Below are 57671 nucleotides of genomic sequence, written 5' to 3'. Positions count from 1 at the left end.
GGCTGGACACTCTTTCTAGTCATCCAGACCGGAACCATCGCTGCCGTGGGTGTGGCCTTCGGCAAGTTTGCTGGTTTCTTTTTCGACTCTGTTTCTGCCGACCACTGGATTGGGTATCACGCACATGTGCCGGCACTCCATGTTGGCCCGATGGTCCTGGGCGATATGAATGTCGGCTTGAACACGCAGAACCTGGTGGGGATCATCGTTATTATATTGCTGACCATCGTGAATATATTTGGCATCAAGACCGGGGCGTGGATCCAGAACCTCTTTACTATTTCCAAAGTTGCGGCGCTTTTAGGGCTCGTCCTTGTAGGCATCTTTGTCGGACGTAACCCACAGGCCATTGCAGCCAATTTTGGCAACTTTTGGCACAACGCCGGTTTGGGGGCCTCCCACGAAATCCAGGCGGGGGTGCTGGTGGGAACCCTCACAGTCCTCTGCGTGGCCCAAGTGGGCTCGCTGTTTTCTGCCGACGCATGGAACAACGTCACCTTTACTGCTGGCGAGGTGAAGAATCCCAGCCGCAACCTGCCACTCTCGCTCGCTTTGGGAACCGGCACGGTGATCTCGCTGTATGTAGCCGTCAACTTTATCTACTTGAGTGTGCTGCCGCTGCATGGAGATCCGCATGGAGCTACCGTGGTGGCGAGAGGCATTCAATATGCCACCTCTGAGCGTGTGGGAACTGCGGTCATGTCGCAGATGTTTCCCAGCGTTGGAGGCGCACTGATGGCCATTGCCATTCTTATATCTACTTTCGGATGCTGTAACGGATTAATCCTGGCAGGAGCCCGCGTCTATTACGCTATGGCCAAAGACAAGCTCTTCTTCGAGCCGGTAGCCAAAATTCATCCTAAATATAAGACGCCGGTCAACGCCTTGATCGTGCAGGCTATCTGGACCTGCCTGCTGTGCCTCTCTGGCACCTATGGCCAGTTGCTGGACTACATTATTTTTGCGGTGCTGGTCTTCTATATCCTGACCATTGTTGGGCTGTTTGTCCTGCGCCGTACCCAGCCCCATGCTGAGCGGCCCTATCGGGCCTTCGGATATCCGGTGCTGCCCGCGGTTTATATCGCCCTTGCGCTTTTCATAGATATAGTATTGTTACGCTACAAGCCCCAATATACATGGCCGGGACTGATCATCGTTCTACTGGGCATTCCGGTGTATTTCCTATGGTCTCATCGGGGTGCGGATCGGCGACAGGCTTGAACACAAACTGAAATAGCTTTTTTCGGCAATCTGTCAATGAATCTGTTCCTTGCCATGTATAATCGGCGGGCTCTGGTTGAGGCGGGCGTGGACAGAATCGAATCTCGATCAAGAACTCAGGGAGGATATATATAAGTGGCTGGCTCACTATTTCGAACCAAATCAATTGATAGCCTCACAGCCGAGAGCGGTGAAGCGCCTCTCAAGCGGACGCTGGGTCCCATGTCACTCGTCGCGCTCGGGATCGGGGCCATCATCGGCGCTGGCCTCTTCGTGCGGACTGCCGCAGCGATTGCGGACCGCGCGGGCCCATCGGTGACGCTGGCATTCATGCTTGCCGGCGTCGGCTGCGCGTTCGCCGGACTCTGCTACGCGGAGTTTGCTTCGATGATCCCAATCGCCGGCAGCGCGTACACCTATTCCTACACAACCATGGGCGAGCTGGTCGCGTGGATCATAGGCTGGGACTTGGTGCTCGAGTACGCGGTCGGCGCGGCCACCGTGGCCATCGCCTGGAGCGAGTACTTTAATAGGATCCTCGAGTTCATGGGCCTCCACGTTCCGTATGTTTGGAGCCATTCACCGTTTGAGGTGGGCATGGGCGCCAACGCCGGCGTTCACGGGATTATCAATATTCCCGCCATCGGTATTCTCCTGGTGCTGACCGCGTTGCTCATCCGCGGCACGCGTGAGTCGGCGTTCGTCAACACCCTCATCGTTATCACGAAAGTCGCCATCGTCGTGATGGTGATCGTGATTGGCTGGGGATTCATGAACCCGGCGAACCACACGCCGTACATCCCCGCCGCCACCACGTTTACCACAGCCCAGGGCGTCACCCACCCCTACGGGGGTATCATGGGGATCTTGGGGGCGGCCGGTGTGGTGTTCTTTGCATACATCGGATTTGATGCGGTGTCGACCGCGGCGCAGGAAGCCAAGGACCCCAAGCGCGACATGCCGATCGGTATCCTCGGCTCGCTTGTTATTTGCACCGTCTTGTACGTCTTGTTCTCGCACGTGTTAAGCGGTGTAGCTACGGTGAATGATTTCCGGACGGCGGGCAAGGAAGCCTCGGTGGCTTTTGCCATCACCAAATACATGACCGGTTATGCGTGGCTGGCGAAGTTCGTGACGGTCGCAATCCTGGCCGGGTTCTCGTCGGTTATTCTCGTCATGTTGTACGGGCAGTCGCGGGTGTTCTTTTCGATGAGCAACGATGGTCTTGTGCCGAAGGTTTTTTCGGAACCTCACCCCAGGTTCAAAACGCCCTGGAAATCCAACATGCTGTTCTTCGTTTTCACCTCGCTGTTCGCCGGGTTCATTCCGGAAGATATCGTCGGTGAAATGACCAGCATCGGGACCCTATTCGCCTTTATCCTGGTGTGCGCGGGGGTATGGATCCTGCGCGTCCGCCGGCCCGATTTGAAGCGGGCGTTCAAGGTTAAGTTGTTGCCGCTGGTTTCCATACTCGGCATCTTCGTCTGTGGCGCCATGATCTACGGGCTGGGCTGGACCAATTGGCTGCGCCTTATTATTTGGCTCGTGATCGGTTTGATTTTCTATTTTGCATACGGCAGGAAGCACAGTAAGCTCTCAACTGGCTCTCAGGCAGCTTGAGCGAGACATCTGCGAGTGAGACTAGGTACTTTCGAGGATACATACCCTTCGCATTCTCACGAATGCGAAGGTTTTTTGTTTTACAATCGCGCTTTCACGAGGAAGCCGTAATTCATGCGTGCCCTTCGCCATCTCAAGTTTTTAGCTATCGCGCTGGTGGCATTGGTTGCGGTGGGCACAGCGGGTTTCCACTATATTGAAGGATGGTCGTGGTTCGACGGCTTTTACATGGTCGTCATCACGCTGACTACAATTGGTTATAGCGAAGTGCATCCGCTCTCGCACGCCGGCAAGGTCTTCAATATTGGGTTCATTATTGCCGGGGTGGCCCTGGCGACAGTTGCTATCGGCTCGCTGACGCAGTATTTGCTAGAATTCGAACTCACCAAGGTTCTGGGAAGGCGAAAGATGGGACGCGAAATCGCGCGGCTCCAAAACCATTACATCATCTGCGGCGCTGGCCGGGTGGGACACCGCGCTGCCCGTGAGCTGGCGCGCAAGCCCGTTCGATTCGTTGTGTTGGAGAAAGACGAAGCCCGCCTGCAGGACCTGGAGCCGGAGTGGCTGGTTATCCAGGGCGATGCCACCCAGGAGAAACTTCTTCATGAGGCCCACATCGAACGCGCGATTGGGCTGGTCGCCGCTACAACCACAGATGCAACCAACATTTATATCGTGCTCACGGCGCGCAGCCTGAATCCCAAACTGCGAATCATTGCCCGCGCCAGCGAAGAGGCAGCGGAAAAGCACCTGCTCAAGGCCGGAGCTGATTCAGTAGTCTCTCCCTATTCTTTTGCCGGCCATCGCATTGCCCAAAGCTTTTTGCGGCCCAATGTGCTGGATTTTCTGGATATCGCCACCACCCGTGAGGGCAGGGTGGAGATGGTGATTGAAGAAATTCATATCGGCCAAGACTCTTTTTTTGCCGAGAAGACCGTAGGAAATTCGCTGATTCACCGAGATTATGGGATCATTGTCTTGGCCATAAAACACGAACAAGGGAAGACGATTTTCAATCCGACAGCCAATGTCGTTATCCAGGCTGGCGACCATCTTATCGTTATGGGGGAACCGGAAAGCATGGCGCGGCTGGAAGCGGCCGCTTCCAGCACTATCCAACGCTCATGAAGATTGTTACTACCGCCGAGATGCGCGAGATTGACCGCATCACCACTGAAAAATATGGCATACCTTCGCTTACCCTCATGGAAAATGCGGGTGCAGCGGTAGCCGAGTTTGTATTGGAGCAATACCCAAAAGCGGAAGAAATTGGGGTGATTTGCGGCAAGGGCAACAATGGCGGCGATGGATTTGTGGCCGCCCGCAAACTTTATGACTCCGGAAAGAACGTGCTGGTGCTGCTTTTGGCTGATCCGAAAGAGTTGAAGGGCGATGCCGCCGTCATGTTCGAAAGATTGCCGGTGGCTGCGGTTTGTGCGCGCAATATAAAGGAACTGGAGCAGGAATCGGCAATGCTGGTGGCGAATGCAAACGTGCTGGTGGATGCGATTTTCGGCACTGGTTTTCGTCCTCCGCTCACACCTTTCCATACCAAGGCTTGTGAACTCATCAACGGTACGCGCCCGGTGGTTTCCGTGGATATCCCCTCGGGAATTGATGCCGATGAAACCGACATGAAGAAGATAAGAAAGACAATTTGGGCGTTTTCCAATGGCGTTGTCACTTTTACCGCTCCCAAACCTGCTCATGTTTTTCTGAACCTGACTCCGCACCCGGTTGTAGTTGCTCAAATCGGCTCTCCCCGTAACGCGATCCAGTCGAAATTGAAGCTGGAAGTGATCACGAAAAACGATCTCCACACGCTCTGGGTCCCTAGGCCGTGGGACGCCCACAAAGGACTCTTTGGCCATGTGCTGGTCATGGGAGGCTCAACCGGCAAGGCCGGTGCCGCAGCCATGGCAGCCATAGCAGCCATGCGTGTGGGCGCTGGGCTGACGACTGCGGCAACTCCTAAATCGGTCTTGCCGACCGTAGCGGGTTTTGCCCCGGAGCTGATGACAGTACCTCTCCCTGAGAACGAAGCAGGCGCGATAGCAATTTCTTCGCAAGAAAGTGCAATCAAGAAAGTTTTAGTCGGCAAGACTGTAGTTGCCATCGGTCCGGGAATTTCCCGCGCGCCTGAGGCGGAACAATCCGTGCATGCCATCGTGGCCCATGCCAAAGTTCCGGTAGTCATTGATGCCGATGGTCTAAATGCCTTTGAAGGAAAAGCCAATCTGCTGAACGGGAAGCAGCGCCCTCTGATCCTGACGCCGCACCCTAAAGAAATGGCGCGCTTGACGGGACTCTCCGTGGATGAAATTGAGAGCAATCGGGTGGAAATCGCGCGCAAATTTGCGGCAGAGCATCGGCTGGTTCTTGTCTTAAAAGGACACAGAACCTTGGTGGCAGATCCGGAAGGAATGGTTTGGGTCAACATGACGGGAAACCCGGCAATGGCCAAGGGCGGATCGGGAGATGTGCTGACCGGAATGGTCGCAGGATTCATCGCACAGAGCCCAGATCATTTGTTTAATGCAGTGCTTGCGGCGGTGCATATCCATGGCCTCAGCGGTGATTTGGCGGCGAGGTCGCTGGGAGAGCGCTCGGTCCTTGCTGAAGATATTATCCAGCAAATTCCGCATGCGATTCAGGCTTCAGACCAGCTTACGAATCGTCCGGTAAGTCTCACACTCGGACGCGCACGGAAACGTCAGTGAGTGTGGAGAAAGTCTTCAACACTTCTTCAGCAGAGGAAACTATAGCCTTAGGGCGGGAGTTTTCTGGGCAGCTAGGACCGCCTAAATTGGTTTTACTAAAAGGAGATTTAGGAGCAGGGAAGACCACTTTAGTTAAAGGAGTAGTTGAAGGATTTAAAGCAGCTTCGCAAGAAGAAGTCACCAGCCCGACCTTTACTCTGATTCACGAATACCACTCGCCGCAAGCCGAAATTTACCACATAGACCTTTATCGCATAGATACACAACGCGAACTTGAAACGCTCGGCATCGACGATCTGTTCGGTGCACGCAGCCTCGTCATCATCGAGTGGGGCGAAAAGTTTGAGCGCTTCTGCAAAGAGCGCGATGTGGAGATTGCTATTGAGAGGACAGGCGAGAACCAAAGACGGATTACGGTGTTGCAGACGCCTTGATTTTCCCACGATGTCATACCGTCATTTCTCTCTTCGCTTGGAGCGTATGTTGTACGATGCTAAAGGAGGATATTTCACAATGTCATTAAACAATGGAGACAAATCACGGGACAATCGCCAGCGCAGAGCGCGGCTCAAGATGCGCGAAAAGTTGCGCGAGCTGAAGAAGACGCTTGCGGTGGGCGCCGAGAAAAAACCGAAGGGCAAAATGAAATAGTGGGACTGACTCTAGCCATAAATCGTAAATCTTTAATCCTCAGAATCCCATGATGTTGTAGCCGCAATCCACGTAGATGGTTTCGCCGGTGATGCCGCTGCCGGCGTCTGAAGCCAGAAAGAGTGCGGTCGAGCCAACCTCGTTGACATCCACATTCCGCTTCAAGGGAGCGCGTTCGGCGTGGGACTTAAACATGTCTCTCACGCCGGGGATGCCGCGAGCAGCGAGAGTCATGATGGGGCCAGCAGAGATCGCGTTTACCCGGATGTTCTGCTTGCCCAGACTGTCGGCCAGATAGCGTACCGTGGCCTCAAGCGCCGCCTTGGCCACGCCCATGACGTTGTAGTTAGGGACCACTTTTTCTGCGCCGTAGTAGGTCATTGTAATCATGCTGCCACCCTGCTGCATTAAGGGTGCGGCGGCGCGCGCCAGGGCGATGAAGGAATACACGCTCACGTCGTGGGCGATGCGGAAGCCTTCACGCGTGGTATTCACGAAGTCGCCTTTCAGCTCTTCGGCGGGAGCGAAGGCGACGCTATGCACAAGCGTATGTAGAGTCCCGTATTTCTCCTTGAGTTGGGAGAAGAGCCGGTCAATTTCTTCGTCGCGCGAGACGTCACAGCGAAAAGCCTCGGCGCCGGGCAGGGCTTCAATCAGATCTTTGGCTTCCTGCTCCAGCCTCTCGTTCTGATAGGTGATGGCCAGCTTGGCTCCCGCTTGCTGCAGGGCCTGCGCGATGGCCCAGGCGATGCTGCGCTTGTTGGCGACTCCGAATACGACTGCAGTGCGTCCTTCCATACTATTGGACATGTTTTCTCCATAAAAAAGAACTTTTAGGATAACAAATTGAGCTGAGCGATCGGCCGTCAGCACTACAGCGATTCGGGCGCACTGACGCGCATGGCCCGGGCTTTGCGTTCCACCGGCCACATGACCGCGGTGCAGGCCAGCGCATAGATGCCGCCGATGCAGGCGAAGGCCAAGGTCAGGCTGATGCGGTGGGCGACAGTGGCAACGCCTATCCCCAGGAAGAGTTGCAGGATGGTCCCCAGGAAGTAGAAGGTGTTCTGCACGCGTCCCATGAAATGCTTGGGCACAATCTCCATCATCTCGCTGGCAAGAGCGGTGTGGGTGATGCCTCGGCCTGAACCCATGACCACGTAAACAAGAACAGCAATGGCAAGAAACTGCGAGAAAGGCAGCACCACAAGGCATATTGCCAAGACGCCCAGCCCGATCCCGGCGGAGCGGTGGGCATGCAAGTGCTTAATCAGCCAGGGAGAATAAAGTGCGCTGGTGAAGGCCCCGATTCCCCAGCCGCCATTGAACCATCCGTATCCGACGGCGCCGGCGTGCATGATGCGGTCGCTGAGCGGAGCGGTCACAGCGCCCTGAGTCAGCATGGCCCCGATAAAGAGCGCCCAGCCCAACCCGACCAATTGCAGGTGAGGCTTGCCCTTGAGGTAATGAATGCCTTCGGAAAGCTCGTGAAAATATTTTGTCCAGGTACCCTCTTCAGCAGGGGGTTGAGACTGCGAAGCTGCCGGGTCGGCGGCTTCTGGTTGCAGGCGAGCTACAACGTGACGTCCTTTGCGAACGTTGTAGTAACACAAGAAAGAAATGACGTAGGTGGAGAAGTCAATCACCAGGATCCAGCCCAGTCCGATGTGGTCATAGACGAAGCCGACGAGCGCGCCGGCGATGAGCCATCCCCCCTGGAAGCTGGCCATCAGAAAGTTATTGGATTGGACGTACTGGTCGGAAGGCGTGACCTCCTGCAGCAGAGCGTTCATGGTCGGCCAAAATAGCCAGAAGCCGGCTGAGACCAACGTGAACATGGCGTACAGGTGCCAGGTTTGCACCTCGCCGCGCAATGCCAGGATGGCAACAGCCAGCGTGATGCTGCCACGCGCAAAATCGAGGATCAGGATCAGGTGCCGGCGGTCCTCGCGGTCAATCACTAGACCGGAGAAGGGAAGCAGAAATAGCGCAGGAATCGTCTGTAACAGAAGCAACTTGCCTAAAGCCATTTCCGAGTGCGTGATCTGCAGCACGTGCCAGAAGACGGCGGCGGCGTTCATCCCGCTGCCAATCATGGAGATAAGATTGGCGGCAAAGATGAACCGCATGGCGCGGCTTTGCAGAATTTTACGCATACTTCCAATGTATCGCATCTTTGTGCTGCGTGGAGGGAATGGGTTGTTGAGCTTCTTGAGCACCGAGTGAATTTTGGGAGCGAAGCAAAAAACATTTGCCGCAGATTAACGCAGATGAGCGCAGATTTATGAAAGCGTGCGAGCCTTCTTGTTGGAAAAGCTGCTGACATATACTGAATATGAGAATCTTTTTTTGGAACGAGGATTTTTTTGTATCCATTTATTCACATCGGACCGTTGGAGTTAGGGACGTACGGCATCCTGGTGGCGATTGGCACTCTCATCGCTTACTTTGTGCTTCGTGCCGACATGCTACGGCGCAAGCTGCCGGACGTTGCCGACACGATCATTCTGGTCACGGCGCTGGCCGGCATCGTAGGAGCCAAGCTTTATCACGTGCTGGAGCGCCCTGCCGATCTGTTCGCGCATCCTGCCGCTGAACTGTTCAGCCGCGAAGGTTTTGCCTGGGCAGGAGGCCTGATTGCCGGAATTCTGAGCCTGTTGTGGCTGGCGCGGCACTACAAGATCCCGATTGCCACCATGTTTGACGTGGCCGCGCCTGCCGCAGCCCTGGGATATGCAATAGGGCGCATCGGATGCCTGGTCTCAGGCGATGGAGACTACGGCATTCCAACGTCTTTGCCCTGGGGCATGAGCTTTCCCAACGGACTGGTTCCGACTACGGAGCGCGTGCATCCGACGCCTATCTATGAATTTCTTGTTGGCCTGGTGATTTTCCTTTACCTGTGGAAGCTGGGCAGCAAGTCGTTGCGCAAACCGCGTCCGCAGGGTGAGGTAATTGCCGAATATTTTATCTGGACGGGGCTGGCACGTTTTCTGGTGGAGTTTATCCGGATCAATCCGCGTTCGGTGTTTGGATTGTTCAGTAACGCACAGTTAGTGGCGTTTCTTTCGATGATCGTAGGCGTGGTGATCCTGTTCTACATCCGAAGGGGATTCAAAGGCGAGAAGCAGGAGCACCGTATCCTGCGCCATTCCAGCCAGAAGGGCGATGTGGTGCAACCCGAGTATCACAAGGCTACGGCGGAGTGTCCGAACCCAGAGCGCTGGCGCATGTTTGATTCCATGACCGCCGAAGTCGAGGTGCTGGAGTTTCTGCAGTCGCTGGTGACCACCACCAAGCCGCAGCTCATTGTCGAGACCGGGACATTTATGGGAATCAGCACGCTGTGGATGGCTGAAGGCGTGAAGCAAAACGGATTTGGAAAGATTGTGACGTGCGAGTTTGATCCGCTGGTGTATGCCAAGGCACGCGAGCGCATTCAGGAATCCGGCCTGAAAAAATGGATTGACCTGCGCAATGAATCGAGCCTGGAAATGAAGGTCAATGGCCCTATCAACATATTTTTCAGCGACAGTGCCATTGAAATCCGCGAACAGGAGGTTCGGTACTTTCTTCCCCAGATGAGCTCCGATGGCTTGATCCTGATGCACGATGCCAGTTCGCATCTCAAAACCGTACGCGAGGCAGCCTTGAAGATGGAACAGGAAGGGCTGATCTCGGTCTTGCTTATGCCCACCCCGCGCGGACTCGTGCTGGCACAAAAAAGGGCTTAGGAAGTCCTCAGTACTTTACCTTTTAGTTATTTTCACTATCCTGTTTTTCCGGCCCAAAACTCGGCATCCGACCCCCACTTGCTGCAAGTGGTTGGAACCACCTGAAACAACCATGATCGCCGCATATTTACTGGGGAAAGTCGCTTTTGCGGCGGACACTTGCTGAGATAGTCTGAGGTGTTTACTGGATAGATATCACTTGCAGGAGAGCAGTCTTCAGTCGTCAGTTCTCAGTCCTCAGGAAAAACTCCGGCTTCGTCCTTCGGAGAGATGGCCTCAACCCCACTTGCTGAAATAGGCCGTATAGATACTAAGTCACAGTTAATCAATGACATATCGAAGAAATATGGTGCACTAGCAGCAAGTGCCGCCAGAGTCCTCAGTCCTCAGAACTATGAATCGAATTTTCAAAGACCAAATGGGCGCGAGCCCCGCATTCTGAAATGCGTAAACGTTGTTCTGAGGGCTCCGCAGCCCCCTCGACTTCGCTCGGGGTGCTACGCCCTCGCCCACTGCTCGCTCTATCCGGCGCTCGCATTGGGCTCACCCTAGAGACACGTTTAGCACAATGATGGCCTGTCGTTTCCAGGAAAGCAATGTTTTGATATCAGAATGGTACCATTCTTGGAGCTGAAGCTCCTCAGCGCTTGATGAGCTCGTCGGTGAGCAGGTGGGCTTTGACGGCGAGGTTGTTGGCGCGCAGCAGGTCGCCGTCAGTGGTGGCGGCGCGTGATTGCGTCATGTAATTGCGAATCTGTGCCACCATGGCTTGCTCGTCAACCGTCAATGTACGGTTGATGCCCTTGAGGGCGTCGTCTGTAGAGAGCAGGAGTTTCTCTGTCGCCTCGCGCTGCCGGTTGGCTTCATTCTGGTCGATGCCGGGAAGAATTGCCCCCGGAGGCTCGGACGTTCCGCCATCGTGGACTACAGTTTTTTCAGGTTTGTCAGGTGTATTGGGCGCAGGCGTAGCCGTTGTCATCGGTGCTGCCAAGACGGCAGGTGCAGGGGTTGCGTTGGCTTCTTTGCTCGCGGGAGGATTCGTTGCCGGAGCAGTTTTCTTGGCGTGGTTGTGTTTAGTCTTTGGCTTGGCTTTGGGCTTGGAGGCCGACGGAGTGGTAGTAGCGGTTTGATTCGCCGGAGCAGTAGTCGCAGGCGGTTGAGTTATCGTGGCCGGCTGTGTAGCAGGTTGCGGAGACGAAACCGTAGGCGCTTTTGCTTGCGGCGCGACTGTAGGCTGTTTCTTCTTATTGCAGCCAGTAATCAAGGCTGTGGCTGCGAGCAACCAGATTCCGAGCTGGGACGAGTGGCGTTTCATCGCAACAATTCTTCCATTGTATCGTGCACTTGAGTTTTTTTGGCCGCTAAGCGGTTTCAGTGTCTCATAGGCCAATTGATCTAGAGTCGTGTTTCAAAAAATGCTCGCGGCACAGCCCTCAGCGGTTAAAGAGACTGTGTGAGAAGTCGAAGGCATAGCGTCGTCCCTAACGGGACTACGAATTGTTTCCCACAATACCCAGCGCTGAAAGCGCTGGGCTATAATACGTCACCCCTTCGGGGTTGTTCGTCCTTCCGGTGCCCACAAAATTGAGTTCTCATACCATTTTTGAAACACGTTCTAAGTACTTATTCAGCCAAAATAAGGTTGCTGCTGTACTGCATCACCCATCACAATTTTTTTGGCACAGGCACTGCAAACTCACGTGAGTCAGTAACAGCCCCCAACAAGGGCAGCCGCAAACGAAAGCTGGTTCCCCGGCCATCGCCGGACTCAAAATCCACCGAACCGTGGTGCAGTTGCATGACCTTGTAGGTCATGGCCAGACCGATTCCTGTGCCAGTCTTCTTCGTGGTGAAGTAAAGGTCATAAATCTTGTCGCGAATTTCGGCAGGGATGCCGCTGCCCTGGTCGCGTACTTCAACCATAATTTCATCGTCTTCTTTCGATGCCCGGATGCTTAGAGTTCCTCCCTGGGGCATGGCCTGCACTCCATTCAGCACGACATTCAAGAGAGCCTGCTTAAGCAGGTCAGAATCGGCACGCGCCAGCAGGGACTCGACAGGAAGCTGACGCTCGATCTTCACTCCCTGGCGAGCGGCGTCGGGCGAGGCCAGTTGGGTTACGTCATCCACAAGCTTGCGAACGTCAAGCTCAGTAAGGCGCAGCTCCACCGGGCGGGTGAAATCCACCAGCATCTGCACTACGCGGTCGAGTCTATGAATCTCGCTGCCAATGACATCCATGTGGCGGCGGGTTGCCGGATCGGCCTGCTGCAGCTTCTGGCGAAGAAGCTCAAGGTGCACCACGATGGCGTTGATGGGGTTCTTGACCTCGTGTCCTACGCCGGAAGCAAGCCTGCCAATCGCCGCCAGACGATGGGAGAGTTCAATCTCGCTTTCGATGCGGCGCACCGACTCGGCATCCCGCAGGGTCAATAACGCGCCAATACGCTCGCCGCCCTCTTCAATAAAATCCAGACTCACCATAACGCGGCTGCCGTCTTCCGTTTCAACTTCTCGTTGCGCGATGGGCGTATGCGATTCAAAGCTGTCGAGCACGGTCCGGCCCAGGGCAGTATCTTTGAGAAAGAATTCGTCTACGTTGTGGCCCAGCATGAGTTCACGCGAAACTCCGAGAAAATTTTCTACCGCCGCGCTGACCAGAATGGCCTTGGAGTCGCGGGTGAACAGAATCAATCCATCCTGCAGATTGGCCATGATCTGGTCGAGGTTGTCTTTGAGGGCGCTGAAGATCTCCTTTACGTCGCGCATCTGCTTCCCCAGGCGGTTGATCTTGGTGGTCACCATGCCAACTTCATCGCCGCGCGCCGCTTCGTGTTCAGGCTCGGGCGCTCCGCCGGTCATCAGATCGAGTCGCCGGCCAATCAGAACCAGGGGCCGAAGGGCAACGTTAGAAAGCAATGCCGCCAGAATGAAGGTAACCAGAATCGCGATTCCGGAGAGCAGCAGGGCATGATTGAGCTGGGGACGCAGCTCGCTCTTGAGAAATACAGTTGAAATTCCCACACGCACCGAGCCGAAGGGAGCGCCATCGCGCTCGATGGGAACGCTTATTTCATAGACCTTGGGGGGACCGTAGACCATGGCAAGCTGCTGACGAAAGCTGCCGTCGCGTACGACCTTGAAATTTTCACGCACGGGCAGGGGATTGCCGCTCAATGCAACCATCGAATCGGTGTGAAGCAGAGCGCGACCATCAGGACCGGCAATGGCTACGTCATAGATGGGACGCGAGTATCCCACGATAGACTGCATGAGGGAGTTCAGGCCAGGATCAGTCTGAAGAATTTCTTCTGTGGCTTCGCGTACGGCCTGCGGATTGCCGGTATCTACCTGGGTGCTGCTGAGATCTGCTTCCAGCGCCTCATGGGTGACGAAGAAAATCTGGTGGGCGACAAAGTCGCCGTTGTCGTAAGTATCCTGTACGCGCTGATGGACTATCTGCAGCACGTAAATGCTGGAAGAGGCCACCACCAGCGCCATCACCATGCCGCTGATGGCCAGTACGAGCTTGGTTTTCAGACGCATGAGGTCTAGTCCTCAGTCCTTAGTCCGCAGTCGTCGTTTCTATAAGGGCTCCGCAGCCAGAACAAGGCTGCTACGCCCTCGCTTTTGGTTCGCGCGGGACAGCGCTCACCAAAAGCTCACCCGTTTGGCATCATCCGTTGCCGTCGGCTGCACCGATAGACGCGCCGTATTCTTTCAGTTTGTTGTGCAAGGTCTTCAGGCTGATGCCCAGAATCTCGGCGGCGCGGGTTTTGTTGTTGTTGGTGGATTCCAGCGTCTTCAGAATCAGCAGGCGCTCGGCCTCGCCGACCGTGGTCCCTACTCCAACCCGAACTGAATTGGCGTCGTGCCCCGTTGCGTGCACTCCCATCGAACCGAACGCAGGGGGCAGATGGAGATGCTCGATGACTTTGCCGTTGCAGGCTATGACGGCGCGCTCCAGCGTGTTGCGCAGTTCGCGGATGTTGCCCGGCCAGTTGTGGTCCTGAAACGACTTCATCACTTCATCACTCACCATGGCCGCTTCGCGTTCGTGCTTGCGGCTCATATCGGCCAGCAGATGTTCGGTCAGGTCGGGCAAATCTTCCTTGTGGTCGCGCAGCGGAGGCAGATGAATGTTGAAGACGTTCAGACGGTAATACAAATCATTGCGCAGCTCTCCCTTCGCGACGGCTTCTTCAGGAACTTTGTTGGTGGCCGCGAGTACGCGTACATCTACTGTAGTCTCAACCTTGCTGCCCAGGCGGCGAAGTTTGTGGTCTTCGAGTACGCGCAAAAGTTTGGCCTGTGTGTTGACCGGCATTTCGCCAATCTCATCAAGCAGGAGCGTACCCTCTTCTGCCAGTTCGAAGCATCCTGCTCTGCGTTCCAGGGCGCCGGTGAAGGCGCCTTTTTCGTGCCCAAAAATTTCGCTTTCAATCAAGGTTTCGGGGATGGCCGAACAATTGATGGCAAGAAACGGTTTCGCCTTACGCGGACTTAAGTCATGAATACTGCGCGCCACCAGCTCTTTGCCAGTGCCGCTTTCGCCGGTGATCAGGACGGAAGCTGTGCTGGGCGCTACCATCTCAATCAGGCGGAAGACTTCCTGCATTTTTTTGGACGATCCCACCATCACCCCGAGTACGCCGGTGTCACGCAGTTTGCGGCGCGTGGCTTCCAGCTCACGCTCGGTGCCGCGCTGGCGCGAGGCATTGTTCAGGATAGTTTTCAAACGGGCAGGATCAACCGGTTTTTGGATGAAATCATAGGCCCCGGTCTTCATGGCGTCCACGGCGACATCAATACTGCCTTGGGCGGTCAGCAGCACCACGGCGGCCGAGTGTGGCTGTGAGGCGATGCGTTCCAGCAGCTCCATGCCGCTCATGCGCGGCATCTTCAGGTCGGTAATAACAATTGCCGGCGACCAGGCAGTAAACTTCTCAAAACCTTCAGCGCCGTCTTTGGCGGTCTCTGTGCGATAACCCCAGGCCGAAATCAGTTCGGCCAGGCCGCTGCGCTCGTTTTCTTCATCCTCGACGATTAGTACTTTTTCCTGGTTCATACGAAAGCTTCAATACCATTATGGCATTGCGGCCAGGTGACAAACTGCTGTTCAAAATCTACGCATACCTGAGGGGTACAGGTATATAAGATGCAGCCTGAGCCAGGTCCGCCACTCCCCCAAATGTAATCCCGTTATTTATACAGTAACTTTGCAGTAAACATTCGTAAAAAATTTGAAATCAACACTTTGCACTTGTTCGGGGTTGCTTGTACAATTTTGTACACTACACGGAAGTAGCAGCCGTGCAGCCCTGTTTTATTCAGAAGTCAGCCGTAAATTTTTAGGAATCTAAGTTGCAGACCTTAGTCAACGGTACTAATAGTTCCGGAGGGTTCTTCCATGTTGCATCGAATCAAAAGAGGTATCGCCCTTCTGTCGGTAGCTGCCTGTCTATTGCTGGCGGGCACCACAGTGTTTGCGCAAGACCAGCCTGCCCCGAAGTGGGAGATTTTCGCAGGCTACTCCTGGGCAGATCCCAATGCAAAAATTAGCGGTGTTCCTTTGCGAAACTACCCCGTGGGCGTGGGCTTGGCCGGCACCTATGACTTCAATAAGTGGCTAGGCCTCACGCTGGACTACGGTGGCCATTTCAACAACGGCACCAGCGGAACCAGGATCCCCAGCACTCTGAATACCGTTATGGCGGGTCCTAAGCTGACCTTCCGCGGAGAACACTTTTCTCCATTCCTTGAGGCCTTAGTCGGCTATTCGCGTCTTGCGCCCGACCACTTTACGGCTGACAATCGCTTTGGTTTCGAGGGTGGAGTCGGTATTGACATGAACCTGACCAAGCACTGGGCCCTGCGGCTGATTCAGGCCGACTTCATAACCGCCCATCACCGTTTTGGCGCCGGAGGCTTGCCGGGATCGGGTGTGCCTAAAACCATCCTGCGCGCCACCCGTTTGCAGGGCGGCGTGGTTTGGCTTGTCGGAGGGGAAGAGGAGAAGCCAGTTTCTGCAAGTTGCTCGGTGGATACATCAGAAGTCTGGGCGGGTGAGCCGGTGAAAGCCACGGTCACGCCGCAAAATTTCAATCCTAATCACACGTTGAATGTTGATTGGACCACCAATGGCGGCAAAGTGGAAGGTACGGGACAGTCGGTTACCATCAACACAACGGGCGCGGCGGAAGGACAGAGCTATAACGTCAGCGCTCATGTCACCGATCCGCACGACAAAAAGGCCGTGGCCAGCTGCCAGACGTCCTTTTCTACCAAGAAGCGCCTGCCACCGACCATTACCTGCAACGCAAGCCCTTCCAGCGTAGTGCAAGGCGGCTCAATCACGATTCATTCTGATGCCAGCAGCCCGCAGGGCGGTCCGGTTACCGTCGCAGTCACATCTGGCTGCGGCGCGAGTGGACAGGGCACTGACGTTGCAGTGGATACCTCCAACATTCAGCCTGGCAGTTGCAGCGCGACCTGTACCGCCACTGACGACCATCAGCTGACGGCGAACTCCACCACTAGCTTCTCTGTACAACCAAAGCCGGTGGTTCAACCGCCGCCGACTCTTGTGCTCCGCAGTGTCTACTTCGCCACGGCGCAGCCGACGGAAAAGAATCCTACTGGCGGGCTAGTCAAGAGCCAACAGGCCACGTTGACTGGGATAGCTTCTGAATTCAAGAAATATCTTGACGTCAAGTCGGACGCCAAGCTGGAGCTGGAAGCCCACGCTGATCCGCGCGGCAGTGTTGACTACAACCAGGCATTGACCGAACGTCGCGCAGCGCGAGTCAAGAGCTTCCTGGTAGATCAGGGCGTGCCGGGTGACAGCATTGATACCCGCGCGCTGGGCAAGCAGGAGCAGCTCTCAGCCGACAACGTAAAGCAATCGATGGAAGACGATCCTTCGCTGACGGCTGGAGAAAAGAGGAGACTGCAGCAGAACATGCGCACGATTGTCCTGGCAGCGAACCGGCGCGTGGATATGAAAGTGGAGGCGCCGGGCGTGCCTTCGCAGTTGTCCGAGCGACGGTATCCGTTTAGCGCCGCCGATGCCCTCTCCCTGATCGGTGGAAGAGAGAAACCAAAGGTTGCGCCGCGCACTGGCCCGAAGAAAGGGCCAGCCAAAAAGGGAACCAAAGGCGGAACCAGAAGAAAAAAGAAATAATCAACTTGGAAAGATGACGATAACTCTGCGGCACGTGAGCTGCCCTCACGTGCCGCAATTTCTTACGCATCTGGAAATCGCAGCCTGGGCCGTTGTTTTTGGCTGCGCCGTAACGTAGTTTTCACGCACCCCGTAGCCTTTTGGTTACTCATACGCAGTCAGACGTTCAGCCGTAAGTTTGTTCAGCCGTAAGTTTTAGGATACATAAGTTGCAGACCTTAGTTAGACGGTACTAATAGTTCCGGAGGGTTCTTCCATGTTGCATCGAATCAAAAGAGGTATTGCCCTTTTATCGGTAGCTGCCTGTCTGTTGCTGGCAAGCGCCACAGTGTTTGCGCAAGACCAGCCTGCCCCGAAATGGGAGATTTTCGCAGGCTACTCCTGGGCAGATCCCAATGCAAAAATTAGCGGTGTTCCTTTGCGAAACTACCCTGTGGGCGTTGGTTTGGCGGGCACCTATGATTTCAATAAGTGGCTAGGCCTCACGCTGGACTACGGTGGCCATTTCAACAACGGCACCAGCGGAACCAGGATCCCCAGCACCCTGAATACCGTTATGGCGGGCCCTAAGCTGACCTTCCGCGGAGAACACTTTTCGCCGTTCCTTGAGGCCTTAGTCGGCTATTCGCGTCTTGCGCCCGACCACTTTACGGCTGACAATCGCTTTGGTTTTCAGGGTGGAGTCGGTATTGACATGAACCTGACCAAGCACTGGGCCCTGCGGTTGATTCAGGCCGACTTTATAACTGCCCACCACCGTTTTGGCGCCGGAGGCTTGCCGGGATCGGGTGTGCCTAAAACCATCCTGCGCGGCACCCGTTTGCAGGGTGGTGTGGTATGGCTTATTGGAGGGGAAGAGGAGAAGCCAGTTTCAGCAAGTTGCAGTCTGGAACCGACTTCACTGCTGGCCGGCGAAGCTGTAAAAGCCACTGCCACACCTACGAATTTCCCGCCCAACCACAAGCTGACCTATACCTGGAACTCCACCGGCGGAAAAGTGACTCCTAATGAGGCAAACGCGGCCATTGATACCACTGGCCTCGCCCCGGGCAGTTACACTGTCTCCGCCCACGTGACCGACAACAAGCGGGTTGCAGACTGCTCTGCGCCGTTCACAGTAAATGCGCCGCCGGCGCACTCGCCAACCATGTCATGCACGGCGAACCCAACGTCGGTTATCACGGGTGATCCTTCCACCATTACCTGCGATTGCAAGAGCACTGATGGAAACACGGCAAGCGTCAGTAACTGGTCTGCGAGCGCAGGCAAGGTCACTGGCAGCGGCGCCACCGCGACGCTGGATACCGTGGGTGCACCTGCAGGACCTATTACGGTAAGAGCAACTTGCACTGATGACAAAAACGGCTTGACCGCTCCGGGAAGTGCGAATGTGGATGTGACTCCGCCGGCTGAAAAGCCACATGCTACCAAGGCTTGCGAGATTGATTTCGCCATCACCATCAAGAAGGGCAAACCAGCCCGTGTGGACAACGCCGCCAAGGGTTGCCTGGATGGTGCTGCCGATGCCTTGTTGCAGAGCCCGAACGCCAAGTCAGTCTTGGTGGGCGAGCAGGAGGAGAAAGAGAAGCCGAAGACGTTGGCAGCACAGCGTGCCGTCAACACCAAGGATTATCTGACCTCCGGTGAAAACCAGAAGGCAATTGATGCCAGCCGTATTGATCCACGCACCGGTACCGATAGTGAGGCGAAAGTCGAGGTCTGGATTGTGCCGGAAGGCGCTAACTTCGACCAAGACCGCCCTGGCACCACTCCGATCAACGAGGCCAAGGTGAAACCGCAGTCTCGCAAACCGGCAGCACCGGCCAAGCGGGCACCTAGGAAGAAAAAGGCGGCCTAAGCCGTAAACCGTGGTTTAACAGTAGTTTGGGCCGGTCGGCATCGTCCGACCGGCCCTTTCTATTGTCCCTCAGTAACCTTGCCTAAATGAGTTCCCCCAGGCATCCTAGTATGACGACCGCCACTCAATTTAGGTTATTCTGGCCAAAGCGAAAAGCTTATTTAAGAACTCCCCCAGACAAGGTAAGGTAATCAAGGTGAAATCTATGAGGAAATGGCAGTTCTTTGCTCTGCGAATTCTTATTGCGGCCATGATTTGCACGATCACACCCATGGTTTTTGCGGCGCATTGGGCCTCACTCGGCCCCGAAGGCGGCGATACTCGCGCATTCGCCTACGATCCACAGAATCCCGACCGGGTTTTCATGGGCACGATGGCGGGAAAACTTTTCCTGTCCAACGATGGCGGAGCCAATTGGACGCGGATCGCCCATCTGGGAAGCGATGACAGCTACGTTCTCGATAAAATCGCTATTGATCCCACAGATACCAAGATCATTTACGTTGCTGCTTGGGGAGTGGGCAATGTGGGCGGCGATCTTTTCCGCTCGAAAGACGGGGGCAAGAGCTGGCAGACCATTGATGCTCTGCATGGCAAATCGCTTCGCGCCCTGGCTTTGGCCAACACCGACCCAAAAACAATTGTTGTGGGCGCGCTCGATGGCGTCTTTCGCAGCAAAGATGGCGGCGATAGCTGGACGCAGATCACTCCACTGAACCATAACGAGATGAAGAACTTTGAGTCGGTGGCCATTGATCCCACAAACCCAGACATCATCTACGCCGGAACCTGGCACCTGCCCTGGAAGACCATTGACGGCGGAGCCAACTGGAAGAACATCAAGAACGGTGTGATTGACGACTCCGATGTATTTTCCATCATCATTGATCCGAAAAACCCGCAGGTGGTTTACATCAGCGCCTGCTCGGGAATTTATAAGAGCGAGAACGGTGCTGAGCTCTTCCATAAGATCCAGGGAATGCCCTTCACCGCCCGGCGCACACATGTGCTGAAGATGGATCCAACCAACTCCGAGGTTGTGTATGCCGGAACGACCGAGGGCCTATGGAAGACGATCGATGGTGGCAAGAGCTTCCATCTGATGACCTCGCCCAGTGTGGTGGTCAATGATATTTATCTTGATCCGCGCAATACCAGCCGCCTGCTGCTGACGACGGACCGCGGAGGAGTTTTGCAAAGCGAAAATGCCGGAACCACATTTTCCGCTTCGAATCGTGGATTCGCGCATCGCCAGGTAGGGTCGTTGTTGCTCGATAATAATGACAGCAGCACGCTCTACGCCGGGATCATCAACGACAAGGAGTTCGGCGGCGTATTCGTTTCGCACGACAACGGGTTACATTGGAGCCAGATGAGCTCAGGTCTGGGCGGACGCGATATTTTTGTGCTCCGTCAGACTCCAGACGGCGCGCTTCTTGCCGGCACCAACCGCGGCGTTTTCACTTCCAGCAAAGACGCATCAGGCTGGAGACCGCTCAACGTCATGATCAAGGAAACGACAACTACAAAACGCGTGCTGCGCCCCGCCAAGGCGAAACTAAAACCTGTGGCGCAGATGGTTTCGACCACCAAAGTCGAACGCTCCGAGTTCACAACGCGCGTCAACGACATCGCTTTTGCCAATAACGTTTGGTATGCAGCCGCGACCAATGGCTTGTTCAGCTCAGCCAACCGCGGCCAAAGCTGGAAGGGCGGAACTATCGCAGGCCAGAGCGACTTTGTGGCAGTGCACACGCAGCAGAGCATGGTTGCAGCAGCCAGTCATACGGGAGTAGTGGTTTCTGTTGATGGCGGCGCTCATTGGTACGCTGCCAATGTTCCTTACTTCATCACCGGGATCCATGACCTGGCGGTTGATGGGGAGAATACTCTGTGGATTGCAACTCACATGGGCGTCTTCCGCAGCACGGACTCAGGCGACAACTGGGAGCATGTGCTGAACGGCCTGCCGTCAACCAATGTGGATTCTGTTTCCTATGATGAAGAAGGGAAGCGGCTCCTGGTTAGCAGCACGACTACGACGACGGTGTACGAATCCAAAGATGGCGGCCGTAAATGGCATTCATCCGGCCACCTGGGATGGGAGGTACGCTCAGTTACCGCCGGACGTGGCAAACTGTTTGTCACCACCGCCTATGATGGGGTAGTCGCTCCGAGCGAAACCATCAGCAACGACTCTTCGAATACAGCAAGCGTTGCCGGCACACCAAGCAGCCAGTAAGTCTTAGTTGATTTGATTTTTAAGCCCGCAGGAGAAATCCTGCGGGCTTTTGTTTTTGGTTTAACCACATTTGGTTTAATCACAAAGGACACAGAGGAAAATTCGCCACGGATTACCACAGATCTTTCGGAGGGGCACGGCTTCAGAGACTGCGGAAAAAGTCCTCGTGTGTGAAGACGTGTGTCAGGGCACGAGTCGTGCCGTAAGTCGCTGAAAAATGACAATTCCTTGCTGCCGCGGGCATGCGCGTAGCGAAGCGGAGCGCCCGAAAGAGAGGGCATACCAACATTGAAAATGGTTCTACGTCAGGGCTTCTACGGCCGCAGGCGACGATGTTTTCTCGGGGAATTCGCCCTCCCAGCGGGCAACCACCACGGTTGCCAGGCAATTTCCCAGAACGTTGATCGCGGTACGGCCCATGTCCAGAAGTTGATCCACCGCGAACAGAATCAGGATAGGGTCTTTGGGAAGGCCCAACTGATCGGCGGTGCCCAATAGAATCACGAGCGACGCTTTCGAGACTCCTGCCACTCCTTTGCTGGTAAGCATGAGTGTCAGCATCATCGTGAGTTGTTGGCCAAAACTCAAATGAATGTGGGCCGCTTGCGCTACAAAGATTGCAGCAAGTGAAAGATAGATTGAACTGCCGTCAAGATTAAAGCTGTAGCCGGTGGGCATGACGAAAGCCACAATTGACCGCGGCACTCCAATGGATTCCATGGCTTCCATGGCGCGTGGAAGCGCGGCTTCCGATGTGGCTGTGCCAAACGCGATCGAGACCGGTTCGGCAACAGCTCTGAGAAACTTTCGCAAAGGCACACGCGCCAGCAGCGCAATCGGCAGCAAAACCAGGAAGATGAAAGCCAGCAGCGCGCAGTACAACGTAACCAGGAGCTGGAAGAGGTTCCCGATAATCCTCAGCCCACCCTGGCCTACAGTGAAAGCAATGGCGGCGCCAATGCCTACGGGGGCGAACAGCATAACCATGTTGGTGAATCGGAACATGGTTTCCGACAGGCTCTCGCAGAACTGCACCATGGGCCTTCGCCGCTCCTCTGGGACCTGCGCCAAAGCAATGCCGAACAGGATGCTGAAGATCACCACCTGCAATATCTGGCCTTCTGCAACAGACTTGGCAATGTTTTCCGGAAAAACATGCAGAATGATTTCAGTCGCGCCGGGGCGCGCTGGGGTTGGAGCTGTGGCGGAGGCATCGCCTGCTTGCAGTTGTACTCCCATCCCGGCTTTGCTGATGTTAATGGCTGCCAATCCGATCAGCAGGGCCAGGGTCGTGACCACCTCAAAATAAATGAGGGACTTGATTCCCATGCGGCCGACCTTTTTGAGATCGGGATGGCCGGCAATTCCGCTGACTAGAGTTCCGAAGAGCAGGGGAGCGATGATAAGAGTAATCAGGCGCAGGAAAATCTGACTCAGCACCTTAAGGTGCCCAGCGGCTTGCGGCCAGTCGTGGCCAAGTTCCGCACCGGCGAGCATGCTAACCAGGATCCAGGGAGTCAGGGAGCGGCGCAAGAAAGCATATGCGATCAGGACTGCGATTGCCGCCCAGCGGGCTGTCATCAGAGCGGCTTCTGGAATGGGGACTAGCCGAAAATGCGCCAAAGTAGTCAGAATGGCGGCGAGACTACCGGCTACAAAGCCCGCCAATAAGATGTTCTTTTTCATGATTTTTTTTAAAAATCTTCAAGCGTTACCGCAATAAATCTTCGAGCTCGACCCGGCTGTCGGTTTTTTCATCACGGTACTTGACGATGACTGGCGTGTACAGCGAAAGGTTCCATTCCGCGCCTTTGCCGTGGGCGACGGCCCGGGAGCCAGGTACAACTACGGCATTTTCCGGGATTACGAGGGGCTGCTCATCGGTAGCACGGTAGACTTGGCCGCGAACCAGATCGTAAACCGGCGTGGAGCGGGTCAGTATAGTCCCAGCGCCCAACACAGCGCGGGTCCTGACCTGCGTGCCTTCATAGACTCCGCAGTTTCCGCCGACCAGGGCTTCATCTTCGATTACAACCGGAGCAGCGCTGACAGGCTCCAGCACTCCGCCAATCTGGGCGGCGGCACTCAGGTGCACACGCTTGCCAATCTGAGCGCAGGAGCCAACCAGAGCGTGGGAGTCTACCAGGGCGCCTTCATCCACGTAAGCGCCCACGTTGATATACATGGGCGGCATACAGATCACCGAGGGCGCCACATAAGCGCCTTCGCGCACCGAGGAGCCTCCCGGGACGATACGAATGCCATCGCCAACGTGCCAGCGGCGGGCAGGGTAGGTGTCTTTATCCACGAAGGAGAGGGTTGCGTCGGAGCCCATCTCAGCCAGTTCACCCAGGCGAAAGCCCAGCAGGATTCCTTGCTTCACCCAGACGTTGGCATACCACTGGTTGCCGCGTTTTTCCGCGGCGCGGATTTTCCCGCGTGAAAGAGAGGAACGGAATTCGAGAAACACCTCACGCGCGGAGGATTCTGACTTGGCCTGCGCTCCCAGAGCAAAGAGCCGTTCAATTTCATTCTGTAAAGGTTGCATCGCGGCTGAGTATACACGTTTTTCGCCGCAGATTAATGCAGAGAGACGCGGACCAGAATAGAGTCAATACCGAGAGCGGCTACTTTGCCACCAAAATTTTTTTCAGCAATCCGGCTTCTGCCGCAATCGCCTCTAGCTTTGCGCGCGTGTCTTTCTTCATCGGGACTAAGGGAAGGCGGTAGTGTTCTCCAATTTTTCCCATCATGGCCAGCACGGCTTTCACCGGCAGTGGGCTCGATTCGATAAAGTTGGCCTGCATGAGCGGCAAAAATTTGCGATGGATGCGCCTTGCCATCTCCCAATCGCCATCCAATGCCGCGCGGGTCATCTTCGCCATCTCGCGCGGGATCTCGTTCGATGCAACCGAAATCACGCCTGCTCCACCCAGGGCGATGACCGGCAGCGTCATGACATCGTCACCCGAGAGGACCGTAAAATCTTCCGGAACGTTGTTAAAGACCTCGGAGATTTGTCCGATAAGGCCACTGGCTTCTTTGATGCCCACAATATTTTTGATCTCGGCCAGCCGGCCGACGGTAGCGGGCTCAAGATTGGCTGCCGTACGCCCGGGGACGTTGTAGAGCACGACGGGCTTATCCACCGCCTCGGCGATGGCCTTGAAGTGCTGGTACTGGCCTTCTTGCGTGGGCTTGTTGTAATAAGGAGAGGCAGTCAGAATTGCGTCCACGCCAGGAATGGCTGCAACCGTCTGCGCTTTTTCCACGGCCTCGCGGGTTGAGTTAGAAGTCGCTCCCGCCACGATGGGTACGCGTGCCCGAACTGTATCAATCGTTACCTCAATCACGAACTGCCATTCACTGCGCGAAAGAGTCGGGGTCTCGCCAGTGGTGCCGCAGGGAATAAGAAAATCAATTTCTGACTCGACCTGCCAACTCACCAGACTGCGCAGGCTGGGTTCGTCCACGGAACCATCGGCGTTGAAGGGGGTGACAAGGGCCGTACCGCAACCACGTAGTTTCATATGTCTAGGATACCGGAATTGTTAGTCGGGTACAGAGTATATCCTTTCAGATCACGAATGCCGAAACATGTCGCATTTTTACAATTCTTTCGGACAAGATTCCTTTAATACTTAGGTTTGCAGATAATCCCGAGCCGCGATGACGTAGAACAAAGCGCGGGACATCAACAGAACTTATGATTCCTCAGCACTGCTATGTATACTTAGTTTCAGTTTCAGCGGTCGCCAGAGCGTGATGCGCTCTCGACCAGGGACCCTAGCAATGGACTCGGCAATTCGTACTCGCGATCTGCGCAAGATTTACAACTCAAATCCGCCAGCCGGAGCCGTACGCGGTGATGCTTCCGCCTCGACCGGCAAGCGTAATAAGGCGCCCAAGCCGCAGATCACCGCGCTTGATGGTATTGACCTCGACGTTGCCCCCGGCGGGATCTTTGGTCTGCTCGGTCCGAATGGGGCGGGGAAGTCCACCACCGTGGGCATTCTGACCACCCGCGTGCGCCCAACCAGTGGTACGGCCTGGATTAGCGGACTCGATGTTTGGCTCGATCAGACGGCCGCCAAGCGCCAGATCGGGGTGGTGGCTCAGCGCCCGAACCTGGATTTTGCCCTTACCGCCCGCGAGATTCTGCTCTTCCATGGAGCCTACTTCGGCCTGAGTTCGCGCGAACGGAGTGAGCGCGCCAATGCTTTGCTCGAACGCTTTCAGTTGACGGACCGTGCCGACCAACTCGTCCGCGGATTTTCGGGCGGCATGATGCAGCGTGTGTCAATCGCGCGTGCCATGATGCACGACCCGCAGGTCTTGTTCCTCGATGAACCGAGCGTGGGCCTGGATCCGCAAACCCGGCTGCTGCTGTGGGAAATTATCCGCGAGTATAACCAGAAAGGCCGCACCATCCTGCTTACGACCCACAACATGGAAGAGGCCGATTCGCTATGCCAGCAACTCGCCATCATTGATCATGGCCGCATCATCGCATCGGGTACGCCCGCCGAGCTGAAAGCTTCTATTCCCGGCGGATTTCTCCTGCGCCTGCGTTTTGGACATCACTCCGCACCGCTACTTGAGCGCCTCGCCACTTTACCCAGCGTAACCGAAGTGCGCCCCTCCGGAGACACTGGCGCCGATCTTTACGCCAGCCGGGGCGGCTCCCTGATTCCGGAGATTGTGAACGCCGCGGCGGCTTTTGGCGTGGAACTGTCTGATGTACATATTTCCGAACCCAGCCTTGAAAACCTGTTTCTCCATCACACCGGCAGGAGCTTGCGCGAATGAATGGTAAAACCTTCCTGGCGCTGTTGGCCCGCGATGTACACGTGGCCCGGCGCAATCTGGTTCCTCTGTTGTTCCAGACTTTTCTGCAACCGCTGCTGTTCGTTTTTATTTTCGGGCGCGTCATGGTGGGCAGCGGTTATCTTCCGGCTGCTTACAAGAGCCTGCTGCTTCCCGGCATCATGGCCATCAGCATGGTATTCACGGGAATCTGGGCCGTCGCCATGCCCCTGATCGCAGAATTCCAGTTCACCCGCGAAATTGAAGATCGCCTTCTGGCCCCCATCGCGATCTCCTGGGTTGCAGTGGAAAAGGTGGTGGCCGGTCTCGTCCAGGCTGTGGTCGCCGGCTTAGTCGTGATTCCGCTGGCATGGATTATTCTTCGGCCCGGATTGGAGTTGCATCTTGCCAATCCACTGCTCTTTGTCTGCATTACGGTGCTGGTTGCTGGGTTCTCAGCCTGCGGAGGCCTTGCGCTGGGTTGCAGCGTGGACCAGCAGCACATCGGCCTGATGTTCAGCCTGGTCTTGACCCCGATGATGTTTTTTGGCTGCACCTACTATCCCTGGAGCGCGCTCGACAAATTTCCCATCCTGCAGAAAGGTGTTCTCCTCAACCCGCTCACCTATGCCAGCGAAGGATTGCGGGCAACGCTGGTGCCCCAGTCCTCGCACCTGCCGGTTCCGTTGATTCTGGTGGCCTTGGCGGCATTCGATGTTCTGTTGTTTGTAGTCGGTCTTCGCCAGTTCCATAAAAAAGCCGTCAGCTAGGTTCCTGTTCATGCCCGCACAGAGGATTATTCCTCCAGCAAATTTCTCTTGACAACAATGTACTAGTTATATATAACACTAGTTAATTAGATGAGTAAGTCTTCAACAATTACGAAAACGCCCTTCCGGTTGCGGCTCGATCTGGCCAGCGGCGTTCCGGTGTATCGCCAAATCATCGATCAGGTCCGGGGCGGACTTGCTTCCGGTTCGCTGGCTGCAGGCGATCAACTCCCCACGGTGCGCCAGCTTGCGGTTGATCTGGCGATCAATCCCAATACTGTTTTGCGCGCCTATCGCGAGCTGGAACTCGGTGGGCTGCTGGAGACCCACCAGGGCACCGGGACATTTATCAGCCAGAAGAAATTAAAAAAAGACGACGCCGAGCGCGACCGGCAGTTAGCGCAGATCATCGGCGATTTCGTCGCGCGCGCCGGCGCCGCGGGATTTACCGTCGAAGATTTATTAGAGCAACTGCATCAGCGCTCAAAGTGAGCCGATGCCAAGGAGATGACTACCATGCCGAGGAACATAAGTACACCAATTGCTGGAATCGCGAGGGCTCTATTTGTAATCTGCGTCGTTGCAGGGGCCATTGCCGCTCGTCTGCTGAACCAACCCGCGTTTCTGATTGCCGGCGTTCTGTTGGGCCTGTATTTCCTTTTTGCGATTAAGGTGGTGCAGCAGTGGGAGAAAGTTGCAGTTCTACGTCTGGGCAAGTACGTTGGATTGCGCGGGCCGGGGCTGATTCACATCATACCGCTGGTAGAAACACTTAGTCCGTATATTGACCAGCGGGTGCGGGTCGCCAATGTCAGCGCGGAATCCACGCTCACACGCGACACGGTCCCGGTGAATGTTGATGCCATCGTCTTCTGGCTGGTATGGAACGCCGAGAAATCCATTCTGGAAGTCGAAAACTTTCAGGAAGCGATCGGGATGAGCGCGCAGACTGCGCTACGCGAATCCATCGGACGGCACGAGCTGGCGCAAATGCTGACCGAGCGCGAAACACTGGGGCGAGAGCTGCAGCGCATCCTGGATCAGAAAACCAATCCGTGGGGAATCACCGTGCAATCGGTTGAGATACGGGATGTGAAGATTCCGCAGGCCTTGGAAGACGCCATGTCACGGCAGGCCCAGGCCGAGCGTGAGCGCCAGGCACGAATCATTTTGGGCCAGGCCGAAACAGAAATCTCGGAAAAGTTTGTTAAGGCGGCTGAGGCCTATGCCGAAAATCCGGTTGCGCTTCATCTGCGCGCCATGAACATGCTGTACGAAGCCATTAAAGAACGCGGCTCCATGGTGATTGTGCCCTCGTCGGCGGTCGAAACCATGGGCTTGGGTGGAAATCTCGCCGCGATTGCCATGGCCAAAGGGAAATAGGCAGGGAAGGAGTGAAAATGAAACTGGTAAAGCTCCTTATTGTTGCGGGACTACTGATCACGTCAAGCCTCGCTTCTGCTGCGCCTGCAACTGCGGATCAACGGCAGAACGATGCGCAACAATTGCCGGCGGTCACGCTTCTCACAGCACAAAACAAAGAGAAGCCGGATGTCCCAGCCGTGTCGAACACCACAGCTCAGACTTCTACGTGGCAGGATCCCTCGAAGCACGAAGTCCAGTTCGTGACCGTAGAACAAGGCGTCCGGTTGGAAGTTCTCGATTGGGGCGGATCCGGCCGGGCGGTTGTGCTGTTAGCAGGGGCGGGCAATACGGCCCACGTATTCGACGACTTCGCTCCTAAGTTGACAGGCTTCGGTCACATTTACGGCATCACGCGGCGCGGCTACGGCGCCTCCAGTCAACCGGCTTCAAGCTATGACGAACAGCGGCTGGCAGATGATGTTGTTGAGGTCCTCGATTCGCTCAAGATCGAAGCGCCGGTTTTGGTGGGACACTCCATGGCCGGCGGCGAAATGACGATAATCGCGCACCAGCATCCCCATCGTGTGGCAGGTCTTGTGTACTTGGATGCCCTTGGAGACCCAAGAGACTGGCCCGGTAGCGATCCGGCGTACATTGAGCTTTATAACAAGTTGCCGGCACCGATGCGCACTCCTGCTCCACCCCCTTCTGGAGAGGAGCCAAGATCATTCAGTGCTTACCATGCCTGGCAACTGCGAAACGGGCAATTCATCTTTCCCGAATCGGAGTTGCGCAATATGTATGTGACCAACCCCGACGGAACCAAGGGCAAACCCAAAAGTCCCCAAACGATTTGGAACGCAATTGGAGCTGGACAGAAAAAGCGGGACTACTCTGGTATCCGTGTGCCAGTCCTGGCTTTTTGTGAATTTGTGCGCTACCCCAAGGATCAGTCAGAAGCGACTGGATATCAACCCAAAGACGCAGACGAACGCGCCGCTATTGACGCCTTTAACGTCGCAACCAAGGCTTATGTTGATCGATGGAACAAGAATCTTCTCAATGGGGCCTCGGACGTGCATTTTATTGATCTGCCTGGTGCTGGTCATTTCGTGTATCTGACGCGGGAGCCTGAAGTACTGAAGGGATTGCAGGCGTTTCTAGCGGACTTGCACTAGTGGCAGCCGTCGGCTCATACGCCAAAACTACTCTTAGCCATCTCTCCTAGAGTTTCGGGGCCTGCCCCAGCGCCATTGCTTCTTCACCCGTCCAGCTAGGAATCGCGCCTCTGCGGCTGGCGACGAGTGCTCCCACACGGTTGGCAAAGTCAGCGATTCGCGACGGCTGCCATCCGCTGCCAAGCCCGTGTAGGAAGGCTGCGGCAAAGGCGTCACCAGCGCCGACCGTATCCGCCACCTCGACCGGGTACCCATCGGCCTCGATGTATTCATTGCCGATCAGGAGCGCGCATCCTCGCGCGCCGCGGGTTACGCAGACTGTTTCCCAGCCAAATTCGCTGGCGTAGCTTCGGCAGAATTCTTCGAGTGAATCGGGTTGAGGACGATGGAACATCTGCGCAATCTCCGAAGCCTCGTCGTCATTCAGCTTGACTACCGTCGCTTGTGACATCAACTCGCGCACCAGGGGAGCGTCATAGCAGCCGGCACGAAGATTTACGTCATAGAAGCGCCGGGCGCTATTCGAAGCCAGAAGCGCAGCCGTCAAGGCTTTAGCTTGGGAATTCATTTGCAGCAATGTCCCAAAATAGATCCAATCAGGCTGCTCTGATGAAAGTTGCTCTAGTTCCAGTTTTGATAGCTTGGGAAAATCGTAGGCCGCAGGCCGATGAATGATGAATTGCGGTTGTCCTGCTGTGTCGAGTGTAACCTCGACCACGCCGGTTGCAGTATTCTTGACACGAGACACGTATCCGGTCGGAAGACCCAGTTCGGCCATCTTGTGCAGAATGCGCTCTCCTCGCTGGTCACGGCCTACACCGCTGACAAAGAATACGGTGTGACCGAGCCGGCGCAGATGCGCTGCAAAATTGAACGGGGCTCCGCCCAAGTGCTCCTCTCGTTCAATGACATCCCAAAGGACTTCACCGATGCTGACAACTTTCATTCAGGTCTCTTTCCAGGGGTTCATGCAAGCTGCTCACGTCCTATATTTTTACATCAGTTTAGAGGCTGACATTTTGGTTCCATTATCGTCAAAGAAAGTGGATCTTGCTTACGCTTTTCTGTTGTGAGCTAATTACCAATTATGACTACAACTCCGACGAGCGCTTCGCTTTCAGCCCGAGAATCAATTCCAATCACCCCGGCTTTTCCCGGGACTCCGCGGGCCGAACGCCTGATCTCGGTCGATCTGCTGCGTGGAATTGTAATGGTGATCATGGCGCTGGACCACACGCGCGACTTCTTCACCTATGCGCGCTTCCAGCCCGAAGACGTAGCTCACACCACGCTGGCGCTCTTTTTCACGCGCTGGATCACGCACTTCTGCGCCCCGGTATTTTTCTTCCTGGCGGGAACGGGTGCGTTCCTCTCCAGCACAAGAAAATCGCCGCAAGAAATTTGTGATTTCCTGTGGAAACGAGGGCTGCTGCTGGTTTTAATGGAACAGACCATCTTTTATTTTGCCTGGACGGGTTATCCCATCTTTCCCGGCTTCATCGCGCTGGTGATCTGGGCCCTGGGCTGGTCAATGATTTTTCTGGCTCTGCTGGTGCGCTGGCTGCCGGTGCGCGCGATTGCCGCCATTGGGCTGGCGATCATTGCCGGGCACAACCTGCTGGACCGCGTACCGCCCGAGCGTTTCGGAAGGTTCGGAATCTTTTGGAATATTCTCCATGTTCCCACATTTCACCAGTTCACCACCTTCCATGGTATCCCGGTAGCAGGTTTTGTGTTCTATTCGCTCATACCCTGGATCGGCGTGATGGCCGCCGGGTACGCCTTTGGAGCAATCTTGAGAAAGCCCGCGGAACAACGCCGGCGCTGGGTATTGGGCATTGGCACAGCCTGCGTGCTGCTCTTTGTGGTGCTCCGCCTGGGACATCTGTATGGAAATCCTCCGGTAGATGTTAGTTCCTTCACTCCGTCGAACGGAGATTTCGCGCTGCAGGCGACGGCATCGCAATCCGTGATTGCTTTCTTGAATGTGCAGAAGTATCCGCCCAGCTTGCAGTACCTGTTAATGACCCTGGGACCGGCGCTTATCCTGCTGGGATTGTTTGACAAGCTCACGCCGCTGTCGCTTCCGCTCCCACTCCCACTCCGAAGCTGGCTGCGGCGCGCCGTGCTGATCTACGGCCGTGTGCCAATGTTCTATTACATACTGCATCTGTTCCTGATTCACATCATGGCGATCATCGTGGCGCTTGCCTTTCAACAGCCGGTGATGTGGTTGTTCAAGGGCGCGATCTTCAATGGCACGCCGCCCGGCTATGGCCATGGACTGCCCTTTATTTACCTGATGTGGATCACCGCGGTTGTAATTCTGTACTTCCCCTGTAAATGGTTTGCTGATTTGAAGGCGAGAAGAAAGGATTGGTGGCTGAGCTACATCTAGTCCAGGCACCTGGCAATTAGCTCCTGGCGAAAACAAAAGCTCACCGCGGATTTCACAGATTGCGCGGATTGAATCATTGCAGATTGAGCTCTTGCAGATTGAGTCATTGAGTCATCGGAGCATTGGGTCATTTTAGGACTGTCATCCTGAGCGAGGGCGAATGCCCGAGTCGAAGAGCCTGTCCTGAGCTTGCCGAAGGACCCCGAGGAAATATCGGTCGCTCATGCAGCCGAAAGGCATTCTCTAAAGAAATTCTGCGTTCAGGCATGACCACATAGCCAACAATAAGACGCCCCGCCCTTCGAAAAAAGCGCGAAAGGGCAGGCCCCCGGCTGCGCGTGCTGCAACCGCGCAGCAGAAGGCCGCGCCCCATCACAATCACTGTATAGAACAGACGGCGGTCTTCTTGCGGAGCACCTCCGCCAGCTTCTGCACGGCCGGCAGCTCCTCATTCAGCGCCATTTTGGTTTGGATCAGCAGCCGGCGTTCCTCACGTGAGAGGTCCCGGTCCCCGCGTTCCTCACCTGCGACGTCCCGGTCTTCACTTGCGACGTCACGGTCTTTGAGCAGAGCGTCAATCCGGGTTTGGAAGCCCGTGATCTTGGTATCGGCATCGCAGAAGAATTTCAAGGGATGGAGGTCCACGTTGGCAGTATCCGCTTCCGTCGCGTTTGCGGCGTCGGTTGCCAGGCTCAAGTCGAAGGTTTGGGCGACGCGAACCGAGCCATCGCCAAACGCGGTGATGTCCGCGCCGAGTGCGTGCAGGCGAGGATGCGCGGACATGCGCGCCGCCGCCTCCCGCACCTTCTGGACCGCGGGCAGCAGCAACCCGATCAGGACCGCGATGATCGCGATCACGACCAGGAGCTCAATGAGGGTGAAGCCTGCCTGCTTTCTGAATGCGGCGCTCTTGCGCAACGAACGCCATTTGCTTTCGTTTGTCTTAGTCGCTAAGTTTTTCATACCCTACCCTTTTCTCCTATTGGATTTCTTGGATTTTATGTTGAACGAAGCGGCGCTCTCACCGATGGCCAGACGATGGTGAACGTGCAAAGCTGCTTGGGGTCTTGAGAACGCGACCACCTTACTCCTGCAATAGTACGAAGTCAACGTACCGGCCGGATGTGCCGTCCGGCCACTTCAGTCCCGCCGCGCGTTATCTCGTTTGCTCCTTTTGGTCATGCGTTTAGCGCAGCGGTACAACTGGCGGCATCAAAGTAGTGTCCGAGGGAGCACTATCGTTTCACCATCCGCAACGCGGATTTTCGTGGATTTCTTTAGTTTGTCATTCTGAGCCGAAGGCAAAGGATCTTGCGGTTAATTCTGCGGGCAACTGACTACTGGCAACTGGCGACCTGTTCCGGCTCCCTTTGTGTCCTTTGTGATTCATTCCTTCGTGGCCTTTGTGGTTAAACGTTTGAACTGCTTCGCAGCGAAGTCGAAGGACCCCGAAGATGTGTGAGTTTAAAATGCAGTAGCAAGGCATTCTCCCATGGACTTCGAATTCTGGGTTTATATCGTGACGAGCACGTAGGCACACTCTACGTCGGCATGACCAGCAAGCCTGTAACACGCATGGGACAGCACAAGTCCGGAGAATTCGAGGGCTTTACCAAGAAATATCATTGTGGCAGGCTGGTGTATTACGAGAAATACGACGATGCTCACAAGGCCACTGCGCGGGAGCGTCAATTGAAAGGCTGGAGACGGTCAAAGAAGATTGCCTTGATTGAGAAGCTGAACCCGCGCTGGGAAGATCTGGCGGAGAAGTGGGGCCGCAGGATGCTGTTTCCCGGGGAAGACATCAAAGGGCAGGAGTGAATCGAGAGAATTCCCTGAAACTGCATGGGAACGGTACGCATGCTCGGGGTCCTTCGACTACGCCGCGAAGCGCGGCTCCGCTCAGGATGACAGAGGAAAAAGTTGTTCACGATGACAGAGGAAAAAATGTTGCGGAGACTGAGTAATGTTGCGGACGACTGAGTGAAGAAGAGTTCTGGTGGCCGTGGTCCGGCTTGGTTAGCAAAATAATTTCGAGTTTTCTAATTCGAAGGTGACCATATCAATCGGTCATCCTGAGCAGAGTCCGAGCGACGCAGGAGCGAGGGCGGAGTCGAAGGACCCCGAGGATATGTCAATCGCCCATGGAGCCGAAAGGCATTCTCTGAAAAAATCCGTCCTGAAAAAACTTGAACTCGAAATCTATCCCGGCTTGCCGTGGGCCCGAAACTGTATTTGCTGACCAGGAAGCTTAACCGGCCCACGCGGCCTAGTCCTTCAACAACATCACCTCAGTAGCCTTGATCACCGCCTTTACGGTGTCGCCTTTCTTCAGGTGCATCTCTTCGGCGCTACGCCGGGTGATGACGCTTTCCACCAAATTGTTCCCGACGCGAACGGTTACGTGGGCCATCACGCCGCCCAGATGAATCTCCTCGACAATGCCTTCAAGTTGATTTCTCGCAGAAAGAGTCATGCGGCAATATTACTAAATTCTCGTCAACCGGTGCTTGCCACCGGGCTTTCTGACAAGCTTAGCCTGGCCACCCCGCCTTCCTTTGTGTCCTTTGTGATTCGTTCCTTCGTGCCCTTTGTGGTTAAACACTTGATCTGAGAAAATCCGTCTCGAAAAAACTTGAAACTCGAAACTGGAAACTTGAAACTATTTCGCTTTTGTTGAAAGTGAATATGGCAGATTCATTCTGGAAAAATAAATGTCTGCAGCTTCCACCATCTCTCGAGAGAAAAACTGCTTAACGGGCAAGGGAGAACCTTCGCAAAAAGGAGCGAATGGGCGGGCCACTCCGCGTGAGAAGGAATAGGGGATTCGGGACTCAATGAAATCGCCCGGTCGCCCGTATCTGTGCATCTACTCCTGTGATACGTAGCCGATAAGAAACCAGTTGTTCACTAACTCCAAAACTCTGAGCAATTTCCGCGGCAGTAAGCCGCTTCTGCTTGCGATAGTAAAGCAGGCCCTCCCGGGGCAATAACAGCACCCAAGCAAGCCAGTTTGCTTCATCTTCCTGCTTTTGATCGTAGCTGCGCATTACCATTTGGCCATCCTGCGACATGATCATAGTCGTTGCTCGATGTCCTAATATAAGATGGGCAAGCTCATGAGTGATATCGCTGGCCTGTCTACCAGGAGAATGTTTTGGGTTGTAAATGATAAGAGCCGTCTGGCCCTTTTGAATGGTTACGGCAGACCATCCCGAGGGATCAACTTCAAGCAACTGATGTTTTGTCTGAGCTGACAACCCCGGGATGTCATAGGGCGTACGGAGCTCAACTTGGAGATAGGCTGCAAGTTGATGAGGGTCCAAGCGCTCTCTCGGAGACAATGAGAGCTCTGTGCGAAGGCTTGCGGCAGTTCTTTCTGCCCAACTCTTGAATCCTCTTTCCAGTGTTGCACTCATGCATCAGAGTCTTCTTGTCCTGGCTGAGTTTTCATTGCGAGTAGCACCATTTGTGCGATAGCCTGGACGGTGGCAGGTTGTGGGTTCTGATCTGCTTTAAAAAGAGTCGATACAGCAGTCAACGTTTGAGCTGTATTTGCTGCAGAGATCGGTTCAAACCCGAGGAAGCTTCCCGGGTCAATGTTGAGCCATTTACATATTTTCCCAAATGTTTCGACATCCGGGATGCGTCCGTTTTCGATGCGCATAAGCGTTGCTGTACCAATTCCAATTTCTTTAGCTGTTTCTCGTATTTTCTTAGCTCCTCGTTTTTCTCGAACCAGTCGGCCCAGGCTTTCTAGGGTCCGTTTTGGCATGTAATCCTCCGTTTAATGTTTTTTGCGGGACACAACTTGACTTAAGAAACAATCCTCATTATATTCATGATATCTCGACGGGACAGGAATCTACAAGCGAAACGACCGTTGATTGGGGGTTTTATGCGTTTGAGAATTGAAGTCGAAGAAAGCAATGTGGTGGTTGCGAAGGCTGAGCGTGAGGTTTCTGTGAACGAGCGCGTGTCGGATGCCCTAGCCGTTGTCGCGGCAGAACTCGATAGTGAGCGTGAGGCACTGCTCAAAGAGATTGGAGTCCGTGATGACGAAGCTGAACTCACAAAGTTTTTCAGCGAAGGAGCTGGAAAAGAGCACAGTGTACGAGTTCGTCGTGTCTGCATTGATCTGCACTTTGAAAGCGTTAGTGCGATGCGCCGTTTTCTATCGAACGAGACCTGGGCTGATGTCCACAAATGGGGGTGCCGTCACTTCCACGTAGCGGTAGATGCCTGTGCAAATCTCGAGTTGCGCGACGGCAGTCCGACAGGCCCCGCGTTGAACGACCGTACCAAGATCGGACCATTCTCTGGTTGTAAGACTGTCTGGATGGTCAAACCCGGGCCTGAGCCGAATGGAGAAGAAATGTGGGACTCAGTGAGGATATAAATTCGGCGGAATTCCAACATGGCGTGACGCAAGGCTTTTGGGAGCTAGTACTTCAAGAAAGAGATAAAGACTTGCTTTATGTTCGGTTGCATGCCCCAGACGAGCGTAATTATATGGTTCGTCTCCAGTGCGATATGTACGGAACACAGCCTATCGATGGACGCTTTGTGGATCCAGTTAACTTGCTGTGTGTTGCATCAGCCTGGCCGCAAGGCAACTCTATGTTTGAGCAATGGATAAAGTTTAAAGAAGGCAATGGCAATTTATTCATTTGTTGGGACCAAGACCGAGGTGGCATTGCTCAGCATCCGGACTGGCATGCTAGAAGTGCTTGGAAAAAGAGCAGCAACCAACTGATTAGTTATCTAGATTTTCTGCGACAACTGCTGTGGCTTCCGGCGCGAGGGTACACACATCAATGAGCGACGAAAACAGATTGATAGTAAATAGTCAGTTGTTCGAACAGACACTCTTTGGTTTACGTGAGCGCAGTGTTACTCGGCGGGAAAGCGGAGCCATATGGGCAGGGAAAATCGACGGCACAAACAACTGGGTTGGGGAACAGGTTTACTTTCATCACGAGCTATGTGATGAACGTGGCACAGCACTCTCGTTGGAGCTGACGGAAGCCGCCAAATTTCAGCTTTATCAGAAACTGTCCAAAGAGGGTCGGCAACTTATCGCACTCCTTCACACACATCCTGAAGATTGGGTCGATCTCAGTTCTATTGATCAAGACAATCAGCTCTCCTCTCGTATTGGGTTTTGGTCGATTGTGATTCCGTGGTACGCCCGTCCGCCTTGGGATACCGAAGCAATGGGAATTCACGTGAGAAGCAATCCCGGGTGGTATCGGCTCACGGAGTCAGAAATACGCAGGAGATTTTTGATCACCCATGAGAAATAAGTATTCCCTATATGAGCACCGGGTCATAAATGGCTTACTTAAGGCTAATCCTCAACATGCTAGCGCATCAGCTGTGCGAAATCTGCTGAGAAGGAACATCGAACTTGTTGTGGACCCAACTCGGCTGGAAAACGATTTGTGGCCATGCGTGTGGGCCATGGCCTCAGCTCTTGCTCGGCAGTTTTTTGGGATCGTTCATATTAATTGTGGACTGAAAAGTGCACTTTCAGCGCCCGTTCCACTACCTCAAAACTGTGTTTTTTCTAGGCCCTCTTCTGTTGAAACTATTTGCATTGGTGTGGGTACAACTGCTCCGGGCTGTTCTCTCATTGCTGATGCTCGTGGAAACCGTATCGCGTTCGGCCGGCTAATAACCGAATCGCGAGAACCGGCAAACCCGATATCATGTTTCGCGATCGCTGGTTATGTAGCGTTTGCTGCGCTGGCCCAGGCAGTCGAGATACCGCCGTTCCGGGATTCCTTTTCCGTTGCTGAGTTAGCATTACCTTATGGTACCAATTCCGCTCCCATTGATGGCTTAACCCTAATTGGTCTCGGCCAGCTAGGCCAAGCTTACCTATCATTACTATATTTTTTGCACAGGGATCTCGAGAAGCCTGCTCTATTCCTGATAGACAAAGATCAATTTGAACCCCCTAACAGGTATACCCAGATACTGTTAAGCGGAGATGATTGGAGGGACAAACGCAAAGCAGAATACATCAAAGCTTGGGCGAAATCTGCCGGATTTCCGTGTGAAGCGAATACAGTCACCATCAATTGGGGATGGAGAATACCCGTTGATGCTCCAGGTATAGCGCTGCTTGGCTTAGATAGTCTCGATGTAAGACGTATGTGTGCATCTGCTGGATTTGACTGGCTGATTGAGGCAGGTGTTGGAACATCGTTAGCAAAACCCCGAGTAACTTGGCATTCATTCCCGCCTGATGCAACAGTCGCTAGACGACTGTTTGACGTTCCCGAAAGGACTGAAGAAGCTGTCGAGAACGCCCGCTATGTCGTCGCACTTAAGAAAAGCCCAGGAAACTGTGGCTGGGTAAGCTTCAAGAATATAAAGGCAACAGCGCCTTCGCTGGGATTAGTAGCAGCCGCTTATGCATTTAGCGAACTACTGCTGGCCAGAAAAAACTCCTTCATGCTTAGTACTGGTTCAGCATATCTGTGGAGTCCATTGCTTCCGTGTTTGAGAAACCCGGGAAATGCGTCCGTGAATTAAGAAATGAAAGGAGGTGTTGAGAATGAAACATCATCTGATAGAAGCACTTCTGTTGCTTGCCTTGGGCATCACTATCATGTATGTCGGGCAACGAATGATTTCTGAAGGGAAGAACCTATTGCTTGGATAAGCCTGGAGATCGGCACTCCGCTCTCCCTGCTATGCGGCAGAGTTTGTTTGACTAACCAATTATCACCTGGACGCAAGGCAGTCACAGGTGAGATATTTTTGCGATATGTGGTCAGAAATTACACAGGCGATTGTCACGATTTTCGGTCACTTCTTCACTCTTCTGGCTGGGTGTGTAGCTACCGTGTTGGTAGCACTATACGAGAAGTTTTTCCGCAGAGAGCCAATACCGCGCAAAGTCTATGCGTGGATGCTTGTTGGCTTTCTATTCTGGGCCTGCATTCTATCGATACGGGACGAACATCGTAATTCGCAAGAGCTAATTGAAGAGAAGAAGATAATTTCCGGAGAACTTGGCCTGTGCAATGGACACTTTGAAGCAACAGTTGGGAAAGCGGAGTTTTTTCAGGAGCAAACACACATGCAACAGCAGACCATTAACAATCAACAAGCTACACTGACCGCACAACAGCAAACGCTGAATTCACAGCAAGGAACAATGAACAGCTGCGTTTTAGCGTTGGGACGCAAGGCAGTTGGGGAGCCTCTTCAAATTTCGCTCTTTATGCAGGAGCTTCCATCTAAGAGCCCAAAGGCGATGGACATCATACTATTGACGAATCGAGTAACGAGGATGCGTGGGGACTTGGAATGCTCCAAGCCTTTTTCAGTTGTGCAGTGGACAATACTGGGGCCAATGATGATCAAAGTCGGCGGTGGCGTCATGCCACTTGCTGCTAATAAGGTCTATCTGAGCTGGGAATCTCCAGAATGGGAACCAGGAATGCCAGTGTTAATAACTGTATCCTCCGAAAATGGGACAGATGGCTGTACCTTTAAACTGCGGTCTTCAGAGCAGCAACCAGCCCCTTAATCCAGGTTCATCAGCGGCGGAAAGAAAGTCTCTAGCATTGATATCACTCTGATATCAAACAATTTATTCTGCGAAGATTGTGGTTCATAATTGGCTGACGGCATTCAGCATGCCGCGTTGGTTCGAGGTCTTTGAAAATTCGCAAAACAGTCAGCCCACACCGCGTCCTACGGCACGTCGCCAGCTTTTGGGCTGTAGACGCAGGGAATGGGGGTTAGAACTTACGCGCCTCACCCACCCCGTCTGGGACTACTCCACGACACTTTATGCTCCCCGTATGTCATTGGATATCAGTGACTTATCACCGTATGGACTACTCCAAGTAATGGGGGGTGGGGGAGTAATACTTTCAGCTCTCCACGGCAAGCCGGGACAGGTCAGCTCCAGGCTCCAAGAACAGTTCCCAGTGGCCGATCCACGGCAAGCCGGGAGAGGTCCCCAGTTGCCAGTCTTGTGTCCCAAAACGCGGGAGATTGACTTGCTGCAAGTGCACCATTTTTAAAACCGTATGCCATTGATTATTAGTGATTTAGCAGCTATATGGTCTGTTGCAGCAAGTGGGGTGGGGGTCCAGACAAAAACAGCTCCCCGGCTCAGAGACGTAGCATGCTACGTCTCTACGAAACTGCATGACAAGCCAAAGGGAATCCGCGCAAATCCGCGTTGATCCGCGGGGGAAAGTCTTTTCATCCCCGCAGCACGTCTTTGAACTCGAAGAAGCCTTTTTTGCCTGCAATCCACTCGGCGGCGCGGACGGCGCCTGCGGCGAATCCGCGGCGTGATTTGGCGTCGTGCACCAGCATCATGGTGTCCTCTTCGGAGTCGAGGATGATGACGTGCTGCCCGGCAACGTCGCCCTCGCGCAGGGAGGTGATTTCGATATCCGCCTGGGTGTGCGGCTGCAGGATGCCTTTGATGGTGGCGGCGGTGCCCGACGGTGCGTCTTTCTTTTGGACGTGATGGCGCTCGAGCAGGCGCGTGGTGTATCCGTAGTCGAGGGCGGGCACGACGGCGCGCGCTACTTCGAAGAAAATGTTTACTCCGATGGAAAAGTTGGAGGCATACAGAAACCCCATCTGGCTCTGTTCTACCAATTGCCTGATGCGCGGCAGATCGGCATACCAGCCTGTCGTGCCTACGACCATGTTCACACCCAGGCGGATGCAGGCTTCGATGTTGCCGAGAACGGCGGTGGGCGTGGTGAAGTCAATGACGGCGGCGACGCCGTTGGTGGTTTCGGGGGTCAAGCCGGCGGCGTTTTGGTTTTCTTCCACGTCGAGAGCGAGGACGTCGTGGCCCTTTTCGCGGGCGATGTCAGCGACAAGCGAGCCGGTTTTTCCGCGGCCGAGGATGATTAGTTTCATTTTCGTTTCTACCTCAAAAGTTTTGGAACCTAAAGGGATTCCTCGTCGCTTCGCTCCTCGGAATGACAATCAACGATAGCATCGCCAAACAGCCACCTTCCAGTTGTAGCAACCGCTATTCAAAAATTGCCGGGTCCACTTCTGCAAAAAACTTCTGGTGCAGCTTCTGCACCGCGCGCGGGACATCGTCTTCATCCACCACGAAGCTGATGTTGATCTCCGATGCGCCCTGGGAGATCATGCGCACATTTACATCAGAGACCGAGCTGAACACCTGGCCGGCGATCCCTGGCGTCTCCCGCACATTTTCGCCTACCAGGCAGATGATAGCCTTGCGGCCGGCATATTTCACGTCGGCCAGCTTTTGCAGGTCGTTGGCGATGGCGGGGATGGCCTCATTGGAATCAATGGTAAGCGAGACGCTGACCTCGGAGGTTGAAACCATGTCCACCGGGCAGCGGTGGCGGTCGAAGACCTCGAAGACGGCGCGCAGGAAGCCGTGGGCCATCAGCATGCGTGTGGCGACCAGGTCCACGATGGTGATGCGCTTTTTTACGGCGATGGCTTTGATGGCGTTTCTACAGTGCGGGGCGCGCGCGGTGATGCGCGTGCCTTCGCTCTTCGGGTTGCGCGAGTTGAGCACGTAGACCGGAATATTTTTCTGGATGGCCGGCAGCATGGTTGCCGGATGCAGCACCTTGGCTCCGAAGTAGGCGAGTTCAGCGGCTTCGTCGAAGCTGATTTCTTTGATGCGGCGGGCCTCGGAGCAGAGCCTGGGGTCGGTGGTCATCATGCCGTCCACGTCGGTCCAGATTTCGATGCGCTCGGCGTTCAGCCCACCGCCGACGATGGCGGCGGAAAAATCGGAGCCTCCGCGGCCGATGGTGGTCGGAGTTCCGGAGAGCGTGGCGCCGATAAAGCCTCCCATAACGGGAACTATACCTTTTTCCACCAGGGGCTGGACCTGAGCAAGAAGCCGGGAGTTAATTTCGTCAAACAAAGGGACGGCACGGGTATGTGCGCCATCAGTAATGATGCAGGAGCGGGAATCTACCAAAGCAGAGTTGATGCCGCGGGCCGAGAAAAGCGAAGCAACGATCTTGCTGGAAAGGCGCTCGCCAAAAGAGAGAAGCGCATCGGTGCTGCGCGGAGTAATTTCGCCCACCGCGGCGATGCCGCGCAACAGCTCATCCAGCGTGTTGAAGTCGCCTTCCAGCTCAGCATGAAACCTGGTGAACAGTCCGGTTCCCAGCAGCTCGCTGGCGGTACTGTAGTGGCGCTCGCGCATGGCGCGCGCCGTCGCCAGGGCAGATTCTCGGTCACCACGGCCGGCGGCTTCGCCCATGGCGACCAACTGGTCCGTGACCTTGGCCATGGCGCTGACCACGACGATGGGCTTTTGGGAGAGACGTCCGCGGACGATTTCACGAACGCGTTCCATGGCGGCGGCATCCTCGACGGAGGTGCCGCCAAATTTCATGACGATCACAGGTATCCTTGCGCCTTGAGCAGCTCCGCGTTGAGTAGTGCGGCCCCGGCTGCTCCGCGAATGGTGTTATGCGAGAGGACGGTAAACTTCCAATCGAGCAGTCGGCAGGGACGCAGCCGGCCTACGGTAACCGCCATGCCCGCGGACATATCCACATCGAGCGTCGGCTGGGGCCGGTCAGGCTGGTCGAGCAGGACTATAGGACTGGGCGGCGCGTTGGGCAGGCGCAGCTCCTGAGGGACCCCGCGAAATTCATGCAAAGCCCCCAGAACTTCTTCCCGGCTGGCAGGTTTCTTCAGTTTGATGGAGACGGATTCGGTGTGGCCGTCCTCTACCGGGACGCGGTTGCAGTGCGCACTCACCTGTATATCAGCGGGCAGAATGCCAACCCCGTTCAGCTTGCCCAGCATCTTGCATGATTCCGACTCCATTTTTTCTTCTTCCTGGGCGATGTAGGGAATTACATTGCCGAGGATGTCGAGAGAAGCAACGCCCGGGTATCCGGCGCCGCTGATGGCCTGCATGGTGACCACAAAAACTTTTTCTACCCCGAATTGATGATGCAAAGGAGCCAGCGCCAGGACCAGGCCAATGGTTGAACAGTTGGGGTTGGTCACGAGGAATCCGTTGGACTCGCGCCGCCAGGGTTGGGTTTCGAGCAAACGCACGTGGTCGGGGTTGACCTCGGGAATCACCAGAGGAACATCGGCCTGCATGCGGAAGGCACTGGAATTAGAAATGACTGAGTGTCCGGCAGTGGCAAATTTGGGCTCAAGATCGGCGGCCACGGGGGAATCCAAAGCGGAAAAGATAAGCTTGGGGGCGCCTGCTGGAGCTGCCGGTGCGATTTTCATGCCGGCGACGGCACTCGGAATAGCAGTCTTCAAGCGCCAACGGACGGCCGATTGATAAGTCTGCCCGGCAGAGCGCTCGGAAGCAGCCAGCCAGGCGGTTTCAAACCAGGGATGATGCTCGAGCAGTTGAATGAAACGCTGGCCCACAACGCCGGTGGCGCCCAGAATACCAACCGGGATTTTGCTGGAAAGCATAAATTCGCAGATTGAATTTCTAATTTTATAACAGGCAAACCGGGCACGAAGAGCCGCTGGCTTTTAGTCGCGAACAATCTCGGTATCGGAGCCGGGCTTCATGAGCCTGACCAGCTTCATGTGGTCATCCATCCACAGAGCCCAGTCGTCATCATCTGACTTGAGATTAAAACGCCTGAGCTGCTGCTCAGTCCCACGGATGGTGATCTTTTCCTGGCCTACATATTCCAGGTTCACAGTGTAGGAATCGGCTTGATGCGGATTGATGACCCCAATACTGCTTTTACTGAGCTTGCAATCGACGAAACTGGCGCAGGAAGAGGCCACGTATTTCCACAGGAGCAGCTCGCGATGCACAAAGAAGTAATCATCCAATATGGTTGTTGATGGAGGCAGAATGAAGGGAACATCGTGAGGCTTCTGGTCACTATCCACCATATGTTCCATCAGAATCTGGTCGCTGGGGGTCACCGTGGCTTGCGCCGGTCCGCCTTTTTCTTCATGCCACGAATATTTGCGCAGCTCGCCCAGAGGGCTCAACAGCAATTCCGATACCTGGTGCGCGCTGCCGTCTTCCAGCTTGAACTCCGAGGTGGTCGTGCTGGAATCAGCGTTTTGCTCAATGTGAAAAGTTTCTGTCGCCACGCGGTGCCCGGATTTATAAATGCCGAACGAACCGGCATCTACGGTTTGCGACCCGCCTTTGGGCGCCTCCGGTTTCTTCGCGGCCCAGGAAAAAGACGATGCCAATACAAACAGCGCAACCAACAATGCTTGCACGACAGTTTTTTTCACGATTCCTCCCACAGAATGTTTGCCTTTCGTAACCATTGCTCCACTTCGCGCGCAACTTCCTCAACCTGCCTGCCCGTGGTCTCGATGCGAACGTTCGCGCGTGCATAGTGGGCCATACGTTCTTCATAGAGCCTGCGGAATATCTTCTCATTTTGCAGATTCGGACGCACATGCGCGTTCGGTTCTGCCCGGCAACGGCGCAGCAGCTCTTCCATCGGGGCGTCCAGGAATATAACCACCCCGCCCGCTGCGCGAATCATGCGCGCATTTTCTTCGTGCGCATAGGCACCGCCTCCGAGTGCCACAATATGCGGCAGGGAAGAGCGGGGCTGCCCGAGCAGCCTCTGCAAATGTTCCGTCTCAAGCTTGCGAAATACAGCTTCTCCCGATTTTTGAAAGATCGCAGCGATGGTGCGGCCTTCGTGTTCCTCGATCAGACGATCGAGGTCGGTAAACCGCCATCCTTTGTGCCGGGCCAGATATTGGCCCACGGTGCTTTTCCCGGCTCCCATGAAGCCGATGAGGAAAACAGCAGGCGGCTGGTCATTGTTTTTCAATGACGCTCGAACCATCCTGCCGGATTTTTACGACACAAAGTCTTTTCAACGCTTCTTAACGCGGATTGTACCACTGAAGGAACTGACATCTACCTGAGAGAAGATAGACTTAGGAGTGCCTTTGAAGGTGCTGCCTAGAAAGGAGCTTCCTCGAAGAGGCACTGGATTCGTCGAAAGTTTGGGTTGGAAGGGAAAATCATTCAGCACTGTGCCTTGCATGGAACGCGCGGTCAGGTCTACAGAGGCGGTGGAGGGCAAAGTGACGTCGATGTTACCGGTATGGTTCATTAAAGAATAACGCCCGTTGCCGGCAAAATCTCCGTCATAGGCAATATCGCCAGTGTCGGTATTTACGGAGACCTCGTGCCCGGTCACCTTAGTCAGTAGTACTTTGCCGCCGTTGGAGACCACTTCTACATGCTGGCTGCGGACGTTGGTGAGCGTGATGGGGGCATCGACGGTTTGCACGTGAACGTGAGAATTATTGATATCAGAAACTTCAACCTGGCCTTCATCAGCTTTTAAGGAAATATCACTGCGCACGCCAGAGAGCCTGAGCATGCCACTGCCGTTTTGGATCACCACGTTGCAATCGGAAGGCACCAAAACCTCGTAGTTTACCTGGCCTTCTTTGGAATCAACCTGCTGCAGAAAGTTTGTGGTGGCATGGACCCGGTTCCCCAATTGGGCGCTATCTATCGCGACCTTATCGGAGTGGGTGGTGGCGGTGATGGTAACCTGCCGTCCTGCTACAGGACGAACCACAATCTCACCGAATGCATTGCTCACCGTGACGTTGCTGCCCGGGGTGGTTGTGTATTTGAATTCTTTTCGCGTGTCAGCCGCCCAAAGACTGGCTGCGGCAACCATGACCAGCATTCCCGCAGACAACATGTGGGTACCGGGAACTGCTGCGCTTGCTCTCCTATAATTCATATATCTCTCTCCTGCTGCAGTCTTTCATTTTACAAGTTATGCAACCCTATCGGGTGGTATATGAGACGGCCATTTCGTGCAACGAATCCCGTTGTTGATAGGCATTCATGAGCTGCTGCCGGGCGATGGCATCTCCTGGATCCAATTTTACTGAGTCCTTAGCTTCCTTAATATAGTTTTCCACACTACTCATTTTCTTTTTGTAGGTTACTCCCATGGAGGGACTCTTATGTGTGATTTCGCTCAAAAGCTGTTTGTCGTCAGCGCTAATACCGCTGGCGTCTACCGTGGAAGTAGTTGCCACAGTTGAGCCATCCTTCTGAAGCTCAAGAGGGGTATGCAGGCGATTATAAGAGAGTATGGTAAGGGCCACCAAGACCAGAGCTGCGATCCCAGCCCACCCATAAAAGTTAGTACGCCGGGGCCCGGGGATCAGAAAGGGATCCATGCGCACCGTACCTCTGACCGGACGAGTGAGCCCTTCGCGCTCCAGAGACCGCTCGATGTTCTCCCATACACGCGGAGAAGGATCTTCCATCGGAACCAGCATACGGGCGGCTTCCGCTATATATTTCAAATCTTGAACCAGGTCAGAGCAAACCGCGCAGGAGTGAAGGTGTGCAGATTCCTCGGCCCCTACGCCGCTTTCCATGACATCCGGCAGAACTTTTTGAAAATCAGTGCAATTCATACTTCTTACTTCTCCCCTTAAGACTTACCAAGTCCTACAGTCCTCAGTGTTGCGGTACTTTTTCATTATGACTGATGCGAAGCAAGTCCCGCAGTTTCATTCTTGCTTTGTGCAATTGCGATTTGCTGTTTCCAATCGAGCATCCCATCATTTCGGCAATTTCATTGTGCTCGTAGCCTTCAACATCGTGCAGCACAAAAATAATGCGATAACCGGGCGGCAGATGCTCAACCGCACGCTCCAGGTTAACGCGATCTATCGAGCCCGCCAGTACGTTATCGCGGGCGCCTATATCTTTCTTGGGTCCGTCTTCCTGCTGGGGTTCCATTTGCTCTTCCAGTGAAACTTCGGGCAAACTTTTCTTGCGTAAATGCATGAGCACAATGTTGACCGCCAGCCGGTGCAACCAGGTGGAAAATGCCGACTCACCCCGGAAGGTCGCGATTTTACGATAGAGCTGAAGAAACGCTTCCTGGGTCAAATCTTCAGCCTCGGCAGTATTCCCGGTCATCCGCAGACACAGCGAATAGACACGGCGCTTATGCAATCCGTACAAAGCCTCAAACGATTCTGCATCGCCCTGTTTAGCCCTGTCTATTGCCTCTGCTTCCGTGATCCCAGATGCAAGTATTTTCTTAGCTTGTGTCAAGAAAGCCTTATCTAGGCCGCTTCCAATAGGATGCGGCAATATACCCGCTCGTTGTATTAGCCGCGCCGGAAATGGGGCCGCGCAACCCTGCTTAGCCATTAATTTCCTATACTGATTTTAGGATATCCCCAGAAACGGGGCAAAACACTACTACACCTAAATATCGAGTACTTTTTTCACGGTTTGGTTGCCTGGATATGTGAATATATAGCCAAAAACCTAAGCCGCCGCCTTGGACTTCTGCCGGGCACCCCGAAAATAGAGGATCAGGCCCAAGGCTATCGTCCCCAAAGTTGCACCTATTAGTTTAATCACAAACACGGTCTTATTGGCTGTTTCTCCGGGCGGCACTACCGACAAACAAATACTGACTGCAACTACGATAAACCCCAGGCTACCAGCAATCCATACTCCTGCTTTTCCACCTGGGATCAGGATTGCATTCCTGGTCTCCTGACGGTCTTTTCGATAGGCCAGTTTAATCACAGCCGCATACATGTATAAGAACGGTACGAAATAGAGAATGATGGCCGCATCCACCAACCCCTGATACGTACCTTTGACCGTTTCCCCGAACGAAGCCAGCAGAAGTACAAGTATAGAGAATCCTGCCTGTACCAGAATCGAAACATACGGCGTCCGCCAGCGGGGGTGGATTCGGCTGAATATCTCCGGCATATAACGGTCCACGCCGACAATAAAGGGGACTCGGGCGACACCGGCTACTGTACTTCCTACCCCTCCGGCATTGCCTACGCTGACCAGAATAGCTGCAATCACACCTACTATGCCCACTCTCAGCATGACAGAGCCGGAGGTGAGGGCCTGGAAAACGCCGCTGTCGGCGTTCACCTGCTCCGCAGGCAGCATGATTAACACTGCGATCGTGCCGATAATATAGATCAGAGCAATCAGTACACCTGAGCCCCAAATGGCCCGTGGAAAGGTCTTGTGTGGATTCTTAACCTCATCGCTCATGGCTGAAGCCAACTCCAACCCCGTGAAAGCGAAGGCAATCTGGGACCAAAAATTCACGGTGTGCCAATTCCACGTGGGCTTGATATTGGTCCACGTGAAGTGGGTCACCGATCCATGCTGCTTCCAGAGTAGGAAGGCGACCACCGTCAGCATGAGCAGAGGAAGATATGTGCCCACTCCTCCGGCATTCTGCAGCCATTTGCCGATATTCAGTCCGATGATGTTGAGCCAGACGGCCACGAAGAGAAGCAGCAGAGAGCCAGCCAAAATAAACGCTCGATTATGAGCAATAACGTCGCCCCTGACTCCAAGAATGTAAGCCCCCATTGAGGCGCTGGCCATCAGCAATCCAGGAAAGTAGAAAATCGTATAGATCCAATAAGTCCAGCCGGCTACGAAGCCATGAAAATCGCCAAAAGCCTCTTTTGACCAAATGTAGAGCCCGCCTTCGTGGGGAAACCGCGTGGAAAGTTCCGTTATGACCATGGCGGTGGGCACAAAAAAGAAGAGCGCGGCGATGATCCACAGGCTGATGGAAGATGTGCCATTATGCGCGGCGGCGGCGATCCAGCGCGGACCAAGCACGGCGGCGATGTTGAACAGCAGAACATCCCACAGGCCCATCTCGCGGCGGAGTTGTTGTTTGACGTCAGGTACGCGGGCTGATTCTACGTTTGAATCCATAGGGCCTGGGCAAATTGCGTGCTGAGGGCCAAGAAACAATATCAAAACTGACCTGCATTAAGCCACAGCTCCGAGTAGCCTATGGTTATGACGAAGAACTCGATGAAGCGCAGGTTATTCAAGTTGGTGCTGGCGGCTGGTGCCTTCGCCGTCATCGCGGTGTTTATCGCCAACCTGGTGATTGTGCGGTCCTCGAAAGGCAAGACCTATTCCGACGTGCAAGCGATTCCGCACCGCCGAGTCGGACTGGTTCTAGGCTGCCAGGAATATTTGCCTGATCGCAGGCCCAATCTGTTTTTTCAGAATCGCGTAGCAGCGGCCGTGAGCCTTTATCAGCAAAGGAAAGTCGATTATCTTCTGGTAAGCGGAGACAACCACACTCTCGGCTACGACGAACCTGCAGACCTGAAAAATGCACTCATTACACAGGGCATACCCGCCGGGAGAATCTACGCCGATTATGCCGGTTTCAGGACCCTGGATTCAGTTGTCCGGGCGAAAGAAGTGTTCGGACAGACAGAGATCACGATTATCTCCCAGGAATTTCATAATCAGCGAGCGATCTTTATCGCGAACCATCACGGACTGGATGCAATTGGATTCAACGCGCCCGAAGTTGACGCTTACAACAGCTTTGGAACGCGAATGCGCGAGCATTTGGCCAGAGTGAAAGCGGTGCTCGACATTTATGTGCTCCGCAAGCAACCGCATTTTCTGGGGGAGAAAGTGGCAATCGGAGCGCAGTAAACTCGCGTACTCATTAATAATCAACCAAAAGCATAGCTGTAGAAAGGAACTAGTGCCATTCCCAGCCCTAACTGGAATGTGTACCGAAAAAGATTTCCGAGCCGGTGCGTTGCTCAGGATTCTTAATGAGGCACTAAAGTATTTGAATCCACGATTTTCATGAAACTCAAAATAGCCTGAACCACCGCCTCATCGCCCGCCGCGGTGTTGATCATGGCGTGATACAAGGACCGGTTCGGCCACTCAGCGCGAAAGTACTTCTGAATGAAATCGGCGCGTTCGCGATCGACGGTGTCCACCAGCTCCTCGGCTTCCCTTTCTTCTTTGCCGCGAGAGATAAGCCGCTGCACCTTGTTTTCCCTGGGAGCGTAAAGAAACACGCGCAGCGCGTCCTGGCGGTTTGCCAGGAAATGTTGCGACCCCCTTCCGACGATAACGCAGTTTCCTTTGCCCGCCGCGTGTTCCACAACTTTCTGAGTGATCTTCAGGATGCTTTCACTGTCAACAAGGTTCAGCTTGTGAGCGTTCAGGTTTCCTTCATAACTGCCGCGCAAAAACGACTTGAACAGCCGGTAGTAGAGAGGATCGTTCTTCTCCTCGCGGCTTTCGACAATCGCCTTGGGGCACTTTGCAAGCCGGGCGATTTCCTCGGTCAGCACCTGGTCCCAGAGCTTCCATCCAAGTTGACCCGCAAGGCGCGCTGCGATTTCGCCGCCCCCCGATCCGTATTCTCGTTCAACCGTAACAACCCTGATCATTTGCTTTTTTTAACGCTGTTATCCAGCGCCCCGCCTATTTCCATATTATTCTCATTCCAATCGCGGCGCGCCGCCACCGCCAGGATCATTCTTCTTCAACAGGAAAGCCAGGAAGATCATGATGGCCGCAGCTACCGCGAGGACCATGAAGGTATCAATATATGCCAGGCAGGAAGCCTGCGCTTGCAGCTCCTGATAAATCCTGGCGATCGCCAGCCCCCGTGCCGCGGGCGCGCTCAAGCCGGAGTGAGCCAAGCGTGTGCTCAATCCGTTTAACGCATTCTGGAAATTCGGATTGTCTGGCCGCGTATAACTCACCAGGGTGTGCTGATGGAACTGTGAGCGCCGCGCCAGCAATGTGGTGACCAACGAGGTGCCGACGCTGCTCCCCATATTGCGCATGAAATTGACGATCCCGGCGACCGCATTGTTCTTCTCCGGCGCGATTCCGATATAGGCCACAAGCGAAATCGGCACGAACAGGAACCCCAAGCCAACCACCTGAGCGACGCGCAGCCATAGCGCGGTATTAAAGCTGATTTGTAAGTCAATGCGCTTTGTGGAGTAGAACATAGCAACCGCCAAACACAGCCAACCAAAAGCGATGAGATATCGTGCCTGGATCTTGGTCGTCAATTGGCCCATGATGGGCATTTCGAGCAGCAGCATAAGTCCGCCTGCCGAAACCGCCAGTCCCGCGAGCTGTGAGGTATATCCCAACAGCGTCTGCAAGAAAAGCGGCAGCATCACCAGGCTGCTGAACAATACGATTCCCAGCATAAACATCATCAAGTTGGCGGTGGCGAAATTAAAGCTCTTGAACAAGCGAACGTCGACGATCGGCGCTTTCTGAAACCACTCCCAGATCACCAGAGACAGCAGGCAGACCGCTGCTGTAATGGCCAAAGTCGTGATGAAGCTTGACCCAAACCAGTCATCCTCCTGGCCCTTATCCAGCATGATTTGCAGTGCCCCGACGCCCAGTGCCAGCAAAGCGATACCAACGTAGTCCAGCTTTACCCCTGCGCTCTTCAGGCGCGCCAGATAGGGCGGATCTTCCACGAAACGGTATACCAGAAACAACGTAGCCAACCCGACCGGGAGATTGATGAAAAAAATCCATCGCCACGAATAGTTGAAGGTGATCCACCCGCCCAGAGTCGGGCCAATGGTTGGGGCCGTGACGGCGGTAATACCGTAGAGCGCAAATGCCAATCCTCTTTGATGCGGCGGAAAGGTGTCTGCCAAAATCGCTTGCGCCATGGGCTGTAGCCCGCCGCCGCCCGCGCCCTGCAGTATCCGGAAAAAGAGAAGAAGACCAAGGCTCGGCGCCATCCCGCAAAGCAGAGAGCTCAGCGTAAACACAAACAAACAGCCCAGGAAAAAACGTTTGCGCCCCAGCGTGCCTGCGAGCCATCCGCTGATGGGCAGAACAATAGCATTTGACACCAGATAAGACGTCAGGACCCAGGTACTCTCGTCGTTGCTCGCCCCTAGATTTCCCCCCATATACGGCAGGGCCACGTTGGCGATGCTGGTATCGAGGACCTCCATGAACGCTGCAAGCGCCACGACAACCGCGATCAGCCAAGGGTTGTACTTGGGCTGCCATACATCCTGGTCGAGGGTCAGGGCAGCGGAGCTCATTGGAGATACACATCGGGTACTACGTTCATGCCCGGCCGAAGCTCACGATTTTTGTTCTCGCCGAGTTCGAGAACGATCTTGACTGGAATCCTTTGCACGATTTTTACGTAATTGCCGGTGGCATTCTCGGGCGGAAGCAAGCTGAACAGTGGGCCGGTGGCGCCGGCAATGCTATCTACATGACCCATAAACGTCCGGCCTGTGGAATCCACGTGAATTTTTGCTTTCAGTCCCAGCCGCATGTGCTTGAGCTGCGTTTCTTTGAAATTTGCGGTGATCCATACTTCGTCCAGAGGCACCACGGTGAGCAATTGCTGTCCCGGCTGAACATTCATCCCCACGACTACTGTCTTGTTCACCTCGCCATCGACCGGGGCAACGATTTTGGTGTATTGCAGATTGAGTTGCGCTTGCTCCAGGAGCGCGCGTTTCTGCTCCACATCAGCAATTGCGGCCCGCACGCGAGCCCGCGTTGACGATACTTGCTGAGGCCCGGTTTCCGCGGACTGGCGGTTCGCCTGCGCCTCCACCAGGCGGTCCTGCGCTTGTCGCACACCCTGCTGCGCCGCAGATTCATTAGCCTGAGCACCGGTCACTGCCGCCGTGCTTGCCTTAGCTGTCGCCAGGGCCTGATCGTAAACTTGCTCGGCCACTTCTTTTTTGTCGACCAGCTGCTTGTAACGGCGGAGATCGTCTTGAGCCCTCACATCCTCGGCCTCCGCCTGCTCCAGTTGGGCATGGGAGGCCACGAGTTGCTTTTCAGCGGTAACGACTCCCGCTCTGGCGTTTTCGATACCCGATGCCGTAGACGTCAATTGGCTCGAAGTGTTCACCGAAGTGATGGGCACAGTAATATTCAGCGATTGCGCGGTCGCCTCCGCATTCGCCAGGTTGGCTTGCGCCTCCGCTACAGCAACTTCATAATCTCTCGGATCAATCTCTGCCAGTACAGTCCCTTTCTGCACCCACTGGTTGTCTTCTACGTTAACGCGGATCACGTAGCCGGAAATACGCGCGCTGACCGGATAGAGATGGACATCAACCTGAGCGTCGTCAGTCGATTCATAGCTGCCGAAATACCGCCACAGGAATATGCCGACGACGAGCACTATCAGCACGCCAATCGCAATGAGCATGTTTCGGCGGCGCTTCGGCCGAGAGTACGAACGCGGTGCGGGGGGTGCGCTGGCCATAGACTGGTGGCTTGTCCCAATCTCCGAAGGGGTTGGGTTTTCTTCTGCCATGATCATTTTCCTTTGAAGTATTCCTTAACGCCCTCTTCGGCAATACCCAAGACCCGCGCCAAGGAAATTTTCGCGTAATTGTAGTTGTAGAGGCTGGAGATGTACTGTTCGTGGGCGCTCGCCACCGCCTCCTGCGACTGCACCACTTCCACCGTATCGGCGACGCCCGCCGAGAAACGATCGCGCGACTGCGCCAGCGTCTGCTCCGCCAAGTCAATGTTGCTGCGCGCCACGTTGACTTGGTCCGCCGAGGACTGCAGGTTCAACAATGCGGTGCGAACGTCCGCGTCGATCTGAGCGCGCAGGCTCTCCAGGCGTTCACGACTCTGCTCGAGTCTCGCGTCTGCCTGCAACACGTCGCCATGAACGCTGCCGCCCGTAAAAATTGGAATGGACAGGGTTCCGCGCACGTCGAACACCTCCGTCGCCGTCGAGGGATGCGCTGCTCCTCTTCCGTAGTCTGCGTTGAAAGACACTGAGGGGAAATATCCGGCGACCGCCGCCTTGCGGGTAAATTCCGCAGCGCGCACCGTGCTCGTGGCCGCCTGATAATCCGAGCGCAAAGCGTAAGCACGCTTGAGCGCCTCATCGACGCTGATGCCCTCGAAGGGCTGATAGAGCGATTTGTCGGTCAGTTGGAACTCCTGCCCCGGGGCCAGCCCAATGACGCGCGCCACGGTCAGCTTCTGAATCGCTAAGTTGTTCTTCGCCTGGATCAACTGCTGCTGCCGGGTCTGGAGTTCTACCTTTGCCCTCAAGCTATCAATGGCCGGCGAAGCGCCGGCGGTCACCCGATCGGTCGCTTGATCGTAGAGCGCCTGTGCAGTCTGGACCTGCGCTTCAGCCGTCTCGACCCGGGCCTCGTCAGCGATCGCCTGCAAATAGGTGAAGCCTACGGCGAGCACCACAAGATCACGGGCATCCTTAAAACTGTATTCCGTAGATTTCAAGTTCTGCGCCGCGGCGCGCTCATTATTGATGGATTTCCAGTCAAACAGCGACTGAGCTACGGCGACACGCGCGTCGAAATAAGAAAAGGGACCCACCGAAGAGGGCAGCTTGACTCCGGGCAAGCTCAGCGAAATGCCCAGCTCCTGGAGATTTGTTTGTGAAACGTTCACGTAGGGTGATGCCGTCACATGGGGAAGGAGTGCGCTCAACTGCTCCCAGCGCTCTCCGCGGGCGGAACGGATGTCTGAACTCGAAAGCAGGAGCCCGAGATTCTGCTTCAACCCGCGGTCAATCGCCTCCTGCAGCGAAATCGGAATCACGCCCGCAACGGGCTTTGCCGGTACGCTGCTGGCGAATGGGCTTGCTCCCTGCGTTCCAGGAATGGCTTGCCCGGGTGTGCTGGCGATGGAAGCCGTCCCGGTCTGCGCAACGGATGTTGCCGCCCAGCAGAACAAGACTCCAGCCATCACGAGTGAGTGACCTGATCCACGATTGAAACGGAGCCTCAAGGGAAACCTCCTTGTAAAGAACCCCTCTTGGGCGGCAACCCAGGAGGAACCATCCTAAATGCGACCTGCAACTCCGAGCAACTTGAAATCCGCAGATGGAGTTTGGATGCACGCGGAAGCATGCAGTCTGATTTACAAGTCGCGTTTCAGCAGTCCGGTTTCTGAAGATCACCCAGAAGCGGGATTAGTTCTCATAAGCCGACTTCTGGCCCGGAATAGCTTCCGCATTGCCCCTAACTCGGGCATCATAGGTCAGGGTCGGGGCCGCACACTCTCTGTGCTTCAGTAACGTTCAGAACCTTATGCGCTCCGAATAGCATCCATAGCGCTTATGAGACCACCTTGCGATGAAGCCATAATCCGAACTGGGCCTGTCGAGGCTCCGTGTGCAGCAAAGACGAGATCCTGGATACTCGCTGCAACCATTCTCGGCTCCAGCATGGCTTTCATCGATAGCACAGTCGTCAGTGTCGCTCTGCCTGCGATCCAGGCGAGCTTTCATGCAACGGTGGTAGATGTGCAATGGGTGGTCGAGTCTTACGGACTGTTCCTCGGTGCACTGATTCTGGTCGGAGGCTCGCTCGGTGATTTGTTTGGCCGTCGCCTGATCTTCGTGGTGGGTGTGGCGATCTTCGCCGTGGCCTCCCTGGCTTGCGGAATCGCAGCAAACATTCATCACCTGATCATTGCCAGGAGCATTCAAGGTATTGGGGCTGCATTGCTGGTGCCCGGCAGCCTTGCGATTATCAGTACGTCTTTCGGCGAGAAAAATCGTGGCCGCGCGATCGGCACCTGGTCTGGCTTTACCGCGATCACCACCGCAGTTGGGCCCGTTCTTGGTGGCTGGCTGGTTGAGCATGCCTCCTGGCGCTGGGCATTTTTCATCAATCTCCCGATTGCAGCGGTGGTGATAGCGATTTCGCTTTGGCAAATTCCGGAAAGCCGCAGCGCCATTACAGCGCGCGTCGATTGGGTCGGAGCTTTTCTTGCCACGCTAGGGCTAGGCGGTTTGGTAAACGGCTTCCTCGAATCCCTCAACCTGGGGTGGGGCAATCCCCTGGTCTTCGGGAGTTTGATCGTTGCTTTCGGGTGTCTTATCGCGCTCGTTTTCGTCGAAGCTCGTGTTGCTTCGCCGATGGTGCCGCTCACGCTCTTCAAATCTCGCAGCTTCAGTGGCGCCAACCTGCTTACGCTCTTTCTATATGCCGCGATTGGAATTTTCTTTTTCTTGTTCCCGTTGAACCTAATCCAAGTCCAGGGATACTCGGCGACTGCAGCGGGCGCTGCCATGCTTCCCCTGATCCTGCTGATGTTCCTTCTTTCCCGCTGGGCTGGCGGACTCGTTGCTCGCTACGGGCCAAGGAGTCCGCTGACGATCGGGCCGCTCATTGCCGCTGTGGGTTTGGTTCTGTTTGCCTTGCCGTCTGTTGGAAGTAGCTATTGGAAGTCTTTTTTCCCGGCGTTGGTTGTCTTGGGATTCGGGATGACGCTCACCGTGGCTCCTCTCACCACCGTGGTAATGAATTCCGTAGATCAAGACCGCGTCGGTACCGCTTCTGGAATCAACAATGCAGTTGCCCGAGTCGCGAGTGTGCTTGCAATTGCAGTTCTTGGGATTGTGATGGTGAAAGCCTTTGGTTCTCGCCTGAACAACAGCCTCGATTATCTGTCACTGCCGCCCGGCATGCTACAGAAGCTCCAATCGGAAGAGATCAGGCTCGCCGGCTTGCAGGTACCCGCTGCTCTGGATACTGCTACGAGATTTGCCATTAAAGAAATGATTGGGGATGCATTTGCATTCGGATTCAGGATCGTCATGTTCATTTGCGCAGGCCTGTCCGTTACAAGTGCCGCGGTTGCGAGACTTATGATTCCGAAGCGCACGTGAATATTTCTAATGGTCCGCTTGAGCGCTAAACGCCTGCTCTAGCAAGTCCGCAACGCCGCCTGTCCCTGCGACTCATTGTGGGCCGTCGAGATAAACGTCCGCTGCGGAGACGTTACTCATCGATGGGCGGTCCAACAATGCCTGATCCGAATGGTTCGACTACAGTAGATAGCTCTTCTAACGACAAGCCGACAAGCTTGGGGTAAAGCTCTTCTATTCCACCTGGTGAAAAGAAGGTCGACATGCGGATCGGAGCGTTCGAACGATTCCTCCACGCGTGATGTGCGCCTCCTGGAATAACCACAATTGAGCCGACGGAGGCATTGAAAACGTCGCCGTCGATGCTGAAGGTCACAGTCCCTTCAAGGATGTGAAAAATTTCATCTTCCGCATGGAAGTGCATAGGTGTTGCTGTGCCTGGCGACGCGATATTTTCCATAATTGCAAAGCGGCCATTCACCTGTGTTCCGTGAACCCGAATACACAATTGTTCTCCGGGGATTGCCTCAAACCATTTGATGGTGTCATGGTGACTGACAATAGGTGTCCTTTGTTCGAGTGCATGATCAGATCCAAACTCCGTACCGAACTTGTGGGGATCATTCATCAGAATTTCTCCTTCGAATATTTAGAAAAGACCGTTTCGGCTTCCGCGATCAGCTGAGTCATAAATTTGGTTGCGTCCGTAGAACGGCAAAGAGTTGCAACCTGTCTTATTGGATTATATTATCCAGAATAAGATTCAAATTTCTCTCCGTGCGACGTGTCACTAGCCGACTTCACAGGACCGATGATTTAGCATCGGCAAACGTGCCAGATGCAATCTCAGCGATTCGTCTTAGGGCTGACCGAGTCTTTCCCGCTTTCGCAGCAATCCTTATTCCTGCCAGCGTGCTTTCAAAGAAATCGGCAAGACTCTCAATGTCCGTCCGAGCATCAAGTTCGCCTTCCATCCGAGCTCGTCTCAATGTGTCCATGAGCGTGTGACGCTGTGCGTTGGCAGCACGGCGTATAATTCGCGTCACGTCTTCATCGCGCATCCCGAACTCACAGATGGCATTAATCCCCATGCAACCATCTGTACTGGAAAGATCTTTGCGTTCTGAAAAATGAACCAATGCGCTCCGGATAGCAGCAAGCGGTGACCCTGGAGCTCGGAGTTCGACATTCATGGCGCGACCGTTTTCCGAGACGTAGACTTCGAGAGCCTTCAAGAAGAGGGCGCGTTTGTCCCCGAAAGTGTCATACATACTTTGCCGACCTACCTCCATTGCACGCATCAACTCGTCGGTTGACGTGGCGGCAAAGCCTTTTTGAGAGAAGGCGGATATGGCACGATGAAGAGCTCTCTCTAGATCAAATTCCTTCGGTCGGGCCATATCCATCTCTCCTCGTTCTCAATTATGCGATGTATCCCCCATCGATTGTAAGGCTGGCCCCTGT

General features: G+C 54.8%; 52 protein-coding genes (1 of these 52 running past the window's edge). 24 read left to right on the top strand and 28 right to left on the bottom strand.

The window, feature by feature from the left end; all coding sequences use genetic code 11:
* The 6 genes from VK738_15685 to VK738_15660 form a co-directional block, all read left to right on the top strand.
* Window positions 1–1221: the 3' portion of an amino acid permease gene (locus VK738_15685; GenBank protein HTD24099.1), read on the top strand. It extends 327 nt beyond the left edge of the window; the window shows 1221 of its 1548 coding nt (coding positions 328–1548); its start codon lies off the left edge, out of view; the stop codon is at window positions 1219–1221.
* A 222-nt stretch (window positions 1222–1443) separates the two neighbouring features.
* Complete coding sequence (locus tag VK738_15680) at window positions 1444–2841, top strand: amino acid permease (GenBank protein ID HTD24098.1); 1398 nt, start codon at window positions 1444–1446, stop codon at window positions 2839–2841.
* A gap of 114 nt (window positions 2842–2955) precedes the next feature.
* The gene (locus VK738_15675; GenBank protein ID HTD24097.1) at window positions 2956–3969 is read left to right on the top strand and encodes a potassium channel protein; all 1014 of its coding nucleotides are present in this window, start codon (window positions 2956–2958) and stop codon (window positions 3967–3969) included.
* A complete protein-coding gene (locus VK738_15670; protein ID HTD24096.1) occupies window positions 3966–5561 on the top strand; it encodes an NAD(P)H-hydrate dehydratase in 1596 nt (531 codons plus the stop codon). Before VK738_15675 ends, VK738_15670 begins: the two co-directional genes overlap by 4 nt.
* The gene (gene tsaE, locus VK738_15665; protein HTD24095.1) at window positions 5558–5995 is read left to right on the top strand and encodes a tRNA (adenosine(37)-N6)-threonylcarbamoyltransferase complex ATPase subunit type 1 TsaE; all 438 of its coding nucleotides are present in this window, start codon (window positions 5558–5560) and stop codon (window positions 5993–5995) included. The genes VK738_15670 and tsaE overlap by 4 nt, the downstream gene beginning before the upstream one ends.
* A gap of 79 nt (window positions 5996–6074) precedes the next feature.
* Complete coding sequence (locus tag VK738_15660; protein HTD24094.1) at window positions 6075–6212, top strand: hypothetical protein; 138 nt, start codon at window positions 6075–6077, stop codon at window positions 6210–6212.
* A 39-nt stretch (window positions 6213–6251) separates the two neighbouring features.
* On the opposite strand, the gene VK738_15655 is transcribed toward VK738_15660, so the two are convergent.
* Both VK738_15655 and VK738_15650 read right to left on the bottom strand, forming a co-directional pair.
* Window positions 6252–7022, bottom strand: coding sequence for an enoyl-ACP reductase (locus VK738_15655; GenBank protein ID HTD24093.1), 771 nt, complete (start codon window positions 7020–7022; stop codon window positions 6252–6254).
* 62 nt (window positions 7023–7084) lie between these two features.
* Window positions 7085–8368 (bottom strand): MFS transporter, encoded by a 1284-nt coding sequence (locus tag VK738_15650; protein ID HTD24092.1) that lies wholly within the window; start codon window positions 8366–8368, stop codon window positions 7085–7087.
* 210 nt (window positions 8369–8578) lie between these two features.
* Between VK738_15650 and VK738_15645 the strand changes: the two genes are divergently transcribed.
* A complete protein-coding gene (locus VK738_15645; protein HTD24091.1) occupies window positions 8579–9946 on the top strand; it encodes a prolipoprotein diacylglyceryl transferase family protein in 1368 nt (455 codons plus the stop codon).
* Window positions 9947–10586: 640 nt separating this feature from the next.
* Here the strand turns inward: VK738_15645 and VK738_15640 are convergent.
* The 3 genes from VK738_15640 to VK738_15630 form a co-directional block, all read right to left on the bottom strand.
* Window positions 10587–11261, bottom strand: coding sequence for a hypothetical protein (locus VK738_15640; protein HTD24090.1), 675 nt, complete (start codon window positions 11259–11261; stop codon window positions 10587–10589).
* A gap of 350 nt (window positions 11262–11611) precedes the next feature.
* On the bottom strand, window positions 11612–13492 hold the full coding sequence (locus VK738_15635; GenBank protein HTD24089.1) for an ATP-binding protein: 1881 nt from the start codon (window positions 13490–13492) through the stop codon (window positions 11612–11614).
* Between the two features lie 130 nt (window positions 13493–13622).
* Complete coding sequence (locus VK738_15630) at window positions 13623–15014, bottom strand: sigma-54 dependent transcriptional regulator (GenBank protein HTD24088.1); 1392 nt, start codon at window positions 15012–15014, stop codon at window positions 13623–13625.
* Window positions 15015–15356: 342 nt separating this feature from the next.
* Here VK738_15630 and VK738_15625 point away from each other — a divergent pair, with 342 nt between their 5' ends.
* The 3 genes from VK738_15625 (at window position 15357) to VK738_15615 (ending at window position 21229) form a co-directional block, all read left to right on the top strand.
* Complete coding sequence (locus VK738_15625) at window positions 15357–17129, top strand: OmpA family protein (protein ID HTD24087.1); 1773 nt, start codon at window positions 15357–15359, stop codon at window positions 17127–17129.
* 256 nt (window positions 17130–17385) lie between these two features.
* Window positions 17386–18987 (top strand): outer membrane beta-barrel protein, encoded by a 1602-nt coding sequence (locus tag VK738_15620; GenBank protein ID HTD24086.1) that lies wholly within the window; start codon window positions 17386–17388, stop codon window positions 18985–18987.
* 205 nt (window positions 18988–19192) lie between these two features.
* A complete protein-coding gene (locus VK738_15615; GenBank protein HTD24085.1) occupies window positions 19193–21229 on the top strand; it encodes a YCF48-related protein in 2037 nt (678 codons plus the stop codon).
* Between the two features lie 300 nt (window positions 21230–21529).
* Here the strand turns inward: VK738_15615 and VK738_15610 are convergent, their stop codons facing one another.
* The 3 genes from VK738_15610 to dapA all read right to left on the bottom strand — a co-directional run bounded on the left by VK738_15610 (window position 21530) and on the right by dapA (window position 24759).
* Window positions 21530–22915 (bottom strand): cation:dicarboxylase symporter family transporter, encoded by a 1386-nt coding sequence (locus VK738_15610; GenBank protein ID HTD24084.1) that lies wholly within the window; start codon window positions 22913–22915, stop codon window positions 21530–21532.
* A gap of 25 nt (window positions 22916–22940) precedes the next feature.
* A complete protein-coding gene (locus VK738_15605) occupies window positions 22941–23777 on the bottom strand; it encodes a 2,3,4,5-tetrahydropyridine-2,6-dicarboxylate N-succinyltransferase (GenBank protein HTD24083.1) in 837 nt (278 codons plus the stop codon).
* Between the two features lie 79 nt (window positions 23778–23856).
* The gene (gene dapA, locus VK738_15600; protein HTD24082.1) at window positions 23857–24759 is read right to left on the bottom strand and encodes a 4-hydroxy-tetrahydrodipicolinate synthase; all 903 of its coding nucleotides are present in this window, start codon (window positions 24757–24759) and stop codon (window positions 23857–23859) included.
* Between the two features lie 262 nt (window positions 24760–25021).
* On the opposite strand from dapA, the gene VK738_15595 reads away from it, so the two are divergent.
* From VK738_15595 to VK738_15575, 5 genes are all read left to right on the top strand, one after another.
* Complete coding sequence (locus VK738_15595) at window positions 25022–26038, top strand: ATP-binding cassette domain-containing protein (protein ID HTD24081.1); 1017 nt, start codon at window positions 25022–25024, stop codon at window positions 26036–26038.
* Window positions 26035–26805, top strand: a complete 771-nt coding sequence (locus VK738_15590; GenBank protein HTD24080.1) for an ABC transporter permease — start codon at window positions 26035–26037, stop codon at window positions 26803–26805. The genes VK738_15595 and VK738_15590 overlap by 4 nt, the downstream gene beginning before the upstream one ends.
* 90 nt (window positions 26806–26895) lie before the next feature.
* Entirely contained in the window at window positions 26896–27297 is a 402-nt protein-coding gene (locus VK738_15585; protein ID HTD24079.1) for a GntR family transcriptional regulator, read from the top strand.
* A gap of 24 nt (window positions 27298–27321) precedes the next feature.
* Window positions 27322–28188, top strand: coding sequence for a slipin family protein (locus tag VK738_15580; protein HTD24078.1), 867 nt, complete (start codon window positions 27322–27324; stop codon window positions 28186–28188).
* A 17-nt stretch (window positions 28189–28205) separates the two neighbouring features.
* Complete coding sequence (locus VK738_15575; GenBank protein HTD24077.1) at window positions 28206–29348, top strand: alpha/beta hydrolase; 1143 nt, start codon at window positions 28206–28208, stop codon at window positions 29346–29348.
* A 46-nt stretch (window positions 29349–29394) separates the two neighbouring features.
* Here VK738_15575 and VK738_15570 read toward each other — a convergent pair whose 3' ends face one another.
* The gene (locus VK738_15570) at window positions 29395–30294 is read right to left on the bottom strand and encodes a PfkB family carbohydrate kinase (GenBank protein HTD24076.1); all 900 of its coding nucleotides are present in this window, start codon (window positions 30292–30294) and stop codon (window positions 29395–29397) included.
* 141 nt (window positions 30295–30435) lie between these two features.
* Between VK738_15570 and VK738_15565 the strand changes: the two genes are divergently transcribed.
* Window positions 30436–31746, top strand: a complete 1311-nt coding sequence (locus VK738_15565) for a heparan-alpha-glucosaminide N-acetyltransferase domain-containing protein (GenBank protein HTD24075.1) — start codon at window positions 30436–30438, stop codon at window positions 31744–31746.
* A gap of 378 nt (window positions 31747–32124) precedes the next feature.
* Here VK738_15565 and VK738_15560 read toward each other — a convergent pair whose 3' ends face one another.
* On the bottom strand, window positions 32125–32709 hold the full coding sequence (locus VK738_15560) for a prepilin-type N-terminal cleavage/methylation domain-containing protein (GenBank protein ID HTD24074.1): 585 nt from the start codon (window positions 32707–32709) through the stop codon (window positions 32125–32127).
* Between the two features lie 495 nt (window positions 32710–33204).
* Between VK738_15560 and VK738_15555 the strand changes: the two genes are divergently transcribed.
* Window positions 33205–33567, top strand: coding sequence for a GIY-YIG nuclease family protein (locus VK738_15555; protein HTD24073.1), 363 nt, complete (start codon window positions 33205–33207; stop codon window positions 33565–33567).
* A 448-nt stretch (window positions 33568–34015) separates the two neighbouring features.
* On the opposite strand, the gene VK738_15550 is transcribed toward VK738_15555, so the two are convergent.
* The 3 genes from VK738_15550 to VK738_15540 all read right to left on the bottom strand — a co-directional run bounded on the left by VK738_15550 (window position 34016) and on the right by VK738_15540 (window position 35521).
* A complete protein-coding gene (locus VK738_15550; GenBank protein HTD24072.1) occupies window positions 34016–34222 on the bottom strand; it encodes a TOBE domain-containing protein in 207 nt (68 codons plus the stop codon).
* Between the two features lie 358 nt (window positions 34223–34580).
* On the bottom strand, window positions 34581–35165 hold the full coding sequence (locus tag VK738_15545) for an ImmA/IrrE family metallo-endopeptidase (GenBank protein HTD24071.1): 585 nt from the start codon (window positions 35163–35165) through the stop codon (window positions 34581–34583).
* Window positions 35162–35521: a helix-turn-helix transcriptional regulator gene (locus VK738_15540; GenBank protein HTD24070.1), complete on the bottom strand. Its 360-nt coding sequence runs from the start codon at window positions 35519–35521 to the stop codon at window positions 35162–35164. The genes VK738_15545 and VK738_15540 overlap by 4 nt, the downstream gene beginning before the upstream one ends.
* 123 nt (window positions 35522–35644) lie before the next feature.
* On the opposite strand from VK738_15540, the gene VK738_15535 reads away from it, so the two are divergent.
* The 5 genes from VK738_15535 to VK738_15515 all read left to right on the top strand — a co-directional run bounded on the left by VK738_15535 (window position 35645) and on the right by VK738_15515 (window position 39292).
* Entirely contained in the window at window positions 35645–36145 is a 501-nt protein-coding gene (locus VK738_15535) for a hypothetical protein (protein ID HTD24069.1), read from the top strand.
* Entirely contained in the window at window positions 36124–36567 is a 444-nt protein-coding gene (locus VK738_15530) for a hypothetical protein (GenBank protein HTD24068.1), read from the top strand. The genes VK738_15535 and VK738_15530 overlap by 22 nt, the downstream gene beginning before the upstream one ends.
* Window positions 36564–37052: a hypothetical protein gene (locus VK738_15525; GenBank protein ID HTD24067.1), complete on the top strand. Its 489-nt coding sequence runs from the start codon at window positions 36564–36566 to the stop codon at window positions 37050–37052. Before VK738_15530 ends, VK738_15525 begins: the two co-directional genes overlap by 4 nt.
* On the top strand, window positions 37042–38289 hold the full coding sequence (locus VK738_15520; GenBank protein HTD24066.1) for a hypothetical protein: 1248 nt from the start codon (window positions 37042–37044) through the stop codon (window positions 38287–38289). Before VK738_15525 ends, VK738_15520 begins: the two co-directional genes overlap by 11 nt.
* 235 nt (window positions 38290–38524) lie before the next feature.
* On the top strand, window positions 38525–39292 hold the full coding sequence (locus VK738_15515) for a hypothetical protein (protein HTD24065.1): 768 nt from the start codon (window positions 38525–38527) through the stop codon (window positions 39290–39292).
* 686 nt (window positions 39293–39978) lie between these two features.
* Here VK738_15515 and VK738_15510 read toward each other — a convergent pair.
* From VK738_15510 to VK738_15470, 9 genes are all read right to left on the bottom strand, one after another.
* Window positions 39979–40656, bottom strand: a complete 678-nt coding sequence (locus VK738_15510) for a dihydrodipicolinate reductase C-terminal domain-containing protein (GenBank protein ID HTD24064.1) — start codon at window positions 40654–40656, stop codon at window positions 39979–39981.
* A gap of 115 nt (window positions 40657–40771) precedes the next feature.
* A complete protein-coding gene (gene lysC / locus VK738_15505; protein HTD24063.1) occupies window positions 40772–42136 on the bottom strand; it encodes a lysine-sensitive aspartokinase 3 in 1365 nt (454 codons plus the stop codon).
* Window positions 42137–42141: 5 nt separating this feature from the next.
* Window positions 42142–43194: an aspartate-semialdehyde dehydrogenase gene (gene asd, locus VK738_15500; GenBank protein ID HTD24062.1), complete on the bottom strand. Its 1053-nt coding sequence runs from the start codon at window positions 43192–43194 to the stop codon at window positions 42142–42144.
* A 63-nt stretch (window positions 43195–43257) separates the two neighbouring features.
* Window positions 43258–43989, bottom strand: coding sequence for a hypothetical protein (locus tag VK738_15495; protein ID HTD24061.1), 732 nt, complete (start codon window positions 43987–43989; stop codon window positions 43258–43260).
* Window positions 43986–44546 (bottom strand): shikimate kinase, encoded by a 561-nt coding sequence (locus VK738_15490; GenBank protein ID HTD24060.1) that lies wholly within the window; start codon window positions 44544–44546, stop codon window positions 43986–43988. Before VK738_15490 ends, VK738_15495 begins: the two co-directional genes overlap by 4 nt.
* A gap of 45 nt (window positions 44547–44591) precedes the next feature.
* Complete coding sequence (locus VK738_15485) at window positions 44592–45482, bottom strand: DUF4097 family beta strand repeat-containing protein (GenBank protein ID HTD24059.1); 891 nt, start codon at window positions 45480–45482, stop codon at window positions 44592–44594.
* A gap of 46 nt (window positions 45483–45528) precedes the next feature.
* A complete protein-coding gene (locus tag VK738_15480) occupies window positions 45529–46173 on the bottom strand; it encodes an anti-sigma factor (GenBank protein HTD24058.1) in 645 nt (214 codons plus the stop codon).
* 43 nt (window positions 46174–46216) lie between these two features.
* Window positions 46217–46861 carry a sigma-70 family RNA polymerase sigma factor gene (locus tag VK738_15475; protein HTD24057.1) on the bottom strand — a complete coding sequence of 215 codons (645 nt, stop codon included), beginning with the start codon at window positions 46859–46861 and terminating at the stop codon, window positions 46217–46219.
* Between the two features lie 180 nt (window positions 46862–47041).
* Complete coding sequence (locus VK738_15470) at window positions 47042–48484, bottom strand: APC family permease (GenBank protein HTD24056.1); 1443 nt, start codon at window positions 48482–48484, stop codon at window positions 47042–47044.
* Window positions 48485–48586: 102 nt separating this feature from the next.
* Here VK738_15470 and VK738_15465 point away from each other — a divergent pair, with 102 nt between their 5' ends.
* Entirely contained in the window at window positions 48587–49231 is a 645-nt protein-coding gene (locus VK738_15465) for an ElyC/SanA/YdcF family protein (protein ID HTD24055.1), read from the top strand.
* Between the two features lie 122 nt (window positions 49232–49353).
* On the opposite strand, the gene VK738_15460 is transcribed toward VK738_15465, so the two are convergent.
* Genes VK738_15460 through VK738_15445 form a run of 4 tightly spaced genes read right to left on the bottom strand, consistent with a single transcriptional unit; the run spans window position 49354 to window position 54340 of the window.
* Window positions 49354–49989 carry a cytidylate kinase-like family protein gene (locus tag VK738_15460; GenBank protein ID HTD24054.1) on the bottom strand — a complete coding sequence of 212 codons (636 nt, stop codon included), beginning with the start codon at window positions 49987–49989 and terminating at the stop codon, window positions 49354–49356.
* A 51-nt stretch (window positions 49990–50040) separates the two neighbouring features.
* Window positions 50041–51636, bottom strand: a complete 1596-nt coding sequence (locus VK738_15455; protein ID HTD24053.1) for a DHA2 family efflux MFS transporter permease subunit — start codon at window positions 51634–51636, stop codon at window positions 50041–50043.
* On the bottom strand, window positions 51633–52880 hold the full coding sequence (locus VK738_15450; GenBank protein ID HTD24052.1) for an HlyD family secretion protein: 1248 nt from the start codon (window positions 52878–52880) through the stop codon (window positions 51633–51635). Before VK738_15450 ends, VK738_15455 begins: the two co-directional genes overlap by 4 nt.
* Window positions 52881–52882: 2 nt before the next feature.
* A complete protein-coding gene (locus VK738_15445) occupies window positions 52883–54340 on the bottom strand; it encodes a TolC family protein (protein ID HTD24051.1) in 1458 nt (485 codons plus the stop codon).
* Window positions 54341–54671: 331 nt separating this feature from the next.
* On the opposite strand from VK738_15445, the gene VK738_15440 reads away from it, so the two are divergent.
* Complete coding sequence (locus VK738_15440; GenBank protein ID HTD24050.1) at window positions 54672–56228, top strand: MFS transporter; 1557 nt, start codon at window positions 54672–54674, stop codon at window positions 56226–56228.
* 112 nt (window positions 56229–56340) lie between these two features.
* Here the strand turns inward: VK738_15440 and VK738_15435 are convergent, their stop codons facing one another.
* Window positions 56341–56835, bottom strand: coding sequence for a cupin domain-containing protein (locus VK738_15435; protein ID HTD24049.1), 495 nt, complete (start codon window positions 56833–56835; stop codon window positions 56341–56343).
* A gap of 172 nt (window positions 56836–57007) precedes the next feature.
* Window positions 57008–57607, bottom strand: coding sequence for a TetR/AcrR family transcriptional regulator (locus VK738_15430; protein HTD24048.1), 600 nt, complete (start codon window positions 57605–57607; stop codon window positions 57008–57010).
* Window positions 57608–57671: the final 64 nt, after the last annotated feature.

The organism is Terriglobales bacterium (assembly GCA_035487355.1).
In the GTDB taxonomy this organism is placed as follows: Bacteria; Acidobacteriota; Terriglobia; order Terriglobales; family Acidobacteriaceae; genus QIAW01.
Note: the sequence above shows the minus strand (reverse complement) of the source record. Positions and strands in the feature narration are given on the sequence as shown.

Bases quoted from the DNA above. Each gene is read 5' to 3' on its own strand.
- VK738_15680 (HTD24098.1), top strand. From the start codon at position 1,444: ATGTCACTCGTCGCGCTCGGGATCGGGGCCATCATCGGCGCTGGCCTC.
- VK738_15675 (HTD24097.1), top strand. From the start codon at position 2,956: ATGCGTGCCCTTCGCCATCTCAAGTTTTTAGCTATCGCGCTGGTGGCA.
- VK738_15670 (HTD24096.1), top strand. From the start codon at position 3,966: ATGAAGATTGTTACTACCGCCGAGATGCGCGAGATTGACCGCATCACC.
- VK738_15660 (HTD24094.1), top strand. From the start codon at position 6,075: ATGTCATTAAACAATGGAGACAAATCACGGGACAATCGCCAGCGCAGA.
- VK738_15655 (HTD24093.1), bottom strand. From the start codon at position 7,022: ATGTCCAATAGTATGGAAGGACGCACTGCAGTCGTATTCGGAGTCGCC.
- VK738_15650 (HTD24092.1), bottom strand. From the start codon at position 8,368: ATGCGTAAAATTCTGCAAAGCCGCGCCATGCGGTTCATCTTTGCCGCC.
- VK738_15640 (HTD24090.1), bottom strand. From the start codon at position 11,261: ATGAAACGCCACTCGTCCCAGCTCGGAATCTGGTTGCTCGCAGCCACA.
- VK738_15635 (HTD24089.1), bottom strand. From the start codon at position 13,492: ATGCGTCTGAAAACCAAGCTCGTACTGGCCATCAGCGGCATGGTGATG.
- VK738_15630 (HTD24088.1), bottom strand. From the start codon at position 15,014: ATGAACCAGGAAAAAGTACTAATCGTCGAGGATGAAGAAAACGAGCGC.
- VK738_15625 (HTD24087.1), top strand. From the start codon at position 15,357: ATGTTGCATCGAATCAAAAGAGGTATCGCCCTTCTGTCGGTAGCTGCC.
- VK738_15620 (HTD24086.1), top strand. From the start codon at position 17,386: ATGTTGCATCGAATCAAAAGAGGTATTGCCCTTTTATCGGTAGCTGCC.
- VK738_15615 (HTD24085.1), top strand. From the start codon at position 19,193: ATGAGGAAATGGCAGTTCTTTGCTCTGCGAATTCTTATTGCGGCCATG.
- VK738_15610 (HTD24084.1), bottom strand. From the start codon at position 22,915: ATGAAAAAGAACATCTTATTGGCGGGCTTTGTAGCCGGTAGTCTCGCC.
- VK738_15605 (HTD24083.1), bottom strand. From the start codon at position 23,777: ATGCAACCTTTACAGAATGAAATTGAACGGCTCTTTGCTCTGGGAGCG.
- dapA (HTD24082.1), bottom strand. From the start codon at position 24,759: ATGAAACTACGTGGTTGCGGTACGGCCCTTGTCACCCCCTTCAACGCC.
- VK738_15595 (HTD24081.1), top strand. From the start codon at position 25,022: ATGGACTCGGCAATTCGTACTCGCGATCTGCGCAAGATTTACAACTCA.
- VK738_15590 (HTD24080.1), top strand. From the start codon at position 26,035: ATGAATGGTAAAACCTTCCTGGCGCTGTTGGCCCGCGATGTACACGTG.
- VK738_15585 (HTD24079.1), top strand. From the start codon at position 26,896: ATGAGTAAGTCTTCAACAATTACGAAAACGCCCTTCCGGTTGCGGCTC.
- VK738_15580 (HTD24078.1), top strand. From the start codon at position 27,322: ATGCCGAGGAACATAAGTACACCAATTGCTGGAATCGCGAGGGCTCTA.
- VK738_15575 (HTD24077.1), top strand. From the start codon at position 28,206: ATGAAACTGGTAAAGCTCCTTATTGTTGCGGGACTACTGATCACGTCA.
- VK738_15570 (HTD24076.1), bottom strand. From the start codon at position 30,294: ATGAAAGTTGTCAGCATCGGTGAAGTCCTTTGGGATGTCATTGAACGA.
- VK738_15565 (HTD24075.1), top strand. From the start codon at position 30,436: ATGACTACAACTCCGACGAGCGCTTCGCTTTCAGCCCGAGAATCAATT.
- VK738_15560 (HTD24074.1), bottom strand. From the start codon at position 32,709: ATGAAAAACTTAGCGACTAAGACAAACGAAAGCAAATGGCGTTCGTTG.
- VK738_15550 (HTD24072.1), bottom strand. From the start codon at position 34,222: ATGACTCTTTCTGCGAGAAATCAACTTGAAGGCATTGTCGAGGAGATT.
- VK738_15545 (HTD24071.1), bottom strand. From the start codon at position 35,165: ATGAGTGCAACACTGGAAAGAGGATTCAAGAGTTGGGCAGAAAGAACT.
- VK738_15540 (HTD24070.1), bottom strand. From the start codon at position 35,521: ATGCCAAAACGGACCCTAGAAAGCCTGGGCCGACTGGTTCGAGAAAAA.
- VK738_15535 (HTD24069.1), top strand. From the start codon at position 35,645: ATGCGTTTGAGAATTGAAGTCGAAGAAAGCAATGTGGTGGTTGCGAAG.
- VK738_15525 (HTD24067.1), top strand. From the start codon at position 36,564: ATGAGCGACGAAAACAGATTGATAGTAAATAGTCAGTTGTTCGAACAG.
- VK738_15520 (HTD24066.1), top strand. From the start codon at position 37,042: ATGAGAAATAAGTATTCCCTATATGAGCACCGGGTCATAAATGGCTTA.
- VK738_15515 (HTD24065.1), top strand. From the start codon at position 38,525: ATGTGGTCAGAAATTACACAGGCGATTGTCACGATTTTCGGTCACTTC.
- VK738_15510 (HTD24064.1), bottom strand. From the start codon at position 40,656: ATGAAACTAATCATCCTCGGCCGCGGAAAAACCGGCTCGCTTGTCGCT.
- lysC (HTD24063.1), bottom strand. From the start codon at position 42,136: ATGAAATTTGGCGGCACCTCCGTCGAGGATGCCGCCGCCATGGAACGC.
- asd (HTD24062.1), bottom strand. From the start codon at position 43,194: ATGCTTTCCAGCAAAATCCCGGTTGGTATTCTGGGCGCCACCGGCGTT.
- VK738_15485 (HTD24059.1), bottom strand. From the start codon at position 45,482: ATGAATTATAGGAGAGCAAGCGCAGCAGTTCCCGGTACCCACATGTTG.
- VK738_15480 (HTD24058.1), bottom strand. From the start codon at position 46,173: ATGAATTGCACTGATTTTCAAAAAGTTCTGCCGGATGTCATGGAAAGC.
- VK738_15470 (HTD24056.1), bottom strand. From the start codon at position 48,484: ATGGATTCAAACGTAGAATCAGCCCGCGTACCTGACGTCAAACAACAA.
- VK738_15465 (HTD24055.1), top strand. From the start codon at position 48,587: ATGAAGCGCAGGTTATTCAAGTTGGTGCTGGCGGCTGGTGCCTTCGCC.
- VK738_15460 (HTD24054.1), bottom strand. From the start codon at position 49,989: ATGATCAGGGTTGTTACGGTTGAACGAGAATACGGATCGGGGGGCGGC.
- VK738_15455 (HTD24053.1), bottom strand. From the start codon at position 51,636: ATGAGCTCCGCTGCCCTGACCCTCGACCAGGATGTATGGCAGCCCAAG.
- VK738_15450 (HTD24052.1), bottom strand. From the start codon at position 52,880: ATGGCAGAAGAAAACCCAACCCCTTCGGAGATTGGGACAAGCCACCAG.
- VK738_15440 (HTD24050.1), top strand. From the start codon at position 54,672: ATGAGACCACCTTGCGATGAAGCCATAATCCGAACTGGGCCTGTCGAG.
- VK738_15435 (HTD24049.1), bottom strand. From the start codon at position 56,835: ATGAATGATCCCCACAAGTTCGGTACGGAGTTTGGATCTGATCATGCA.
- VK738_15430 (HTD24048.1), bottom strand. From the start codon at position 57,607: ATGGCCCGACCGAAGGAATTTGATCTAGAGAGAGCTCTTCATCGTGCC.